At 60.6% G+C, this 55,723-nt stretch carries 58 protein-coding genes and 1 tRNA gene (1 of these 59 cut by a window edge); 27 read left to right on the top strand and 32 right to left on the bottom strand.

The features are described 5' to 3' along the window. Window positions 1–145 precede the first annotated feature (145 nt). The 7 genes from L0U79_RS18370 to L0U79_RS18340 form a co-directional block, all read right to left on the bottom strand. The gene (locus L0U79_RS18370; RefSeq protein ID WP_233843667.1) at window positions 146–334 is read right to left on the bottom strand and encodes a hypothetical protein; all 189 of its coding nucleotides are present in this window, start codon (window positions 332–334) and stop codon (window positions 146–148) included. An 80-nt stretch (window positions 335–414) separates the two neighbouring features. Then, a complete protein-coding gene (locus tag L0U79_RS18365) occupies window positions 415–588 on the bottom strand; it encodes a hypothetical protein (protein WP_233843666.1) in 174 nt (57 codons plus the stop codon). 115 nt (window positions 589–703) lie between these two features. Then, a complete protein-coding gene (locus tag L0U79_RS18360; RefSeq protein WP_233843665.1) occupies window positions 704–1,003 on the bottom strand; it encodes a hypothetical protein in 300 nt (99 codons plus the stop codon). A gap of 146 nt (window positions 1,004–1,149) precedes the next feature. Beyond that, window positions 1,150–1,494 carry a carboxymuconolactone decarboxylase family protein gene (locus L0U79_RS18355; protein ID WP_233843945.1) on the bottom strand — a complete coding sequence of 115 codons (345 nt, stop codon included), beginning with the start codon at window positions 1,492–1,494 and terminating at the stop codon, window positions 1,150–1,152. Window positions 1,495–1,547: 53 nt separating this feature from the next. Continuing rightward, window positions 1,548–2,036 carry a RidA family protein gene (locus L0U79_RS18350; protein WP_233843664.1) on the bottom strand — a complete coding sequence of 163 codons (489 nt, stop codon included), beginning with the start codon at window positions 2,034–2,036 and terminating at the stop codon, window positions 1,548–1,550. A gap of 231 nt (window positions 2,037–2,267) precedes the next feature. After that, the gene (locus L0U79_RS18345) at window positions 2,268–4,652 is read right to left on the bottom strand and encodes a PAS domain S-box protein (protein WP_233843663.1); all 2,385 of its coding nucleotides are present in this window, start codon (window positions 4,650–4,652) and stop codon (window positions 2,268–2,270) included. A 141-nt stretch (window positions 4,653–4,793) separates the two neighbouring features. Then, the gene (locus L0U79_RS18340; RefSeq protein WP_233843662.1) at window positions 4,794–5,417 is read right to left on the bottom strand and encodes a hypothetical protein; all 624 of its coding nucleotides are present in this window, start codon (window positions 5,415–5,417) and stop codon (window positions 4,794–4,796) included. Between the two features lie 247 nt (window positions 5,418–5,664). Between L0U79_RS18340 and L0U79_RS18335 the strand changes: the two genes are divergently transcribed. Beyond that, window positions 5,665–6,360: an aspartate/glutamate racemase family protein gene (locus L0U79_RS18335; protein WP_233843661.1), complete on the top strand. Its 696-nt coding sequence runs from the start codon at window positions 5,665–5,667 to the stop codon at window positions 6,358–6,360. Window positions 6,361–6,420: 60 nt separating this feature from the next. Here the strand turns inward: L0U79_RS18335 and L0U79_RS18330 are convergent, their stop codons facing one another. Further along, a complete protein-coding gene (locus L0U79_RS18330) occupies window positions 6,421–6,945 on the bottom strand; it encodes a nuclear transport factor 2 family protein (protein ID WP_233843660.1) in 525 nt (174 codons plus the stop codon). Between the two features lie 204 nt (window positions 6,946–7,149). Here L0U79_RS18330 and L0U79_RS18325 point away from each other — a divergent pair, with 204 nt between their 5' ends. The 4 genes from L0U79_RS18325 (at window position 7,150) to L0U79_RS18310 (ending at window position 11,689) form a co-directional block, all read left to right on the top strand. Continuing rightward, a complete protein-coding gene (locus L0U79_RS18325; protein ID WP_233843659.1) occupies window positions 7,150–8,238 on the top strand; it encodes a histidine kinase in 1,089 nt (362 codons plus the stop codon). Further along, a complete protein-coding gene (locus tag L0U79_RS18320; protein WP_233843658.1) occupies window positions 8,235–8,987 on the top strand; it encodes a LytTR family DNA-binding domain-containing protein in 753 nt (250 codons plus the stop codon). Before L0U79_RS18325 ends, L0U79_RS18320 begins: the two co-directional genes overlap by 4 nt. A gap of 148 nt (window positions 8,988–9,135) precedes the next feature. Continuing rightward, window positions 9,136–10,455 (top strand): ABC transporter permease, encoded by a 1,320-nt coding sequence (locus tag L0U79_RS18315; protein ID WP_233843657.1) that lies wholly within the window; start codon window positions 9,136–9,138, stop codon window positions 10,453–10,455. 10 nt (window positions 10,456–10,465) lie between these two features. Then, complete coding sequence (locus tag L0U79_RS18310; protein ID WP_233843656.1) at window positions 10,466–11,689, top strand: FtsX-like permease family protein; 1,224 nt, start codon at window positions 10,466–10,468, stop codon at window positions 11,687–11,689. Here L0U79_RS18310 and L0U79_RS18305 read toward each other — a convergent pair. The 3 genes from L0U79_RS18305 to L0U79_RS18295 all read right to left on the bottom strand — a co-directional run bounded on the left by L0U79_RS18305 (window position 11,617) and on the right by L0U79_RS18295 (window position 14,605). Further along, window positions 11,617–13,893, bottom strand: a complete 2,277-nt coding sequence (locus tag L0U79_RS18305) for an alpha-N-acetylglucosaminidase (RefSeq protein WP_233843655.1) — start codon at window positions 13,891–13,893, stop codon at window positions 11,617–11,619. The genes L0U79_RS18310 and L0U79_RS18305 overlap by 73 nt on opposite strands. A 93-nt stretch (window positions 13,894–13,986) precedes the next feature. Then, on the bottom strand, window positions 13,987–14,262 hold the full coding sequence (locus L0U79_RS18300; protein WP_233843654.1) for a lipid-A-disaccharide synthase N-terminal domain-containing protein: 276 nt from the start codon (window positions 14,260–14,262) through the stop codon (window positions 13,987–13,989). A gap of 49 nt (window positions 14,263–14,311) precedes the next feature. Then, window positions 14,312–14,605 (bottom strand): lipid-A-disaccharide synthase N-terminal domain-containing protein, encoded by a 294-nt coding sequence (locus L0U79_RS18295; RefSeq protein ID WP_233843653.1) that lies wholly within the window; start codon window positions 14,603–14,605, stop codon window positions 14,312–14,314. Window positions 14,606–15,087: 482 nt separating this feature from the next. Here L0U79_RS18295 and L0U79_RS18290 point away from each other — a divergent pair, with 482 nt between their 5' ends. After that, the gene (locus L0U79_RS18290; protein ID WP_233843652.1) at window positions 15,088–15,462 is read left to right on the top strand and encodes a YciI family protein; all 375 of its coding nucleotides are present in this window, start codon (window positions 15,088–15,090) and stop codon (window positions 15,460–15,462) included. 203 nt (window positions 15,463–15,665) lie between these two features. On the opposite strand, the gene L0U79_RS18285 is transcribed toward L0U79_RS18290, so the two are convergent. After that, on the bottom strand, window positions 15,666–16,580 hold the full coding sequence (locus tag L0U79_RS18285; protein WP_233843651.1) for an ion channel: 915 nt from the start codon (window positions 16,578–16,580) through the stop codon (window positions 15,666–15,668). A gap of 128 nt (window positions 16,581–16,708) precedes the next feature. Here L0U79_RS18285 and L0U79_RS18280 point away from each other — a divergent pair, with 128 nt between their 5' ends. Both L0U79_RS18280 and L0U79_RS18275 read left to right on the top strand, forming a co-directional pair. Then, entirely contained in the window at window positions 16,709–17,428 is a 720-nt protein-coding gene (locus L0U79_RS18280) for an HAD family hydrolase (protein ID WP_233843650.1), read from the top strand. A 7-nt stretch (window positions 17,429–17,435) separates the two neighbouring features. Then, window positions 17,436–17,624, top strand: a complete 189-nt coding sequence (locus tag L0U79_RS18275; protein ID WP_233843649.1) for a CPXCG motif-containing cysteine-rich protein — start codon at window positions 17,436–17,438, stop codon at window positions 17,622–17,624. 153 nt (window positions 17,625–17,777) lie between these two features. Here L0U79_RS18275 and pncA read toward each other — a convergent pair whose 3' ends face one another. Beyond that, window positions 17,778–18,413 (bottom strand): bifunctional nicotinamidase/pyrazinamidase, encoded by a 636-nt coding sequence (gene pncA / locus L0U79_RS18270; protein ID WP_233843944.1) that lies wholly within the window; start codon window positions 18,411–18,413, stop codon window positions 17,778–17,780. Window positions 18,414–18,475: 62 nt separating this feature from the next. On the opposite strand from pncA, the gene L0U79_RS18265 reads away from it, so the two are divergent. After that, the gene (locus L0U79_RS18265; protein WP_233843648.1) at window positions 18,476–18,859 is read left to right on the top strand and encodes a hypothetical protein; all 384 of its coding nucleotides are present in this window, start codon (window positions 18,476–18,478) and stop codon (window positions 18,857–18,859) included. A gap of 3 nt (window positions 18,860–18,862) precedes the next feature. On the opposite strand, the gene cls is transcribed toward L0U79_RS18265, so the two are convergent. The 3 genes from cls to L0U79_RS18250 form a co-directional block, all read right to left on the bottom strand. After that, window positions 18,863–20,263: a cardiolipin synthase gene (cls, locus tag L0U79_RS18260; protein ID WP_233843647.1), complete on the bottom strand. Its 1,401-nt coding sequence runs from the start codon at window positions 20,261–20,263 to the stop codon at window positions 18,863–18,865. A gap of 80 nt (window positions 20,264–20,343) precedes the next feature. Continuing rightward, entirely contained in the window at window positions 20,344–21,711 is a 1,368-nt protein-coding gene (locus tag L0U79_RS18255) for an FAD/NAD(P)-binding protein (protein ID WP_233843646.1), read from the bottom strand. A 47-nt stretch (window positions 21,712–21,758) separates the two neighbouring features. Then, the gene (locus L0U79_RS18250) at window positions 21,759–22,337 is read right to left on the bottom strand and encodes a cysteine dioxygenase family protein (RefSeq protein WP_233843645.1); all 579 of its coding nucleotides are present in this window, start codon (window positions 22,335–22,337) and stop codon (window positions 21,759–21,761) included. A 223-nt stretch (window positions 22,338–22,560) separates the two neighbouring features. On the opposite strand from L0U79_RS18250, the gene L0U79_RS18245 reads away from it, so the two are divergent. Next, entirely contained in the window at window positions 22,561–22,845 is a 285-nt protein-coding gene (locus tag L0U79_RS18245; protein ID WP_233843644.1) for a hypothetical protein, read from the top strand. A gap of 70 nt (window positions 22,846–22,915) precedes the next feature. Here the strand turns inward: L0U79_RS18245 and L0U79_RS18240 are convergent, their stop codons facing one another. Then, a complete protein-coding gene (locus L0U79_RS18240) occupies window positions 22,916–23,572 on the bottom strand; it encodes an energy transducer TonB (protein ID WP_233843643.1) in 657 nt (218 codons plus the stop codon). A gap of 415 nt (window positions 23,573–23,987) precedes the next feature. On the opposite strand from L0U79_RS18240, the gene L0U79_RS18235 reads away from it, so the two are divergent. Next, entirely contained in the window at window positions 23,988–24,917 is a 930-nt protein-coding gene (locus tag L0U79_RS18235; RefSeq protein ID WP_233843642.1) for a hypothetical protein, read from the top strand. A 328-nt stretch (window positions 24,918–25,245) separates the two neighbouring features. Here the strand turns inward: L0U79_RS18235 and L0U79_RS18230 are convergent, their stop codons facing one another. Further along, window positions 25,246–27,021 (bottom strand): DUF885 domain-containing protein, encoded by a 1,776-nt coding sequence (locus L0U79_RS18230; protein WP_233843641.1) that lies wholly within the window; start codon window positions 27,019–27,021, stop codon window positions 25,246–25,248. A gap of 89 nt (window positions 27,022–27,110) precedes the next feature. Next, window positions 27,111–27,596, bottom strand: a complete 486-nt coding sequence (locus tag L0U79_RS18225) for a DUF456 family protein (protein ID WP_233843943.1) — start codon at window positions 27,594–27,596, stop codon at window positions 27,111–27,113. Between the two features lie 79 nt (window positions 27,597–27,675). Here L0U79_RS18225 and L0U79_RS18220 point away from each other — a divergent pair, with 79 nt between their 5' ends. After that, window positions 27,676–28,341, top strand: coding sequence for an RIO1 family regulatory kinase/ATPase (locus L0U79_RS18220; RefSeq protein WP_233843640.1), 666 nt, complete (start codon window positions 27,676–27,678; stop codon window positions 28,339–28,341). Window positions 28,342–28,568: 227 nt separating this feature from the next. Here the strand turns inward: L0U79_RS18220 and L0U79_RS18215 are convergent, their stop codons facing one another. Further along, window positions 28,569–29,345 carry a ferredoxin--NADP reductase gene (locus L0U79_RS18215; protein ID WP_233843639.1) on the bottom strand — a complete coding sequence of 259 codons (777 nt, stop codon included), beginning with the start codon at window positions 29,343–29,345 and terminating at the stop codon, window positions 28,569–28,571. Between the two features lie 210 nt (window positions 29,346–29,555). On the opposite strand from L0U79_RS18215, the gene L0U79_RS18210 reads away from it, so the two are divergent. The 5 genes from L0U79_RS18210 to L0U79_RS18190 all read left to right on the top strand — a co-directional run bounded on the left by L0U79_RS18210 (window position 29,556) and on the right by L0U79_RS18190 (window position 33,763). After that, on the top strand, window positions 29,556–30,194 hold the full coding sequence (locus L0U79_RS18210) for a TMEM175 family protein (protein ID WP_233843638.1): 639 nt from the start codon (window positions 29,556–29,558) through the stop codon (window positions 30,192–30,194). A gap of 69 nt (window positions 30,195–30,263) precedes the next feature. Beyond that, window positions 30,264–31,244 carry a tRNA dihydrouridine(20/20a) synthase DusA gene (gene dusA, locus L0U79_RS18205; protein WP_233843637.1) on the top strand — a complete coding sequence of 327 codons (981 nt, stop codon included), beginning with the start codon at window positions 30,264–30,266 and terminating at the stop codon, window positions 31,242–31,244. 134 nt (window positions 31,245–31,378) lie between these two features. After that, window positions 31,379–31,696: a hypothetical protein gene (locus tag L0U79_RS18200; protein ID WP_233843636.1), complete on the top strand. Its 318-nt coding sequence runs from the start codon at window positions 31,379–31,381 to the stop codon at window positions 31,694–31,696. Next, window positions 31,696–32,382, top strand: coding sequence for a response regulator transcription factor (locus tag L0U79_RS18195; RefSeq protein ID WP_233843635.1), 687 nt, complete (start codon window positions 31,696–31,698; stop codon window positions 32,380–32,382). The genes L0U79_RS18200 and L0U79_RS18195 overlap by 1 nt, the downstream gene beginning before the upstream one ends. Next, window positions 32,336–33,763, top strand: a complete 1,428-nt coding sequence (locus L0U79_RS18190) for an ATP-binding protein (RefSeq protein WP_233843634.1) — start codon at window positions 32,336–32,338, stop codon at window positions 33,761–33,763. Before L0U79_RS18195 ends, L0U79_RS18190 begins: the two co-directional genes overlap by 47 nt. Window positions 33,764–33,776: 13 nt before the next feature. Here L0U79_RS18190 and L0U79_RS18185 read toward each other — a convergent pair whose 3' ends face one another. After that, window positions 33,777–34,139 (bottom strand): hypothetical protein, encoded by a 363-nt coding sequence (locus L0U79_RS18185; protein WP_233843633.1) that lies wholly within the window; start codon window positions 34,137–34,139, stop codon window positions 33,777–33,779. 203 nt (window positions 34,140–34,342) lie between these two features. Here L0U79_RS18185 and L0U79_RS18180 point away from each other — a divergent pair, with 203 nt between their 5' ends. From L0U79_RS18180 to L0U79_RS18165, 4 genes are all read left to right on the top strand, one after another. Next, window positions 34,343–35,314: a biotin--[acetyl-CoA-carboxylase] ligase gene (locus L0U79_RS18180; protein WP_233843632.1), complete on the top strand. Its 972-nt coding sequence runs from the start codon at window positions 34,343–34,345 to the stop codon at window positions 35,312–35,314. Then, window positions 35,311–36,069: a type III pantothenate kinase gene (locus tag L0U79_RS18175; RefSeq protein ID WP_233843631.1), complete on the top strand. Its 759-nt coding sequence runs from the start codon at window positions 35,311–35,313 to the stop codon at window positions 36,067–36,069. Before L0U79_RS18180 ends, L0U79_RS18175 begins: the two co-directional genes overlap by 4 nt. A gap of 26 nt (window positions 36,070–36,095) precedes the next feature. Further along, the gene (locus L0U79_RS18170) at window positions 36,096–36,818 is read left to right on the top strand and encodes an SPOR domain-containing protein (RefSeq protein WP_233843630.1); all 723 of its coding nucleotides are present in this window, start codon (window positions 36,096–36,098) and stop codon (window positions 36,816–36,818) included. Window positions 36,819–36,847: 29 nt separating this feature from the next. Further along, window positions 36,848–36,923 (top strand) — tRNA-Thr (locus tag L0U79_RS18165). Window positions 36,924–36,986: 63 nt separating this feature from the next. On the opposite strand, the gene L0U79_RS18160 is transcribed toward L0U79_RS18165, so the two are convergent. After that, on the bottom strand, window positions 36,987–38,099 hold the full coding sequence (locus tag L0U79_RS18160) for a hypothetical protein (protein ID WP_233843629.1): 1,113 nt from the start codon (window positions 38,097–38,099) through the stop codon (window positions 36,987–36,989). Between the two features lie 161 nt (window positions 38,100–38,260). Here L0U79_RS18160 and rocF point away from each other — a divergent pair, with 161 nt between their 5' ends. Both rocF and L0U79_RS18150 read left to right on the top strand, forming a co-directional pair. Then, window positions 38,261–39,181, top strand: coding sequence for an arginase (rocF, locus tag L0U79_RS18155; protein WP_233843628.1), 921 nt, complete (start codon window positions 38,261–38,263; stop codon window positions 39,179–39,181). 72 nt (window positions 39,182–39,253) lie between these two features. Then, window positions 39,254–40,627: a tryptophan--tRNA ligase gene (locus L0U79_RS18150; RefSeq protein WP_233843627.1), complete on the top strand. Its 1,374-nt coding sequence runs from the start codon at window positions 39,254–39,256 to the stop codon at window positions 40,625–40,627. 95 nt (window positions 40,628–40,722) lie between these two features. Here the strand turns inward: L0U79_RS18150 and L0U79_RS18145 are convergent, their stop codons facing one another. The 3 genes from L0U79_RS18145 to L0U79_RS18135 all read right to left on the bottom strand — a co-directional run bounded on the left by L0U79_RS18145 (window position 40,723) and on the right by L0U79_RS18135 (window position 43,821). Beyond that, window positions 40,723–41,298, bottom strand: a complete 576-nt coding sequence (locus L0U79_RS18145; protein ID WP_233843626.1) for a BON domain-containing protein — start codon at window positions 41,296–41,298, stop codon at window positions 40,723–40,725. 231 nt (window positions 41,299–41,529) lie between these two features. Beyond that, window positions 41,530–43,113, bottom strand: coding sequence for an inorganic phosphate transporter (locus L0U79_RS18140; RefSeq protein WP_233843625.1), 1,584 nt, complete (start codon window positions 43,111–43,113; stop codon window positions 41,530–41,532). Window positions 43,114–43,320: 207 nt separating this feature from the next. Next, window positions 43,321–43,821: a Spy/CpxP family protein refolding chaperone gene (locus L0U79_RS18135; protein ID WP_233843624.1), complete on the bottom strand. Its 501-nt coding sequence runs from the start codon at window positions 43,819–43,821 to the stop codon at window positions 43,321–43,323. Window positions 43,822–43,994: 173 nt separating this feature from the next. Between L0U79_RS18135 and L0U79_RS18130 the strand changes: the two genes are divergently transcribed. Then, the gene (locus tag L0U79_RS18130; RefSeq protein ID WP_233843623.1) at window positions 43,995–44,690 is read left to right on the top strand and encodes a response regulator transcription factor; all 696 of its coding nucleotides are present in this window, start codon (window positions 43,995–43,997) and stop codon (window positions 44,688–44,690) included. Continuing rightward, window positions 44,687–46,069 (top strand): HAMP domain-containing sensor histidine kinase, encoded by a 1,383-nt coding sequence (locus L0U79_RS18125; protein ID WP_233843622.1) that lies wholly within the window; start codon window positions 44,687–44,689, stop codon window positions 46,067–46,069. Before L0U79_RS18130 ends, L0U79_RS18125 begins: the two co-directional genes overlap by 4 nt. A 61-nt stretch (window positions 46,070–46,130) precedes the next feature. On the opposite strand, the gene L0U79_RS18120 is transcribed toward L0U79_RS18125, so the two are convergent. The 7 genes from L0U79_RS18120 to pdhA all read right to left on the bottom strand — a co-directional run bounded on the left by L0U79_RS18120 (window position 46,131) and on the right by pdhA (window position 54,023). Further along, entirely contained in the window at window positions 46,131–46,802 is a 672-nt protein-coding gene (locus L0U79_RS18120; protein WP_233843621.1) for an HAD family phosphatase, read from the bottom strand. A 23-nt stretch (window positions 46,803–46,825) separates the two neighbouring features. After that, entirely contained in the window at window positions 46,826–47,551 is a 726-nt protein-coding gene (locus L0U79_RS18115; protein WP_233843620.1) for a CDP-alcohol phosphatidyltransferase family protein, read from the bottom strand. 29 nt (window positions 47,552–47,580) lie between these two features. Beyond that, window positions 47,581–48,915 carry an aspartate aminotransferase family protein gene (locus L0U79_RS18110; RefSeq protein ID WP_233843619.1) on the bottom strand — a complete coding sequence of 445 codons (1,335 nt, stop codon included), beginning with the start codon at window positions 48,913–48,915 and terminating at the stop codon, window positions 47,581–47,583. Window positions 48,916–48,983: 68 nt separating this feature from the next. Continuing rightward, complete coding sequence (locus L0U79_RS18105; protein WP_233843618.1) at window positions 48,984–49,946, bottom strand: fatty acid desaturase; 963 nt, start codon at window positions 49,944–49,946, stop codon at window positions 48,984–48,986. Between the two features lie 568 nt (window positions 49,947–50,514). Next, entirely contained in the window at window positions 50,515–51,879 is a 1,365-nt protein-coding gene (locus L0U79_RS18100; protein ID WP_233843617.1) for a dihydrolipoamide acetyltransferase family protein, read from the bottom strand. A 74-nt stretch (window positions 51,880–51,953) separates the two neighbouring features. Continuing rightward, window positions 51,954–52,934 carry an alpha-ketoacid dehydrogenase subunit beta gene (locus L0U79_RS18095; RefSeq protein WP_126673442.1) on the bottom strand — a complete coding sequence of 327 codons (981 nt, stop codon included), beginning with the start codon at window positions 52,932–52,934 and terminating at the stop codon, window positions 51,954–51,956. A gap of 3 nt (window positions 52,935–52,937) precedes the next feature. Beyond that, window positions 52,938–54,023 (bottom strand): pyruvate dehydrogenase (acetyl-transferring) E1 component subunit alpha, encoded by a 1,086-nt coding sequence (gene pdhA / locus L0U79_RS18090; RefSeq protein ID WP_233843616.1) that lies wholly within the window; start codon window positions 54,021–54,023, stop codon window positions 52,938–52,940. A 269-nt stretch (window positions 54,024–54,292) separates the two neighbouring features. Here pdhA and L0U79_RS18085 point away from each other — a divergent pair, with 269 nt between their 5' ends. After that, window positions 54,293–55,141, top strand: coding sequence for a tryptophan 2,3-dioxygenase family protein (locus tag L0U79_RS18085; protein WP_233843615.1), 849 nt, complete (start codon window positions 54,293–54,295; stop codon window positions 55,139–55,141). Between the two features lie 219 nt (window positions 55,142–55,360). Continuing rightward, window positions 55,361–55,723 carry the beginning of an oligopeptide:H+ symporter gene (locus tag L0U79_RS18080; RefSeq protein ID WP_233843614.1) on the top strand. It continues 1,146 nt past the right edge of the window, so only the first 363 of its 1,509 coding nucleotides appear in the window; the start codon lies at window positions 55,361–55,363; the stop codon falls past the right edge of the window.

The raw sequence follows: 55,723 nt of genomic DNA, 5'->3' as shown, positions 1-55,723 counted from the left end.
GCTTCCTAAGCGTGTTGAATGCGCCGCGATCCGCGCTGGAATAGCGCAGTTCACACGCATTCCACCGACCGTCTCAAAACACTACGCCCCGCGTTGTGAAGAACGCGGGGCGTAGTGTTTAAGCCCGGTTTTCAGGGAACAACGGTTACGGCGTGCGCGACCGTTCCGTTGGCCATTGGCTGAACGCAAAGACGTACATCATGATGATGTTCACCAGCGGCACAAAGATCAGCAGCGACCACGCGCCGTTGTAGCCCGCTTTCGAGACGATTTTCCAGGCGGGAATGACGGCCAGAATGGCCGCGAATAATCCAAATATTGGATGTGGATGCATAACCCCCTCGCTCACCCGTAGGCTCCCCATTGGAGTGGGCCTAGCTTAGCGGCAATGCGGGTTACGCAAAGGGGCAGGCGTTAGGCGGCGTCTTCGGTCGGCCAGTGCGGCGCGGAGGTCCCCGCCTTCGCGATGGTCTCCCGGCGCAGCCATTCATCTTGAATGCGCTCGGACGCCGCGCAGGGTTCGCCCATGCGGCATTGGGAACAGGACTGGTTGTGAAGCATCAAGACCGCAACGACCGATGTGCTCATGGTGAAACCCCCAAGGCCCCGCGAAAAAGGGACCCTGATAACGCTATCGGTCGATAGAGGGATTTCTTGAGCGAGCTGGCCGGGGGCCTTTTACAGGCCACCCGCGAGTAACCCGTTATGCGGTGAATTTGCCCGAGGCGGCCCGTTTGGCGGTCGCGATCTGTGGCTGTTCGGCCTCCGCCAAGGTCGCGAGAATCCACCGCGACGGCGCCGCAATGCCGTAAATAGCGAGCGCTTCGTAAATCCGCTCCGTGACCCAGTCGTAGTGATCGAGCGACACATGGTCCTTGATAGCGTCCGCGCGCTCCAGAAATTCGATCCAGAATTCGGCGCCTTCGTTTTCGCTGAGCAGGCGTGGGATGGAGCGGCCCAGTTCGGCAAGCCGCTGCTCGATTTGTTCGACAGTCAAAAACACGGCGTCACGTCCTCGCGAATGGCCAGAGCGGGAAATACCTCCCCATCGTTCTATCGACGTTTAAGTCGGAAACTTTTGAAATGGGCCCTCGATCCACCCGGCGGCGCCTTCTGGCTCGGCGCCGCCCTGGACTTGCGGGGTAAAACTTAGTGCCCCGCCTGATAGGCGCCCACGGCGTCCATCACCCTGGCCGAGTACACCAAGGCCGCGCCCGCGTTCATGGCGACGGCCACGCCCAGCGCCTCGGCGATTTCTTCCTGGGTTGCGCCGTGTTTCAGGGCCTCTGCGGTGTGCACGGTGATGCAGCCGTCGCAACGCGTGGTCACGGCCACCGCCAGGGAAATCAGCTCGCGCGTCTTGGCGTCCAGATGGCCGGTTTTCTGGCCGGCCTTGGACAAGGTTTGGTAACCGGCGACAGTGTCGGGGCTCAGCTTGCCGATTTCGCCGATGCGGCCCATCAGTTCTTTGCGGTATTCCAGCCAATTCAACATGGAAAAGTCCTCGGTCTGAAGATTGAACGTTGGGCTCATGCCGCCCGCCTGCGCTACGGAGTTGCGTGAGGCTGGTGCGCCGTCGTGGCGGACACCACGGCGACGGCACTGACTTCGATCATCACGTCTTTGCGAAACAAGCCCTTCACTTCTACCAAGCTCGCCGTGGGCAGCGGATCGCTCATGTATTGGTTGCGCACGTTTCGATACGCATCGACTTGCGACATATCGGTGACATAGGTGGTCATTTCGACCACATCGGAAAACGTCGCGCCGCCTGCAGCGAGCGCGGCTTTCAGGTTTTCGAAGGTTTGCCTCGTTTGCGCGGCGAAATCGCCGGCGCCGACCAGTTTGCCGTGTTGGTCGAGCGGCGCCTGGCCCGCGATATATACCGTGCGCCCGCCGTCGACGGTGATCACATGGGTATAGCCGTGCGGTGCGTCGAGCGTGGTGGGATTGATGTGTCGCACCGGCGGGGTCTGATCGCCTGCAAACGAGGGCGCGGCGAGCAGGGCGAGTGCGAGCGCGGGGAAGAGTTTCATCGGTAACTTTCCTTGGGACCACTCCAGGCGGGGATAGATAGCACGCTACGGGCGATTTTGCCTGGGGCGTTATTTTGTTACGGCATGAAACAACGCTCGTCGTCCCGGCGAAAGCCGGGACCCAGTGGCTTTGACGATCCATAAGTCGCTGGGTCCCGGCTTTCGCCGGGACGACGACGGTAAGGTGGGAAATGTTTCAGAAAAAACGCAAGCTGCCACCGTTTTGAGTTCTTAACGATGCCCCGCTTCCATCTGCACATGCCGCCACTCGATCAACTTGCGCACCTGCTCGATCAGGCTGTCGACATTGAACGGCTTGGACAGCAGCGACATGCCGTCGGGCAGGCTGGTGGTGGTGCTGGTGGCGGTGGCGTCGTAGCCGGTCATTAGCAGAATGGGCACGTACGGCTGGCGTCCGCGCACGGTGTCGGCGAGGCTGCGGCCGTTGATGCCGGGCAAGCCGATATCCGTGACGATCAAATCGAACGGCTCGCCGGCGATGGCGATGGAAACGCCTTCCAAACCATCGGAAGCCTGCGTGACGGCGTATCCCTGTTTGACCAGCACTTCGGTGATGACGGTGCGGATTACATCCTGATCTTCCACAAGCAGAATGTGTTCACCGGTGGTGGACGGCTGGCCCGCAATGGCTGACTTTTCCACGGCCGGCTGCGTGGGACCTTCGTAACGCGGCAGCAGCACGGTGATGCAGGTGCCTTCGCCGAGTTCGCTTTCGATTGCGCAATGACCGCCGGATTGGCGCGCAAAGCCATAGACCATCGACAGGCCCAAGCCTGTGCCTTGTCCCACCGACTTGGTGGTGTAGAACGGATCGAACGCGCGCTCCTTCACATGGGGCGGCATGCCGCTGCCGTTATCGCTCACGGTGATCCTGACGAAGGTTCGGTTGGGCTCGAGTACGCCGAGCGCGGCCGGATCGGTACCGTCGACGTTGGCCACGGCGATACGCAAACGCCCGCCGTGAGGCATCGCATCGCGTGCGTTGATCACCAGATTGAGGATCGCGTTCTCGAGTTGGTTTGTGTCGCAATGGGCGGTCCATGCATCGTCGGGCAGCGTCAAATCCAATGCGATGTTTTCGCCGATCGAATGTCGCAGCAATTCGCTCATGCCGGTGATTAGTCCGTTCACGGCGACCGCTTTGGGCGCAAGCGCTTGTCGACGCGCAAAGGCAAGCAAACGATGCGTAAGACCGGCGGCGCGTCGCACGCTGCTCAGCGCGTTCTGGATATGCTTGTCGGCCGAGTTGAAACCTTCCCGCTCGCCAATCATTTCCACCACTTCCAGCGAAGCGGAAATCGCCTGCAGAATATTGTTGAAGTCGTGCGCGATGCCGCCGGTGAGTTGTCCCAGCGCTTCCATCTTCTGCGACTGCCGCAGCTGCGTTTCCATCTGCATTCTTTCGGTAAGGTCGCGCATGAAGATATTCATCAGCGGACCGGATGCCAGCGTCAGCACGCTGGCGTTGAGCTCGGCGGCGAAGCGTTTGCCCGCGCGATTGACGGCGGTGACTTGATGGGTTTTACGCGTGGCGTGCTCTTGCCAAACGGCGCGCAACCAGCTGGATGTGGCCGAATCGTCCTGCGCAAGACAAAGATCCGCCAGCACCTTGCCCAGCACTTGGTCGCGCGTCCAACCGAACAGTTCGCACGCTTGTGGATTCCATTCGGTAATGCGGCCGGCTTCGTCGATCTGGGCAAACGCATCCAGCGCGGTATTTACAATGCCGCGAAAACGGCGCTCGCTTTCGAATAGCGCCAGTTCGGCGTGGCGGCGCGTGGTCGCGTCGCGCGTGACCTTGGCGAAGCCGACGAATTCGCCGTTGTCCCACACAGGATCGATCACCACGTTCGCCCAGAAGCGCGTGCCGTTTTTGCGAACGCGCCATCCTTCCGATTCGTAGCGACCTTCGCGCAGCGCCGTGCTCAGCGCATGTTGCGGAATGCTCGCCGCCCGATCTTCCGGCGTGTAAAAGCGGGAGAAATGATGGCCAATGATTTCGTCGGCGCGATAGCCTTTGATTTTTTCCGCGCCGCTGTTCCAGCTGATGATGTGGCCGGTCGTATCCAGCATGAAAATCGCGTAATCGGTAACGCTGCGCACCAGCAGCTCGAAATCGCGTTCGGATTGCGCGAGTTTATCCGCGCTGTCTTTGTTGTTTTTCGCGATCGACACGGTGACCGATGGGACCTCCGACAGTTCGGATAAATCCATCAATACATTGATGCTGCCGATCAGCCTGCCGTGGTCGTCGAACAGCGGCGTGGGGTAGGGCATAAACGACACGCGCGTACCGTCAAGTCGTTGCGCAACCAGGCTCACGCCGCGAACGGGATGGCGTTCGCGCAAAGCGATCGCCATGGGGCTTTGGTCGATCGGCATGGGCGAGCCGTCGGGCCGAATTAGACGCCACATCGAATGCCACGGTTCGCCCAGCTTCGGCGTGCTGCCGGCGAATTGCACGGCGGCGTCGTTGAAGAACGTAATGTTCCCGTCCGCATCGGTCGTATAGACCGCTGTGGGGAGTTTTTTCAGCAGCTGATCGCCGGACAACACGGTCTCGATGGCCGATGCCGGCACTGCTTCATTACGCACACTGCCCGCCCTTTCGAAGATCGCCCACCTGTAGGAGTACGACGATGCCGCCTGGGATGGTGAAGGGACCGTGAAGCGGCCTTTATGGGGCGGACGTGATGGTTGTCGCGCGCGGAGTGGAACAGGCCGCCCGTAAACTAATCAAGCATGCGCGAACGCGTCAGCGTCCAACCTCTCCAACGCGGCATGAACGGTGGCGACGATGCGTTGCCCCAGTTCGGCATAGGTGGCTGCGCGCGGATGACGTTCGCGCTTGCTGTGTCCGGCGAGCAGGTCCGTGCCGGCGAAACCGTTCGGGTCGATGCGATGCGCGTACACGCAGGCCCGAGGCGCATCCAGAAACATTTGCACTTCCACGCAGAAACGTTGCGACGGATCGGCCGCCTGCGTGGGTACGATAAACATCGCCAGTGCGCGATGGCCTTTGCGGCGCAGATGGCGCATGGTTTCTTCCAGTTCCACGATCAGCGCGTGTTCTTCCGGCAGTTCCAGGTCGCGCAGCAGCACGGCTTCGATCTCGGCAGCGGCTTTGCGCGCTTCCATCTCGATGCGTCCCAGAAAGCCCATGCGCAGTTCCTGCCGCGTGTAGCGCAGCGGCATGGTGGAGACTTGCGTCTCGTCTTTGCGCACGATCCACGAATGATTGATGCGCTCGAACGAGATGCCCGCGGCGTCGTAGCTCTGCTTGCAGTTTTCCGCGCTGATGCCGGCGTGCGCCGCCCAGGCAGCCTTGAGGTAAGCGAGATTGGGACGGGCGCTGATCATGCAGGTCTCCACAAGCGGCTGAGGGGCGCGGGTTCACATAGGGGTTATCGACCTGGGTGGCGGAAACTTCAGCGCTCGGGCTCAAGGCCTTGGGGGACCAGGTTTTGCCCGAGTTAGGGCTCAGCTGAAGGGCTCGGCCGATTTCTCGAACTCGGCCCGGTTTCCGGTCGCTAATGGGCCGGCCGGCAAGGCATGCTAGGCGAGGTCTGGCCGTGTGGCCGATAACGATGGGATGGAACGAATTACGATGAAAACCATAGGTCTAATTGGCGGGATGAGCTGGGAATCCACCGTTCCCTACTACCGCTTGATCAATGAAGCGGTCAAAGCGCGGCTCGGCGGTCTGCATTCGGCCAAGATCGTTCTTTACAGCGTCGACTTTCACGAGATCGAACAACTGCAACGCAGCGGGGAATGGGAAACAGCCGGGGAAGCGCTCGCCAAGGCAGCGCGTCGGCTGGAAATGGCGGGCGCGGATTTCTTGATGATTTGCGCCAACACGATGCATAAGGTCGCGCCTGCCATCGAATTGGAAGTGCATATTCCGCTGCTGCACGTAGTGGATGCGACCGCGGCGCAAATCCGTGCGGCGGGATTTAAAAAAGTGGGCTTGCTAGGGACGCGCTTTACGATGGAGCAGGCGTTTTATGGCGATCGCCTGAAAGAACAGGGTTTGGACGTGATCACGCCCGATCAGGCCGATCGCGACATCGTGCATCGTGTGATTTACGAAGAATTGTGCGTGGGCAAATTCGTGGAGCCGTCGCGGGCGGAGTATCGGCGCATCATGGCGGCGCTAGTCGACAAGGGCGCCGAAGCGATCATTCTTGGTTGCACGGAAATCGCTTTGTTGGTGACGCCCGAAGATTCAGCTGTGCCGCTGTTCGACACCACGCGCATCCATGCGCAGGCGGCGGTGGATTTCGCACTCGGCGATGATTAGTCGACAAGGCATGCGCCTCGCACGGTCGAGGCGCATGCGCTTCAGCAATAAATCTCTTGCTCAGCTTTTTTGCACAGCCGTGTGCTGCGAATACATCGCATGCCAATGTCCATCGACATACACAAAAATATCGGACGACTTCACGCCTTTCTGCGGACCCAGCGCCGGGTCGTAGAACGAAATAACGGCCGTGTTACCGTGGATCAGCACCGCGCTGCCATACGGATGTTCTTTCTCATACGCCGCCATTTTCTGCTGCGCCGTGGCGAGGTCGGTGCCTTTGCGCTTGGCGGCGCCAGTCACGATCTCGGCTTTCGAGTGTGCGACGCCGGTATTGCCCACGGAACGGTATTCGGGCAGCAGCATCTGATCGAGCCATGCCGTGTCGCCGGTCAGTTCGGCGATGCTCCAGTGTCTGTCCACGGCCATCACGGCCGCTTCGGTTTGCTGCGTTTCGTCGGCAGTGCCGGACATGGAATCCTGCGCGTAAACGTTCGACGTATGCGGTTCGAACACTACGAAAGCGAGCAGCGCAACGGCGACAAGTGCGCCAACCAGCGAGCGGCGGTTATTGGGGGTAGCCATAGACGTTCCTGTTGGGGCGAAAAGGTGAGCGAAGCATCCTAGGCAGGCGCGCAGACAGCACGCGCTTTGTGATGAAGGCCTTGGTAGTGGGGTGAGCGGTCTATTCCGGCGGGTAAGCGGCAACGCGTCTTTTTGCACTTCCCAAGCGGGCGGAGAGTTCGCACACTAACCGCGACACATGGCGCAACGATACGCGTGAAGGGCATGAGCGAGACCGATCGCACGCACAAGCTGAAAATCGTGGCACTGGCATTCGCGTTCTGGACGGTGCTGGCGTTGTCGTACGCCGCCAGTTCCGTGCTCGGCAGCATCAGCGAAGGTCGACCCGAAACTTGGTTCCGTCCGCTGTCGTGGAATCTGATCGATTTCTATTTGTGGATGGCGTTGACGCCGCTGGTGAGCTGGCTGGGCCAGGTGGGCGCGCAAAGCTGGCGTCGGTTCTGCGCCGTGCACATTCCATGCAGCGTGCTGCTCGCCGCCGCGCAAAGCGCGGTGATGCTTTGCCTTTTCTTCGCGTGGTGCGGTCCCAACCCCAAAGGCAACGTGTTGACGTTGACGGATCTGCTGCACAACGAGGGCGTCTACAAATTCCATCTCTCGCTGCTGACGTACTGGATCATGCTGGTGGTGCTGCGCGGCTTGGCGTCGTGGCGCTCGCTGCGCGATGAGCGGGTGCGCAATGCGCAGCTGGAAACGAGGCTGGCCCAATCGCAACTGCAAGTGTTGCGCATGCAGCTGCAGCCGCATTTCTTGTTCAATACGCTCAATGCGATTTCGGCGCTGACGATCGCCGATCCGGCGCAGGCGAAACTGATGATTGCGCGCCTCAGCGATTTTCTGCGCTTGACGCTGGAGGAGCGACACGCCCAACAAGTGCCGTTGTCGCGCGAAATGCAATTTCTCGAATCGTACCTGGGCATCCAAAAGGTGCGCTTTCAGGATCGACTGGTGACGCATGTCGACGTGGGCGACTCCGGCCATGCGATGGTGCCTAGCCTGATTTTGCAGCCGCTGGTGGAAAACGCGTTGCGCCACGGCTTGCTCGCCAAGACGGACGGCGGCGCCTTGCATATCGTTGCGCGTCGCATCGACGACGACCTTCATCTGTCCGTGGAAGACGATGGCCTCGGCTTGCCGCCTACGGGTCCGGTGGAAGGCGTGGGTTTGAGCAATACGCGCGAGCGCTTGCAGGCGATGTTCGGCGATAAAGCGCGCATGGATCTGTCGCGCCGCGCGAGTGGCGGCACACGCGTGGAGTTGCGCTTTCCCTTTGTGGCGGAGAGCAGCTCGTGACGATAGCGCGCCTACGCGCCTTGCTGGTCGACGACGAAATGCTTGCGCGCGTAGCGTTGCGTCAAGCGTTGGCCACGCATGCGGATGTCGACGTGGTGGGGGAGTGCGGCAACGTGCAGGAAGCGGCGCAGGCTATCGCCGCCTTGTCGCCGGATCTGTTGTTTCTGGATATCCAGATGCCCGGCGGCGACGGTTTCACCCTGCTGCGCGACCACGACGCCACCGACTTGCCCTTGGTCGTTTTCACGACGGCATTCGCCAATCACGCGCTGGAAGCGTTCGACGTCAACGCCATCGACTATGTGCTGAAGCCGATCGACCAAGCACGTTTCGATCAAGCGATGGATCGCGTCAAAAAACATTGGCACGGATTGCAGCGCGACCGTCGGCCGGCGTCGGCGGATGGCAACGGTCACTATATCAAGCGCATCAGCGTGCAGACCGACGAGCGCAGCGTGGTGATTCCGGTGGCGGATATCGACTGGGTACGCGCGGACGACAACTATGTGCGCATTCATGTGGGTAGTCATTCGTATCTGCATCGCGAAACGCTGCGCCATTTGTGCGAGACGCTGGACCCGAATCACTTTCTGCGCATTCACCGCAGCATCGTGGTCAATATGAATCGCATTCGCGAAGTGCACACACTGTTTCAAGGACATGCCGAAGTGGTGTTGCACGACGGCACGCGCCTGGATTTGAGCCGCCGATTCCGCAATGCGGCGCGGCTCGCGCTCGGCATTCGCTGACCGCTTGCCGCGATCCATCGACCGCTCGCCCCAAGGCGCGACCGATCGTCACAAATAACGTGCTCCATGTCCGACGTCGCCCGAAGGTAACGGCTGCGGCCGAATCACGCCCTCCAAGGCGCACGGTCTATCGAGGAGCGAACGACGGATGTTCGGCTATTACTTACTGCTGGCGCTGCACAGCTTTCGGCGCAGCCCGGGTTTGACGGCATTGATGGTGATCATCATGGGTGTCGGCGTGGCCGCGTCGATGACGACATATGCTGTGTTTCGCGCCGTATCCGGCAATCCGTTGCCGGACAAATCGGCGCAACTGTTCGTGCCGCAGATCGACAATCGGGGTCCGCAAAACGGCTCGACGCGCAACAACTTGCCCGATGCGCTGACGTATACCGACGCCATGGCCTTGATGCAGGCGCACGTTGCCACACGACAAACGGCCATCTATCCGATCGTCGGCACGGTGGTGCCGCAAGACGGATCGCATCGTCCGTTCGCGGCAAACGGTTATGCAGCGTATGCGGATTTCTTTCCGATGTTCGAGACGCCTTTCGAATACGGCAGCGCTTGGAACGATGGCGACGATCAGCGCCATGCCGGCGTGATCGTGATCAGCGACCAACTCAATCGCGCGCTGTTCGGCGGCGCGAACAGCGTCGGTCGCACGCTCGACGTGGACGGGCACGACTATCGCATCGTCGGCGTCGTCGATCATTGGAATCCGCAGCCGCGTTTCTACGACGTCAACAACGGATACAGCTTCGGCGACGCGCCGGATTACTACGTGCCGTTTACGCGCGCCATCGATTTGCAAATCGGCAGCAACGGCAACAATAACTGCGCCGGTTCGCTCAAAGCGCTATCGCCGGGCTGGAACGGCTGGCTGCAATCGGAATGCGTGTGGGTGTCGATGTGGCTGGAATTGCCCAATGCAGCGGCTGCGTTGCGTTACCAGCAATTTCTGGGTGGCTACGCCGCGGATCAGCAGCGGCACGGCCGGTTTCATTGGGCGAGCAACGTGCGCTTGTTCAATCTGATGGATTGGCTAGACCACGAAGGCGTGGCGCCGCCAGAAACCACGGTATCGCTGTTGGTGGCGGGCGGTTTTCTGCTGGTGTGCCTGGTCAATACCGTGGGATTGCTGCTGGCGAAAATCATGCGGCGCGCGGGCGAGATCGGCGTGCGCCGCGCCTTGGGCGCATCGCGTGGCGAAATCTATCGGCAGTTTGTCGCCGAGGCGACCGTGATCGGTATATCGGGTGGATTGCTGGGCTTGCTGTTGACGGCCTTGGGCATGCGCGGCACGGATCTTTTGTTCGAGCCGGACATCGCCAAGCTGGCGCATCTCACTGTCGGCCTGATTGGCGTGACCGTGTCGTTGGCGGTGGTGGCGACGGTGATTGCGGGCTTGTATCCCGCGTGGCGGGCGGCGCACGTGCAGCCGTCGTGGCAGCTGAAATCGCAGTGAGGCGAGCGTGATGCAAATAAGGCCCATTTTGTCCGCGCTGTGGCATCACAAAGCCGGCACCGCGTTGATCGTGCTGCAGATCGCGCTGACGCTGGCGATCGTGTGCAATGCGCTATTTATCATCCATCAACGCGTGGTGCGTCTGTCGCGACCCAGCGGCGTCGACGAAGCGAATGTGCTGGTGATCCAGAATCAATGGATCGGCCAACAGGCGCCGGCGCAGCTGCAGGCGCTGATGGCGTCCGATCTGCAAACCTTGCGTCGCCTGCCCGGCGTCGGCGATGTCTACGCCACCAATGCCTATCCGCTCGGCAACGGCGGTTGGTCCAAAGGCGTGCGCTATACGATGGATCAGAAAAGCGCGACGTCGCCGACAGGCATTTATTTTGCCGACGAGCACACGCTGGCGACGCTCGGCCTGAAACTCGTCGCCGGGCGCAATTTTCGTGCGGACGAGATCGGCGACATGGGCGCACGCGATGTGTTGACGCCGCGCACGATCATCGTCACCCGGGCGTTGGCGGACAAATTGTTTCCGGGCGGCAACGCGGTCGGGCAGCAAATATGCGTCGGCAGTGCGCCGCCCAGCATCATCATCGGCGTTGTGGAGCGTATGCAAACCTGGATCGGCAGTTTTTCCGAAGCCTGGGTCGAACGCTCCACGCTTGTGCCATTTCGCCTGCTCGCAAGCACGACGACCTACATGGTGCACGTGCAGCCCGGTGCGATGGCAAGCGTCGTGCAGGCGGCGTCGCAGGCGCTTATCGCGGCGAATCCGCAGCGCGTGATCGGTCCGAAAGATGTGATGACGTACGGCCAGATTCGCACCATCGCTTATCGAAGCGATCGCGGTATTGCGATCTTGATGGGCGTGATTTGCGCGGTGCTGTTGGCGACGACGGCTGCGGGCATCGTCGGCCTGACCAGTTTCTGGGTGAGCCAGCGGCGCAAGCATATCGGCGTGCGCCGGGCGTTGGGCGCGACGAAGGGCGACATTCTCAGCTACTTTTGCACCGAAAACCTGTTGATCAGCACGGGCGGCGTGATGCTCGGCGCCGTGCTGACGGTGTTGCTCAATGTGTTGCTGATCGATCGCTTCGAAATGCAGAGGTTGTCGATTGCGTATCTGGTCGTCGGCGTCGTCGCGGTGGTGTTGCTCGGTCAGTCCGCTGTTTTCGTGCCGGCCTGGCGCGCATCCAACGTGTCGCCGGTGGAAGCGTCGCGAACGGTGTAGCTGGTGCTGGTCATTTGTAACGCATCGGCGACACGCGTCGCGGCCTGATAGGCATCGCCGACCGGTTGATCGGTGTAGCGTTGCGCGCCGTGGTTCCAGGCGTCGCCCATCGCAAACCAGTCGATGGTCTTGGGTGGCGCGCCGGAACGCAGCGATTCGTCGAGCGACTGAAAGTAGGTTTGCCAGCGCAGGCGATAGTAGTCGCGCGTGAGGCCCGCCCAATCCTTGTTGCCGTAGTCGTGCAGGCTCGCGCCTTCGCTCGCTTTGCGATCGCCCCACGTGGTGAGCAGGGAGCGCACGTCGTAATTCAGGCGTACTAGTTCATTGGGCGTCGATGCCCACGGTTGCACCTGGTTCAACCAGTTGCCGACAAGAAAGTAGCGGTTGGTCGCCAGCACCTGATCTTGCAGGTCCATAAATTGCAACCAGCGCTGCGTCAGCGTGTGCAAGCGCGATTCGTTTTTGGCGTCGTACGCGGCCTTGATCTGTGGCAACAGCATGCGGCTTTCGTTGGCCAGTGTTTGGCGCGCGATATCCACCAGATCGTATTGATAGGTTTCGCTCACGCGCAGTTCCGGCGCGACCTGCAACATAGCGGGCAGGGCTTGCTTGAACACATCGCCGCTGTAGCGCAACGCCTCAGGCGACCAATTCGACGCGCGATTGACGGTCAGGCTGGGCTGCGCGTCGAACAAGGATTCCTGCGCGGCGTCGCGCTCGCTGTTGAACGGCACATCGGTGATGTGCAGATCGTATGCGGTATGCAACAACACATTCCACGCCGCCAGCGCATGCGGATCGGCAGCTCCATAGCGGCGTTGCACATAATCCGCTGTCCATGCGGCGATATCGATAGGCTCGCTGCGCCACGCCATTTCGGTGAACAGATCGAAGGCGAACGGATTGGTGTTCATGCCTTCGGTAAACAGCGCCGTGCCGATCATATTGCCGTTGGTGCGACCCAGGCGTTGCAGTCGCTCGGTGATGTTCTGCGTGTTGGCGCCCAGCGTGGTGCGTCCGCCGAATTCCCAAATGCCGCCGAACAGGAATGGCGCGTTCTGAAAATCTTTCTGGCGGTCGTCGCGCGGCACGTGGTCGTGATCGATATCGATAATCAGAAGATGATTGCGATCCACGCCCGAAAGCAGATCCTGCCGAGGATTGCCTTGCCAGGCCAGCATCATCCATCGCGCGCCGGGATGCGCGGCGAGCAGCGCGTTTTGCACATCGCGCGCCGCTTCCGGTACGGGCACGTCGCCGGAGTCGCCGCCTTCCTGGAATACTTCCATGTCGTAGATAGTGCTATCGCCGTACAACTCGCGTTGATGGCGATAAAACGCGGCGGCCAGTTTTGCGAACATCGGATCGCGCGGATCGAGCCAGCCGGGACGCGTGAATCCGGCCCATTCGCCTTGCGGCACCACATGCGATTTCGGGAATCGTGTTTGGAAATCCGCCGGCACCACGCCGTAGAAACCGGGCAGAACGGGTGTGATGCCGAGCTCCCGAAGGCGCGCGATGATCCTCTGCGCAGATGTGACGCGCTTTTGCATCAGCACGCTGCTGATCGGCCCGTCGAAGCAGCACAAATTGCCCATCAACTGCCAGTTCTGATGTGCGGGTTGCGTGATCCAGTTGCGGATGTCGCCATCGGCATAGCCGAAATCGCGGAAGGTTTGGTAAAGCACGAAATCGGTGCCGCGTTCGATCATCATCGCGTTGACGCCCGACAGCGCCAGTACGTCGATTTCGCGCTCCCAGCGCGCCCAATCCCAATACGGCGAGGTGTAGCCGTCGACGTTTTCGTTCAACGCGTAGCGATAGGTGTACGGCGTTTCCTTTTCGATCACCGCGGTGGGCAAGGGGAAGGCGGCAGCGCCGACGCGATCGCCATTGGGCGAGATCTGCACGTGCGCGACATATTTCAAATACCAGTTCACGCCAAACAGCAATGCGCTCGGCGTGCTGCCTTCCACCTTGATGCGGCCGTTGTCGCTCGAAATGCGAAAACGTTCGTGACCGTTGGGCGAGATCATCGTGCCGAGTTCGAACTGCGACGCCTGGTGCGGCAGCAAGCGCGTCAGCACGGCTTGTTCGGGTTGTGTGTTGAAGGCGGTGGCCGGCGCTGCTTGCGCGTGGATGCCCGCGCTAGCAAACGTCAGGACGACAGCGGCACACCAAAACCGGAAGAAACGTTTACGCATGGCGGAAGGCACGATGAGCGGTACGGGGGCGTTCGGGCGTGCTTCCTGCTTGGAGCTCCAGCAAATCTAAGGCGCAAATGCGCTTGCTGACGCTCAGTCCGAATCGGGTTCTTTCCGCAGCATAACGAGGTTGCGCAGAAAAATGGCCAAGGTCACCGCTTCGCCGATAATGAAAACCGCTTCGCGCTGATGGATGGCGTAGCTCAACAAGATCACGCCGCCGGCCACGCTGAGATACCAGAACATCGGCGGAATCAGGCTCTGGCCGCGCGATTCGCTATACAGCCACTGCACCATAAAGCGCGCGCCGAAGATGATCTGACCGATCAGTCCAGCGCCGACCCACAAGGTTTGGGTGCTTAGCGACACGTCGTTCTCCAGGAAATCGGCAGCGGGGCGGCAAAACAGGGACGAATAGTCACGAGGCGAGCCCCGACGCGTCGGTCACCGGTTCTTTTTTTACTCGGCGATGCAGCTGCAGATTGCGCAGGTAGATCAACAGGCCGCCGACCTGGCCCACGATAAACACCGGGTCTTTCTTGTAGCAGGCGTAGCAAAGCAGCAGCACCGCGCCGATGACGCTGGCGTACCAAAACGCCATGGGCATCACGCTGCGCCGCTTGTATTCGCTGTAGATCCACTGCAGCAGAAACCGGCCGGAAAACACGGTCTGGCCGATCAATCCCAGCACCAGCCAGGCGTTGTTGAGCATTCCCATTCAGGTTTCTCGAAGGCGGTAGAGGCGGGATTCCGCCCTTTTCCAGGGGTAAACATGCGAACTATAAGACAGGGACGTCGAACGCGTCTCGAACGGTGAGCCGCGAGGCCGCTCAAATGCCCTGGCTTCCGGTCTATGGACCTCGGCCTAAGGATGCTCTGACCCATTCTACGTAGGCGGCATGATGTCCAGAGGGCTCGCAGGGTGTGTTGCGTGGCGCAGGGCAGACTGGCCGTCTGTTCAAGCCACGCGGCGCAGCCTGCGAGCCCTCTGGACATCACCCTTCGGGCCGGCTTGTCCGTTTGCATGCCTTCGGCCCATCGTCTCGACAGACAGCCAGTCTGCCTTCACCGATGGTCCTGTGGCCTGCAAACGGACAAGCCGGTGACGCCTACGTAGAATGGGTCAGAGCATCCTTACCCAGTCTACGCTGCGCCGGTTGTCAGCGACCTTTCCGCCACTCGCTTGGGAATGCCATGAAATTTCTGGTGATGATCTACAACGACGACACCCTGCTGGACGCCCTGCCGGCCGGCCAGTACGACACGATGATGAACGGCTGCTTCAAGCACGCCGACGAATTGCGTGCGGAAGGGCATTTGCTGGACTCCATGCAGTTGGAGCCGCCCGCCAAAACCAAGACCGTGCGCGTGCGCAACAACCGCACCACGGTGGTCGACGGGCCGTTTGCGGAGGCGCGGGAATACCTGGGCGGCTTCAATCTGATCGAAGCGGCGAATATCGATGAGGCCGTTCGTATCGCACAGTCGTTTCCGTGGGCGGCGACGGGGTGCATCGAGGTGCGTCCGGTGCGGGATATCGATGCGGAGCGTCGGCGCGTGGGCGCGTGACGTTGCTTTTAGTTCCCTCTCCCCTTCGGGGAGAGGGTTAGGGTGAGGGGTCGGGCTTGCGGGAAACCTCAACCGAACATTCTTTGATGAAAGAAATATCAGTCGAGGTTGACCCTTCGCCCCAGCCCTCTTCCTCGCTCCTCAAAGCGCGGCCATCCATGGCCACTCCCCGCGTCCCAAAGGGGAGAGGGAGCAAGAGCAGCTCAAGTCACCGGCTTTTCCTCTTCCTCATCCAACGGCAATACATCGTCGAAGATGCTGTAGTCGATCACATTTACACCGTTTTCGTTCCGGCGCACTAGATCGACATAACGGTGATTCCAGCGCACTTCTTTGATGCTCCACTGCGTGCGCGCCATCATCGATTGCGAAGTGGTTTCGTCCATCCCTTCGATGGTGAGCAGCAGCGAGGTTTCGCTTCCTTCAAGACTCTCGGGTGTTTCGTTGAACAGCGGGCTGGTTTCGTCGATGACGTGCATCAGGCTCCAGCTCAGCACGAAGACGGGGTGCTCGTTGCGCACCAGTTTTAAATCTTCGATGCGGCGAATCTGAAAACCTTCGGGCGAGGTATACAAGCGCAGCAGATGCAATTGCGCGGAGGCCTGCGCGATAAGGTTCTGGCGCATATTGGCCGCGCGCATCATCAGCGTTTGCTTGCCGTCGATCATGCGTACGATGGGATGTTTGCCGAACAGAATCTTCGCTTGCGGCCGCGAAAAGCGCGCGAAGATCAAACCGGTGAACACGGCGATATTGCCCATGCCGACGATGATTTCCACCGTCGCCACCACATGGGTGTACACCGACGCCGGATGCATGTCGCCGTAACCCACGGTCGCGAGCGTTTCCACGCTGAAGAAAAACGCGCCGGCCAAGCCCTTCGGATATTGGTTGGCGATGCCGGTGGGATCGATCTGGTAGACCATCGCGAACACGGCGTTGAACATCAGGAACACGCTCACCGCCACGCCGAAAAAGGCCGGCCAACTGATGGTAAGCGCGCGGTGGTAGAAGTCGTCCCAGAGACGCTCGTTCAGCCCTTCGGAAACGAACGGACGTCCGCCGATCGTGACGACGCGCGGTCGCAGCCAGAATGCCAACTTGCGCTTGACGCCCATCCTCGAAAACTCCGTGTTCTCGTTACCGTGAAGGGATTGTAGCGCTGGCCCGATGCCGCCCGGCATCCGTTGCGCGCGCAGCCAGTCGGCGCGGTAAGCTTGCTGGCCCCACCCGACGGTAGCGTCTCATGCTCAGGCTTATCGGTTTCGACGGCGACGACACGCTTTGGCATAGCGAGGGCTATTACCGCGACGCCAGCGCGCGCTTCGTCGAGATCATCGGGCGCTATGTGGACGTGAGCGACACCCACGTGCAGGCCGGCATGCTGGCGACCGAGCGGCGCAATCTGAAGTTGTTCGGCTACGGCGCCAAGGGCATGACGCTGTCGATGGTGGAGACCGCCATCGCGATTACCGAAGGACGCATTTCCGCGGCCGATATTCATCACTTGGTGGAAGCCGGCAAAACCGTGCTGCAACATCCGGTGGAATTGCTGCCGGGCGTGCGCGATGCGGTGGCGAAGGTGGCGGAACATCACGAGGTGGTGTTGATCACCAAAGGCGATCTGTTCCACCAGGAAAAGAAAGTGGCGCAGTCGGGCCTGGCGGATTTGTTTCATCGCATCGAAATCGTATCGGAAAAAGATATCGCCACGTATCGCCGTGTGCTTGCCGAGTTTTCGCTGGAGCCCGCGCAGTTCGCGATGGTGGGCAATTCGTTGCGTTCGGATATCGAACCGGTGATTCGCATGGGCGGGTGGGGCGTGCATATGCCTTATCACGTCACATGGGAGCACGAGATGGAAAACGGTTTGGGCGATGCGGATGCACCGCGCATGCTCACCGTCGAGGCGCCGGACGGCATTCCCGCCGCGATTGCGCAATTGGTCGAACGCTCGGCGATGTGAGGCGAACATGCTGACGGAACGCGCCATTCAATGTCCGTATTGCGGCGAGCGCATCGGGATCGTTGTCGATGCTTCGGCTGGCGATCAGAGCTACATCGAAGACTGTCAGGTGTGTTGCCGGCCGATCAGCATCGAGGTGTGGATCGATGCGGATGAGGATGTGCATGTGAGTGCGACAGGCGAAGACGACGTTTGACTCCGCCGCGAACGGCTCCCTCCCCTACGTGCAGTAGGGGAGGGCTGGGGTGGGGTGAAGCGCGCTTTTCGCGCGGTGTTTCTGCTGTTTGGCAAGCTCGTGCGACCCCACCCCGGCCCTCCCCTGCACGCAGGGGAGGGAGCGAATCGCGAATCAATACAACTGGGACGAATCCACGATGCCGATGCCCAAGTCCTCGAGCGTCGCGCGCGTCGCCACATCGCTCTCCGGTGTCACCGGCCGCGTCAGATCCCACACCACATGCGCGCGGAAACCCAGCGCCAACGCATCCTGCACGGTCCACAGCACGCACACATCGCGCGCCAGACCCACGGCATAAATCTCGCTGACCTCGCGCTCCCGTAGCCAGCCGGCAAGCCCGGTATTCGGGCGCTGGCCGTCCGGGCCATGGTTTTCGCGAAAGGCGCTGTAGGAGTCCACGTCCGGCCGGTTGCCTTTGCGCAGCACCAGATCCACCGGCGACCAGTCGATCGCAGGGTGCAACGCTGCGCCGGGCGTGTTTTGGACACAGTGATCGGGCCATAGCGTTTGCGGGTGGCCGTACAGCGGTATCGTCTGGAATGGGCTTTTCCCAGCGTGCGTGCTGGCGAAGGAGATGTGCCCAGGCGGGTGCCAGTCCTGCGTCGCCACGTTTTGCCGGAACAGGCGACGGCGCAGCAGTCGGTCGATGCCGGGAACGATGGCGTCCCCGTCGTGGCAGGCCAGCGCGCCGCCGGGCATAAAATCCGGCTGCACGTCGACAAGAATCAGGGCGGCGTTGGGATGCATCGCATGATTCCACTTCGGATCGGCGGCATAATGCAAGCGCTACTTCTGGCGTGGGGGAACCGATGCATTACGACCAATCGTGGATGGGCTACGGACTGGTGGGCGGCCTCGAGGCCGGCGCCATCAGCGCGGTCGTGGCATTGGTGTTGTATTGGATCGTTCACGCGTTCGGTCGCCGGAATGGTTGGACGCCGTTGCGCGAGATCACTATCGCCTTCTTGCTGTCTGTCTTGTTCACCGCCAGCGGCGATTTGTGGGATCTGCTTTATTTCAGCTACGCGCGCATGGATTCGATCGAGTTTTTGAAAGTGCGCTTGGCGCAGGTGCACGATCCGGACAACATCGGCCTGCGCGTGTTCTGGGAATTGCTGGGCGCGTTCGTCGGCGCGGCGTTGGGGTGGATTCTGCGCGGTGGCGATTGGCGACGCGCGTTTCGCGGCGATTGAAATTTACAGGATCGGATCGAACAAACGCGCAACATGCATAGCGAGGCGTCGCGGGTACGCGGCGTTGCGATATTCGTCGCGCGTGATTTCCACGGCTTTGTCGAAATCCTCGATCAACATGCGTTCCACCGCCTCGGCAAACGCGCGATCCACGCTCAACGCGCCGATTTCGAAATTGAGCCGGAACGATCGGTTGTCCAGATTCATGCTGCCGACGCAGGCGGTGTCGTCGTCGATCAAGATCACTTTTTGATGCACGAATCCTGGTTGATAACGGAAGATGCGGATGCCCGCTTCGATGGCGTCGTACGCATGCAGCGTGGAAGCAAGAAACACCGCGTGATGGTCCGGACGCGAGGGAATCAGCACACGCACGTCCACGCCGCGCATCACCGCCAGGCGCAATGCCGAGAGCACGGCCTGGTCGGGTACGAAGTAGGGCGATGTCAGCCATAGCCGTTGGGTCGCGGCGTTGATCGCCACGGTGAAGAACAGCGAGCAACTTTCTTGTGGATCGGCCGGCCCCGTGGGTGCGATCAAGGTATACGCGCTCCCGTGCGCGGCGAGCGGCGACAGCAGCGGCGGCAGTTCGCCGGTGACCCAGTGCCAATCTTCGGCAAAGCTGCGTTGCAGATCGAACACGGCGGGGCCCGACAGTTGCAGATGCGTATCGCGCCACGGTGCGAGCGGCGGTTTCAGGCCGAGATATTCGTCGCCGACATTGAGTCCGCCGAGAAAACCCACATGACCGTCGACCACCACGATCTTGCGGTGATTGCGAAAATTGAGTTGAAAGCGGTTGCTGTGTCGCCGCGTGTCGAAGGAGTGGATGGCTACGCCTCCTTGCTGCAGCGTTTCCACGTAATGCTTGGGCAACGCGTGACTGCCGATGCCGTCGAACAGCACAAAAACACGCACGCCTGCCGAAGCACGTTCAAGCAATGCGTGCTGCATGCGTCGGCCAAGCTGGTCGTCGTGGAAAATAAAAAATTGCACAAGGATGCATTGTTCCGCTTGGGCGATGGCTTTGAAGATCGCGTCAAACGTCGCATCGCCGTCGATCAGCAGTTGCAGCTCTTGCCCCGGATGAAACGTGCCGTGCAGCATCTGTGCGAGCGCGTCGTAGCGCATGCACGATTCGGGCGTGCCGGTGGGTTCGTCGCGTGGTGAGGCTTGTCGCAAGCGCTGACGATGCGTGCGGTGCAACGACACATAACCCGAGAAGTGACTACGCCCCAGATACAGATATGGAATCAACGTGACATAGGGCAGCAAGCTCAAACCCAGCACCCATGCAAACGCGCCTTGCGGCGTGCGTGTGTGCATCACGGCATGCATCGCGGCGAGAATGCCCGCCACGTGCAACAGAAGAGCCAGTGTCGTGAGGATCTGCGTGAGAGCCATGATGGGTGCGCGCGATTCGGTCCTGCGCAACGATCACCCAGATCAGGCTCTCACCGCAACGTCTGGCGTGAGGCCAGGGGTCAATCGCCGAGCAATCGCTCCGCAAGCTGTCGCGCCTGCTGGCGAATTTCCGGCATGGCGGTGGATTCCCACAGGGTGCCGCGCAGCATGCTGCCGATGGCGAAGAAACGCGGCCACGGCGTACCGCCATGCACGATGCGCCCGTCTGGTGCGGCCTGGATGCCGAGCCCGAACGGATCGGAGTGGATATGGCCGTTGGTGACCAATTGCTGCAACAAAGTATGCGGCGTGCGGCGAATATCGTTGTCCAGACCGATGCTTTGCACGATCAGGTCGGCGTCCAGCGTGCGTTCCTGATTTTCGCCTCTCGGCAAATACGTCATGCGCAAACCGTTCTCGGCGAGCGAAACGCTGTGCACATGGCCGCTGATGCGTTGTAGTCGCCCTTCCTTTTCCAAGGCTTTGATCGCTTGCGCAACGGGCGGGGGCAAGCGATGACGCGCACGCTCCCACGTCGAGCGCGCATGGCGGAGAAAGCGTGCGCGATCGGCCTGCGACAGCAATCCCCACAAAGCTTGCGTGTGCGGACGCAGGCAATCGACCACGAGGCGCCAATCGTCGGCTTGTTCGATGGCGTCGCGCATCAGATGCATCCACGTGCGCACATCGGGTGCGTCGCGCATGGATTCGATGAGTTCGTCGCTGTCCTCGTAAGGCAGCGCTGCGCTGGATTGATGCACTTCCGGCAACAGGCCGTGCCGGGAAATGGCGGTGAAACGCGCATTTGGCCATTGCGCGGCCAGCTCGATGATCACATCGACGGCGGTAAGGCCAAGGCCGATCACCAACACGTGATGCGCTTGCGTATCCGGTTTGGCGTCGGCCAGCAACGACCACGGTTTGGTGACATAGCGGCCACTGGCGAGCGCGGCTTCGTCCACCTGCGGCAGCGCCTGTGGCGGCAGCGTGCCGAGCGCAAGCACAGCGGCTTCGACTTCTGTGGCGGTTTCGCCCTGAAAGATGGTGACGCCGCTGTTTTCCGGCACCATCGCATCGACTTCGTACGGCACGATGCGTACGTCGTGGCCGTTCTCTTTAGCGCGTGCGAGCGCCGCCGTCGTTTCCGCTTCGAGGTATTCGCCGTACCAACATCGCGGCAGGAAATCCGTGCCGGCAATGTTGGGATCGCGCTTTTGCATGTATTCCAGAAAGCCGCTGGGACGATTGGCAAACATGCCCATCGACGCGGCGCGCACATTCAACAAATGACGTTGCGAACGCGTGCCGTACGCCAAACCGCGGCTGGGCGTGCCGCCGCCGGTGTACCAATCCAGATGCAGCGGCTGCGACACGGGACGCTCCAGCAATTCGCTGAGCAGCGTAGCTCCCGCGGCGCCGCCGCCAATAATGGCGACGCGTCGAAACATGTCACTCCTTGTGTTCGGATTCAGCTAGACGGGTAGTGCTGTTGATATCAGACGCGAAGCGGTCCGGCAATCCGTGCGCGTTGCGGCTGGCTCAACCAGTACGGTTCGGATTGGACTTGCTCGTACGTGGCGTAATCGTCGAGGTCGCCACCGTAGACGTGCAAGGTCAGCGCGGTTTCTTGCCGCGAAAGATTGCGACAGCGATGCATGTACGGCGGATCGGCGTCGAACCACGTCGCATCGCCCGGGCCTAGCCAATCGCGCCCGCGCAATTGCCACGGTTCGGATGTGCTCGCACGCGACCACGATTCCACTTCGAGCGCGCCATACAAGCTCAACTCGATACCCCACAAACCAGCATGATCGTGCGACGGCGAGCTGTAGCCCGGCGGCCACGCCATCACCAATACGCTAACGCCAGGACGCCCACGGCGCGCCAGCAACCAGCGTTCGAATCCGCGATTGCGCGCACGCAGATCGTGCAACCCATCGGCCAACGCTTGCGCGTTGTGATGAATGATGGCGCCGAGTTCGCGTGCGAGCGAAGCGAGATCCGGATTTTTTTCGCGCCCTTGGTCAAGCGCGATATCACGTAAAGCCTTGAGGCTGTGACGGTACGTACGCATAAGGTTCGTAGGCAGCCATAGATGGTGGCAGTGGAGCATGCGCAGCGTTAAATGGTCGTAAGGCGAAACTGTATAACTATGACTTCCGAAGCATGTAACGCGGAACACGTCGGCCTATGCTTATTCCGGACATGAAATTGACTGCACACACTCTGCGGACAATTTCTTAAACCTTTATCGGATGGCATGCATCTCACGCACGACCGATGTAGGAGGAATGGACATGATCGAATTGATGGGAATCGCCCTAGTCGTGGGCGCGCTATGGGTCGTCGGCTCGATAGTCGGCTTGATGTTCAAGCTTGTTTTCGGCTTGATCGGTGGCGTTTTTCACCTGCTCGCGGGCGCAGTGGGGTTGTTTATCGGCGGACTGGTGATGTTGCTGGTGTTGCCGCTAATCGCGCTGTCGTTGCTGCCGGTGTTTCTACCCGCGCTGATTTTGTTTGGATTGATCTGGGCTGTCGTGCACTTCGCACGCCGTCCAACGACAACGTCTGTAGCGCGCTGATCGTCGCGCAGTTGAATCGTTAAAAAAATGCCCGGTCTGCCGAAAAGCAAACCGGGCAATATTCTTGGGTTTACATTTCCTGCAACGCAAAATCGACTGGCACGCGCGCCCACGCTTTCACGGCATGGCCGTCGATCACGGCCGGTTGGAATTGCCACGATCCAAGCACCTGGTCGCGCGCGCTTTTATCCAGCAAGGGATAACCGCTAGTGTGTTCGACCACTACGTCGACCGGCTTGCCGGTTTCATCAACCAGCACGCGCAACAGCACGGTGCCTTGCATGTGCATGCGCGCGGCTTGCGCCGGGAATTTCAACGGCGCGGAACGATACGCGAGCGACACCACACCGGGCGCGATGCTGGGCGGCCCTTGCGTCGACGGCGGCGCAGAAGGCAGGGCGTTGTGCGACGGTTCGGTCACGGTTGGCGCGATGACCGGCGGTGTTAGCGGTTGCTGGTGCACCACGGGCTTGGGCGCCACGACGGGCACAGGTTTGTGGAACGGTTTGATGTCGATTGCCGGCGGCTGCTCCACCTTCGGCGGTGGCATGTGGAAATCGATGGTGGTGGGTCTGGACGTTTCGATGACGGCGGCGAACTGCGGCGCCAACGGACGCAGAGCAAAAAGCAGGGCAGCGAGATTGAACGCGATGGCTGCACTGAGTGCAGCAATCCGCACCATGTCTGGTTGCGGACGACGAGCGACAGCCAGGCTTGCGGACGACATAAGACGACCTCCTGACGACGATGTGGTTGTAGGCACCAAACACGGCGTGTGGGGACACGGGGGATCGTGGCCGGTGCGGCTTCAGCGTATGCCTGATTTCTCGGTTTGTGCAATAGCCGTCCAAACCGCGTGAAAAAACATCGACTTTTTCACTGGCGATAAACGCCCCTGCCGCGACAGTGCCGTGGCTTCGGCCCAGGCCGGGGCCGACAAGGACGGTTGATGGGCCAGAGCGCCTTCGGGGATTTACCTAAGCTGCGACACCTCGGTGGTGAGAGACCCTTCGTGAGCGAAGGAGCGCGTTCACTCACATTGGAAGAGGGATACGCAAGTCATGAAACCAACCAATCCATGGCGGATATCGTGGAAGAGCGCTTGCGCGCTCGCACTCGTAGCAATCGTCGGGGCGTGCGGCGTGGCCGCCGCCGCTGATGGCGCAACGACAACGTTTACGCCCAAGGCCGTCAACGAATTCACCGCGCAAGCGCGACCGCAAGGCGTGCCGACCGACTACGTTGTCACGCCGAACGGCTTCTTCGCCCCATCGTGCGTGCAACGCGTGCAGGAAAACGAAAAGCTGCATGGGGACGGCAGCATCGAAGCGGCCGACGGCACGTTGCGCAAACCCGCGGCATGCACGCAAGCGCACTTCCGGTTCGACGGCACGCGTGTGGAGCCCAACGGAAGTTTCTCGATGCCGCCGATCGATGCGCGCGCCAATCCCACCATCAACGGCTGGGTGGAAGACGCCAACTACGATAGCTCCGTCAATATCGGCAAGATCGTGGCGACATGGAAAGTGCCGAGCACGCCGAGCAAACAATCCGGCCAGACCGATTACTTTTTCCCGGGCTTGGAACAGTTGCCGACAGTAGAAAGCATTCTGCAGCCGGTGCTCGGCTATGACGCTTTCAGCGGCACCACATGGACGCTGTCGAGTTGGAACTGCTGCGTAAGCGGCACCACGTATTACAGCGGTCCCATCAACGTCAACGTGGGCGACACGATTCTCGGCACCACCGCGTGCAAAGCAGCCAACAGTTGCGGCACCTGGGCGATCACGTCCAAAGATGTCACGACTGGTAAGAGCACTACGCTCAACACCGATCCTTACGGCAACCTGCGCTGGGTGTTTGGCGGCGTGATGGAGGTTTACGGCGTCAGCAGTTGCAACGAACTGCCTGCCAGTTCGCCTTTGGTGTACTCAAGCATTGCGGTTTACAACACCGCTTTCAGCAAGATATCCAGCACGCCGTGGGGTGCGGATTATCCGATCGGATCGGGTACGCCGCAGTGCAGCTACAACGTGTCGACGACCTCCAGCAGCGTCACGCTCAGGTACTGACGTCGACCTCGATACGCTCCCCCGCGCGGCTAGCCGCCGGGGGAGTTTTTTTGCGAAAAAAAACCCCGCACGGGAATGCGGGGCTGCAGGATTTGCGGATATCGGGGAGGCGACATCCGCGATAAAGAGTTTGTGAAAATGCGGCTTGGAGTCGCGTGCAAGCTATGTGATGACGGTCTTCACGAATCTCGATTCGTGATCTCTTCGACAATTTATGCGGCTCGCAATGAGAGGCTATGCCGGAATTTCGGTATGGCGTGGGATGCAATCGTCATCGAGCGCTGAACTACACGTTCCCTCTCCCCTCTGGGGAGAGGGAACGGTTGCATCACTTCTTTTGCGACGGAATAAACTGCGTGCGAACCGCTTCCGCCAATTGATCCGGCGGCAGCAGGCCCTGGCCGATGATGAAATCGTTGAAGGCCTTCTGATTGAAGTCCTTGCCGAGCGCCAGTTCGGTTTGCAAACGCGTTTGCTGGATACGCATGTAGCCGTAGAAATACGCGGTGGCCTGACCTGGGCTGTTGAAGGTGAAGCGATCCAGTTCTTCGTTGGTCATCGCTTCGGACAGGCCGACGTCATAACGCAGCACGTCGTGCGCGCGCTCTTTGGTGATCAGGCCGAGATTCAACATCGGATCGAGGAACGCACGCGCGGCGCGCACCAGACGGAACTGCAACGTGATGAACTGCCCGGCCGGCGGCTCATACGGCTGCATTTCCGATTCCGCATACAACGCCCAGCCTTCCACGTTGACGCTGTTGAAGGCGAATACGCTGCGCGCCAGCGAGACGCCGCGCTCCACCATCGCGGAGAACTGCAGCTCGTGGCCGGGGCGTCCTTCATGCGAGGTGAGCGTCCACGCGGCGGCTTTGAAGGTGAAATCGTCGTAGCTGCTGTCGGACGAGGCGCCTTTCTGCGTCGGATTGCCCATCGTCAGCACAAACGTGCCGCGCTCGCCGTGATTGTCGATCAGCGGCGGCGGATCCATATGCGGCGCGGGTTGGTTGGCGGTTTCCGCATCGGAGGCTACGCGCATCTGCATCGCCCGCTGCGGCAGCGTCACGATATTTTTGCTGCGAATGATGTCTTCGATCTTGCCGATCACGTCGTGATACCACGGCTCGACGTCATTCCTGCCGAGTTGCTGCTTTTTGAGCGCTTTCAGCACATCGCGATAGTCGTTGGAGCTGAAGCCTTCGTCCTTGGCGACGACCGGCGCCATCATCTGCATCGCCGAGCGAACCTCGACGAATTCCATTTGCGCTTGCTTGATCAGATCTTCCGGCGAAATATCGATGCCGACCGCTTTGAGGTTGTACGCGTACAACGGTTCCGGCAAACGGAAATCGGTGCGCTGACGCGGCACGATGGTGCTGCGCACCCAGCTGTCGTAGTCCTTGAATTGCGCGTCCATCGCATCGAGCGCCGCCTTGGCATCGGCGTTGTCGAGCTTGTACTTGACGAACAATTGCCGGATGCCTTGCGCGTAGCGCTGGCTGTTGCTCAGCTGCTGGTCGACATTGCCTTTGTAGGGGCCGAGCAGCTTTTTATCGGACATGCGGGCGAGGGTTTGTGCTTCGACCAGCTTGATCATCGGCGTGCAGCCCGGAGCGGTACCGACATAGCATTGCAGGCGCTTGATCGCGTTCGGCCGACGCTTGGCGTCGATCTCGTCGCGTAGCAGCGAGAATTCGCCGTTGAAAATAAGCTGACCCAGATCCTGATACGGCAGCATGTATTTGTCGTTGAGATCGATGCTTTCGATATTGAGATTCGCCGCCTTGATCATGATTTGCAGATCTTGGCGAACGTTGGTGTCTTTCTCGGTGGCCAGCATGCCTTGCAACTTGGTTCGCGCATCGGCGAAGGCGGCGCGCAGACGCGCATCCGAATTCGGCTTCAGGTCGATCACCTTGTCGTCGTAACCGGGCAGACCCAGTTGCGTGGCGGTTTCGGGTTGGAAGCGGGCGATGGCATCCAGCAATACCTTGGCATCGCTGTTACTACGTTCGACCCAGGACTGCGCCGGCGTGCCTTGAGCGTAAGCCGATCCGGTGGCAGCCAGGGCGATCGCCGCGGCGAGGGCGAGACGTTTGATCATGACCAATATCCCCATGCGTGTGGTCCAGCGAGCTTATTCGCTGTGGCGCCGCGTGCGCCATGTACCGAATGGGATACGCCACACAGACCTTACATATGGAACAGCCAGACACCCGCCGCTAGCGCCACCATCGTTAGCGAGATCACCAGTTTCACCAGGGCGCCGAACAGCAAGCCGAGCCAGGTGCCGATCCCCACGTGCGCGGATCGAAGCACGCTTTTGCTGGAGACCAATTCGCCGACCAAAGCGCCCACGAATGGCCCGAAGATAAGCCCGGGCAGACCGAAGAACATGCCGACGATCGTGCCGATGGAAGCTCCCCAGATGGACGTGGAGCTCGCACCGACCCGTTTGGCGCCAAGCGAGGCGGCGATAAAGTCCATCGCTACCCCAAGCACGGCCAGCGCGCCCAGCACGATCAGCCACACCATGCCCAGATGCTGGTAGTTGTCCAAGGCCGCGGCCAGCCAGATGCCACCGAAGATCATCGGCACGCCTGGCACATTCGGCACCACCGTGCCGATCAAGCCGCCCACGATCAAGGCGACGGCGAGCACGTAAAGGAAGATATCCATGATCAACATGCTGTAATCCTTGGTGGGAGCGGCGACAATAATCGCTCGCCGTTTTTCGGCGATCGAGCCTAATACTCATTTGATCGACAAGCCCGTGCTAGATAACCCCACCCTGCTGAAGGCCGATGAACTGGGCCGCATCGAGATCGTCGAATGCGACGGGGTGCGGTGCATTCGGCGCGATATTCGCGCGGCGCGGTGGTGGGCGCGCCTGTTCGCCTATCGCGCCGCCGCGCGCGAGGCGCGGGCGTTGGCGAAGTTGGACGGTATCGATGGCGTGCCACGCTTGCTGGCGTGGAATGGACACGAACTGCTGCGCAGCTATATCGCCGGCAAGCCGATGCAGCAGGCGCAGCCAGCCGATCCGAGGTATTACCGCGACGCGCTACGCTTGCTTGCGCAACTGCATCGGCGCGGCATCGTGCATAACGACTTGGCGAAAGAACCGAACTGGCTGGTGCAGGACGACGGGCGTCCGGCGCTGGTGGATTTTCAAATCGCCTGGACGCGCGGAAAACGCGGTCGTTTGTTCCGCATGCTGGCGCGCGAAGATGTGCGTCATCTGCTCAAGCACAAACGCACGTATTGCGCACATGCGCTCAGCGCGCGCCAACGCACCATGTTGAATACGCCGGCGCCGCATTCGCGTTTATGGCGCGCGACCGGCAAGCGGCTTTACAAGCTGATTGCGCGTCGCGTGTTTGGTTATTGGGATAACGAGGGGAAAGGTCGCGTGCGGGATTGAGCGCTGCTGACCCATTTCGTGTTCGTCAGCGTCACGTATCTACGCACCGAATCTGCCTCCTCCCCTACGTGTAGTAGGGGAGGGTTGGGGTGGGGTGAAGTGAAGCAACCTCGCCGTGAATTCCAGCGATGCGGCACGCACAAGCAACCCCACCCCAGCCCTCCCCTGCAAGCAGGGGAGGGAGTGATGCGACATTCGCATGTTGTGTTGGCGGCGACAGGCCGAACTTATTTCTCGACGAACGCTCGCTCGATCACATAATCACCCGGCTCGCGCGTGCGCGGCGACGCCTGAAAACCACGCGCATCGAGCAAGGCGCAAAGATCGTCGAGCATCGCAGGGCTACCGCACAACATCACGCGATCGGTGTCGGGATTGAGCGTCGGCAGGCCGATGGTAGCGGCCATCGCGCCGTCTACGATGTTGTCGGTCATGCGGCCGCGATTGCGGAACGGTTCGCGCGTGACGGTGGGGTAGTAGATCAACTTTTCGCGCACCAGTTCGCCGAGCAATTCGTGCTGAGGCAGTTCGTTCTCAAGATAATTGGCGTAAGCGAGATCGCTGACGTTACGCACGCCGTGCGCGAGCACGATTTTGTCGAAACGCTCGTAGGTTTCCGGATCGCGGATGACGCTCATAAACGGCGCGAGCCCCGTGCCGGTGCCGAGCAGATACAAATGTTTGCCGGGCTTCAGATCGGTCAATACCAGGGTGCCGGTGGGCTTGCGGCTGACGGTCAGTTGCTCGCCCGGCTTCAAATGCTGAAGACGCGAGGTGAGCGGACCGTTTTCCACCTTGATCGAAAAGAACTCCAGATGTTCTTCCCAGCTGGCGCTGGCGATCGAATACGCGCGCATCAGCGGACGGCCGTCCACTTCCAGGCCGATCATCACGAACTGTCCGCTGTCGAAACGAAAGCCGGGGTCGCGCGTGGTGCGGAAGCTGAAAAGGTTGTCGTTCCAGTGATGAACGTCGATAACTTGTTCGGTCGCCAAAGCCACCATGGTGAAGGTCTTCTCGGGTTGCAAAAGGGGAGATGCGAGCCACTGTTTCGTGCGGGGATCGCGCTTGCCGCGCGCCTGGCGTGCTGACTGGGGGATCGTGGTCGCCCGCGCATTTTACGCGATTGCCCGCACCCGCGCCTGTACCGACCCATAGCGACGGTCTATCGAATCCGGGCAGAATGCCGCGGGGCCGAACTCGAAAGGGGATGTATGGATACACAAGCGCCGCATCAAGTGCACCCGCACCATGTCCACCAGCGTCATTTCGACCGGCTGGTTATGCTTTCCGACGGCATTTTCGCGATCGCGCTGACTTTGTCCGCCGTGGAGTTGAAGCCCGAGATGTCGCCGGGCAAAAGCCTTGCGCAGATCTGGGCGACGCCGCTGGGCATCTATTTTCTATGCTTTTTTATCGTCAGCGGCGTCTGGGCGCGACATCGGCGCACGTTGGCGCATCTGCAGAAGACGGATCTGTTCGTGACGCTGTCGAGCTTGCTGATGCTGAGCCTGGTGGGTCTGACGCCGGTTTTCATTCGCGAAATGCTGACCGACGAAAACACCGCTAACGTCAACGGCATGCTGCTGTATGCACTGTTGTTGATGGCCACGTATCTGTCGTTGTTCGTGGGGTGGGGTTACGCGGCGTTTATCGCCCGACTTGCACCCAGCGTCCCGCGGCCGCGTGCGTGGGCATGGTTGCTGGAAGACTTGTTTGTGGTGGTGCTGTTTGGCGCGGTCGCGCTTTTCAGCATTCATTGGCAGGTGTTGGCGGGTGCTGCGGTGATAGTCGGGATTGCGCTGCGCATTGCGACCCGGCGGCTGGAAAGCGCGGCGAAAAAGCTCGACTGAGGGTTTTCCGACGGTTTTCGATGCGAGATCGGCCGCAGGGTGATGGCCGTGCCGCTAAAATGCCGAGCCATGCACAGCATCAACGCACTCGATTACCGGCTTTCCGTCGCACCCATGATGGACTGGACGGACCGGCATTGCCGTTATTTCCATCGCCTGCTTTCGCCCCACGCGCGTCTTTACACCGAAATGGTGACCAGCGCGGCGCTGGTGCGTGGCAAGCAGTTGCGGCTGCTTGAACACAGTCAGCAAGAACACCCGGTCGCGCTGCAATTGGGCGGCAGCGATCCGCACGAGCTGGCGGAAGCGGCGCGTTACGGCGCGCAGGCCGGTTACGACGAAATCAATCTCAATGTCGGGTGCCCGTCCGATCGCGTGCAATCGGGTCGCTTTGGCGCGTGCCTGATGCGCGAACCGGCCTTGGTGGGCGATTGCGTCAAAGCGATGCGCGATGCGGTGACGGTGCCAGTAACGGTGAAGTGTCGCATCGGCGTGGACGATCAGGACGACTACGCGGACCTGCAGCATTTCACCGAGACGATGCTGCAAGCCGGCGTCGAAGTGTTGGTGGTGCATGCGCGCAAAGCGTGGCTGGAAGGTTTGTCGCCGAAAGAAAACCGCGAGATTCCGCCGCTCGATTATCAGCGCGTGTATCGCCTCAAGCGCGAGTTTCCGCAGCTGGTGGTGGTGATCAACGGCGGCATCACCACGGTGGAGGCAGTGCAAGAACATCTGGCGCACGTGGATGGGGTGATGCTTGGGCGGGCGGCGTATCACGACCCGTATGTGCTCGCCCGCGTGGAAGCGGCGCTCTATGACGAACCGCTGCCCGCCCGCGAAAGCGTCATGCGGCATATGCGGCCGTATATCGAAGCGGAGCTGGCACGCGGCACCGCGCTCAAGCACATCTGCCGCCATCTGCTCGGGTTGTATCAGGGGGAACCGGGCGCGCGTGGCTTCCGACGGACCTTGAGCGAAGGGGCGCATCTGCCGGGGGCGGGGTGGCCGCTGATCGAGCAGGCGATGGCGCCGATGCTGGCGGTCGCTTAGCGCGAGCACGGCACAGGCGCCTGTCTGGTCATGGGGCAGCTCCAGGGTCCGTTCAGCCGTCCGGCCGCTATTCAGCCCCAGTTGTTCAGTATGTCCCGTCAGCCGGCTCCTGCTGGCCTCAACCACATGGGAATATGGCTTTGAAGCACCTCGCATGGATGGCCGCAGCCGGGCTGTTGATAGCCGGTGCGGTTGCCGCCCAGTCATCGCCGCAGCAACCGGGCCTGACGCTTGACCAGGCCGTCACACAAGTCCAACAGCAGGTTGGCGGAAAAGTACTGTCGGCAGAGCCCCGGCATATCGGTCGTCGAACGGAGTACCGGATCAAGGTGCTCACGCCCGATGGGCACGTGCGGGTCATCGCCGTGTCCTCGGATGCCACGCATGTGCCGCCTGCGGCACAATCCACCAAGAAATCCCCTAACGGCGGAAGCAAGAAGGAGAAACACTGATGCGCATCCTCCTGGTCGAAGACGAAGCGCCGCTGCGTGAAACGCTTGCGGCTCGACTCAAACGCGACGGGTTTGCCGTGGACGCCGCCCAGGACGGCGAAGAGGGCATCTACCTCGGCCGCGAAGTGCCGTTCGATCTGGCGATCATCGATCTGGGCTTGCCCAAGATGTCGGGCATGGATCTGGTCAAGGCGCTGCGCGAAGCCGGCCAACGCTATCCGATCCTGATTCTTACCGCGCGCGGCAGCTGGCAGGACAAGGTCGAAGGCCTCAAGCACGGCGCCGACGACTACCTGGTCAAGCCGTTCCATGTGGAAGAACTGCTGGCGCGCATCAACGCACTCGTGCGTCGCGCGAGCGGCTGGTCGAAGCCGGTGTTGGCGTGCGGCCCGATCAAGCTGGACACCACCGCGCAAACGGTTACCGTGGAAGGCAAGCCAGTGGATCTCACCAGCTACGAATACAAAGTGCTGGAATACCTGATGCTGCATGCCGGCGAGCTGGTGTCCAAAGCCGATTTGACCGAACACATCTATCAACAGGATTTCGATCGCGATTCGAACGTGTTGGAAGTCTTCATCGGACGCCTGCGCAGAAAGCTGGATCCGGAAGGCACGTTGAAACCCATCGAGACGGTGCGTGGACGCGGGTACCGCTTTGCCATCCCTCGCAGCGAAGACGAATGAAGCAGCCGCGCGCCGCCCGTTTTCGCTGGCGGCGCGCGCAGCGCTCACGACGGGACTCGTACTGGCCGCCTTTCTAGGCGCCATCGGGTGGACGTTGTCGCGCACGTACGCGGCCGGCGAACTCAATAAGCTGCAGGATCGCCTGCACGACTACACCATCACGTACATTGCCGGCACCGACCCGCGTCGCGACGGCACGCCCATCCTGCCCGATTCGCCACCGGATCCGATGTTCGCGATTCCGGGTTCCGGCTTATACGCCGTGGTGCTGGGCGAGAACGGATTCCATTGGGAATCGTCGTCGGCGCTGCAGCGCGATTTCAGTTTTCTGCATCCGTTGCAGCCGGGGCAGCAGCAATTTATCGGTCCGGTCGATACCGAACTTGGACGGCTGTATTACTACAGCTTCGGCGTCGCGCTCGATGTGCCTGATCGCGCGCCCGTGCATCTCACCTTTACGGTGGCGCAAACTGAAGAAGAACTGGAAAGCAACATGGCGGTCTACCGGCGCAGCCTGGTCGGATGGCTCGCCACGCTCGGCGTGATGTTGATCGTGCTGCAATTGTTGCTGCTGCGTTGGAGCCTTACGCCGTTGCGCAAAGTGGCCAGCGATATGAGCCGCGTCGAACGCGGCAACAGCGATCATCTGGATAGCCAATACCCCGCCGAACTCACCGGTCTCACCGAACGCATCAACGCGTTTATCGAAAGCGAACGCGAACAGCGCACGCGTTATCGCAACACGCTCGCCGATCTCGCGCACAGCTTGAAAACGCCGTTGGCGGTGATGCGCTCGCAAGTGGAATCGTCCAGCGATTTACCTGGCGCGACGCGCACGCCGATCCTGGATCAGGTGCGGCGCATGGACGAGTTGGTGGCGTATCAGCTTGCACGCGCCGCCACGACGGGACGCCAGACGTTCGCCAGCGCGGTGCCGATTGCGGGCCACGCGGAAGATCTCGTGCAAAGCCTGGAAAAGGTCTACGCCGCAAAGAATGTCCTTTGCGAATTCGATATCGAAGACGGCGCGGCGTTTTACGGCGAGCAGGGCGACTTGCTGGAGCTGATGGGCAACCTGCTCGAAAACGGATTCAAGTGGGCGGGTCACCACGTCTTGCTGGTCGTGCAGATGCGGCAACAGTCGGGGCGTTCGCGCCCGGGGTTATCGCTCAGCGTCGAAGACGACGGTCCCGGCATCGACGAAGACAAGGTAGAAAAAGTTCTGCAGCGCGGCGTGCGCGGCGACGAGCGCGTCAAAGGACACGGTATCGGCTTGTCGATCGTGCAGGACATCGTGCGCGCCTATAACGGCGAGCTGACCGTGGATCGTTCCCCGGAATTCGGCGGCGCGCGGTTTAGCGTGGTGTTGCCGCCGACTTAGCGGCGATTACCGATTACTGGATCGAACCGGGCAACAGAGACTGCCAGCTCAGTCCAGAAGCTCCACGCGACGAACCGTCCGGTGTGGCGTCGGCGCCGCCCAGGTGCGCCGGGCTGTCATCCATCGTGCTGTTGGATGCGTTCGACACGTGACTGTTGGTGGACGGGACGGACGAGGTGCTGTTGGTGCGCGGCACGCTCACGCTGTCCCCGTTGGACGCGGAAGACGTCTCGTGACTGCTGCTGCGATCGCTGCCGCTATGGCCGGTGCAGCCTGCGCTGACGCTGTTTCCGGCTGCAGCAGCGCCTGCGGCCGCCGCATTGGCGATGGCCCCAAAACTCAGCAAGCATCCGAGCAGCAATGGTGTGGCGCGCATGGCGTAAAGCCCCCGTAGGCATAATGCCTATCCTTCGGATGGTCCCACGATCCCTGTCAGGTTGCCAGTGCCCTGGCTGTAGGGGCTCGCCTGGGGCCTGTCCGCGTTGTTGGCATGGCCCTAAAATCCCCCGATGCGATATTTCCGCCTTTCCATGCCGATGCAGCCCGCGCCGGCCATTTGTCTCCTGGATTCCTGAGACCATGCAGCCGCAAGACCTTCTGGCCGCACTGGCTTCCGGGGAGACGCTTTCTGGCTCCCGGCTGGCCGCCGAATCGGGCATTACCCGCGCGGCGATCTGGAAGCAGATCGAGGCGCTGCGTCACCGTGGCGTGCCCATCGAATCCGCCGGCGCGGCGGGCTACCGGCTGCCCTGGACGATCCAGATGTTGGATGAGGCGTTTATCCGCAGCGACCTGCCTGTGGCCGTCAGTCGGTCCCTGGGTGCGCTCGACCTCTACTGGGAGCTGGATTCCACCTCCAGCGAACTGCAACGCCGCGGCGGCGGCGCGCCGGATTTCAGTATCGTGATGGCGGAAACGCAGACGGCGGGCCGCGGCCGACGCGGGCGCAGTTGGTTGTCGCCGCCTGGACTGAACATCTATATCTCCTGTCTGAAGCGATTCGACGCGGGGTTCGCCGCGTTGTCGGGCTTGTCGCTCGCCACTGGGGTGATCGTGCTGCGCGCGCTGCACGCGCTCGGCATTCACGGCCCGCGCCTGAAGTGGCCGAACGACGTGTTGGCCGACGGTGGCAAGCTGGCCGGCATTCTGGTCGAGCTCAGTGGCGAATATCAGGGTCCCTGCGCGGCGGTGATCGGCATCGGCCTCAATCTGCGGCTCACCGATGCGTTGCGCGAGCAGGCCGGTCAACCGGTGTGCGATCTGGCTGAGCTCGCCCAGGGAACACCGCCCGATCGCAATCGCGCGGCGGCGGCGTTGATCGCCAGCCTGGTCGAAGGGCTGAATCAATTCGAGCGCGACGGCTTCGAAGCGTTCCTCGACGAATACGCCGAACACGACGCCTTGCACGGCGTGCCGCTGCGCGTCAGTGGACCGGCGGGCGATCTCGATGGCACGGGCGCGGGCATCGATGTGCGCGGCGCGCTGCAACTGCAAACGGCAACCGGCCTGCAACGTATCGACAGCGCCGACATCACGGTGCGGCGCACATGAAATTGCTACTCGATCTGGGCAATACGCGACTGAAATGGGCGATGGTCGATGGCGATCGATGGATCGCACAGGGCGCGGTGGCGTGGGACGTCGATGTCTCCGCCGCGCTGGCGCAGGCATGGAACGCGCTCGAACGTCCGCAACGCGTGTTGGGCGCTTCCGTGGTGGATACCCAGCGCGAGCTTCACGTCGAACGCGTTGCGCTCGAAGTGTTTGCGCTGCGCGCCGAATGGGTGCGCACGCCGGCCGAAGCGTGCGGCGTGCGCATCGCATACGCTGATCCGCAACGGCTGGGCGTGGATCGTTTTCTCGCGATGGTCGCCGCGCATGCAACAGGCAAAGCACCGTGCGTACTTGCCGGTATCGGCACTGCGCTCACGCTCGATGCATTGACCGCCGACGGCCAGCATCTGGGCGGATTGATCGCGCCCGGTCCGTGGCTGATGCAGCAATCCTTGCTCGGCGCGACCGCGCGCGTGCGTCCCGAACATCCGGGCGCCATTCGCGATATCGCCGACAACACGGCCGACGCCGTGGCATCCGGCTGCTGGCATGCGGTCGCCGCCCTGATCGACCGGTTCGCCACAAACATCGCCAAGCAGCATCCCAATGGCACGCAACGTGTGTTGATGGATGGCGGCGATGCGGCGGCATTGCTGCCGTTGCTTGGCGTATCTGCCGAGCTGGCGGCCGACAGCGTGCTGCGTGGACTGCTTGTGTGGTCGGCCTCACATCCGCTGCGCGCAACCTCCTAGAATCGGTGACGTCCAGGGGGAAGCCGATGGTTCTGCGCCTGCTATTTGTTCTGTTGATTGCTTTGAATATCGCCGTCGGCGCGTGGCTGCTGCTTGGGCAGAACGAAGCGCATCGCAGCTTCGCCAATGATCCGGGCGTGCCGAAACTCAAATTGCTTTCGGAATTACCGCCGCCTGCCACCACCGTCGCCCACGCAGCGTCGTCCACACCGTCGGCCGCAACCTCCGCGTCCTCGCCCGCGGTCGCCGCGTCGAACGCATTGACGCCCGCATCGCCGAACGCGAATGCGCTGAGCTATACCTGCATGGCGTTGGGACCGTTCGCAACGCAGGAAGATTTGCGCATCGTGCGCAACGAACTCGGCGCGCAGACGCTGCGCATGCGCGCGCGTCAGGAACAAATTACGGAATCGCGCGGCTGGTGGGTGTATTTGCCACCCAGCCCGAGTCATGCCGCCGCGCTGGCGCAGGCTCGTCAACTGGGCGCGCGCAATATCCAGGATTATTTCGTCGTCGGTTCCGGCGACAACCAGAACACCGTGTCGTTGGGCCTATTCAAAGATCCGGCCAACGCGCGCAAACGCCGCGACGATATCGTCGCCGCTGGCTTCCCGGCGCAGATGAGCGAGCGCACCGAAACCGTGCCGGAATACTGGCTGGATCTGATTCCGCTGGATAGCAAGCATTTCGATTGGCGCAGCCGGATTCACGACCCGGGGATCGGGTCGCATAGTACGGGCTGTTTTTGAGTGAGAGCCTGTTAGAATAGACGGCCCACGCCGGCATAGCTCAGTTGGTAGAGCAACCGCCTTGTAAGCGGTAGGTCGTCTGTTCGAGTCAGACTGTCGGCACCAGATTCAACAAAAAAGCCCGCATTGCTGCGGGCTTTTTTTATGCATTGCTGCAAAACGGATTCGTTACTGGGCGTTCGCCGTCTGGCTTTGCTGCAGCAAACGATTCATCGCTTCGCGATGCTGCGCGTTCAGCACCTGCAGATTCTTTTGCGCGGCATCTTCTTCGACGACTTCCGCGTGAACCGTTTGCGACAATTGCTGAATCTGGCCGAGCATCGGTTGAGGAAGTCGAAGCACGCCGGTTTTATCGATGGACGACCGACCGACCGCGCGTTGCGCGACGTCGAGCACTTGGTTGGCGGTATCGATGTAACGGATTTCCACGTCGAAGTAGCGGCCGAACGCCTGGTCGGCGTTGAGGCGTGATGATTTGAATCCTTCCAGCGCAGCCGGCATGTTCGTCAGCGTCGCTTGATTCCGATCTTCGAAAGCCAGAAGCGCCGCGCGGTGCTCGTCGATCAGAGTGCGATATTGCGCGAGCGAAGCTCGGCTTTGCGCGATGCCCTCGGCGGATACCAAGCGTTCCGGCGTCAAAACAAGCTCCATATGAAGATCGCGTCGCGTCTGCTCGCGCGTTTTCTCTTGCTGCTTGAAGGCGGCCGTGTTTTGGGTCATCTGCTCAAGCGCTATTTGCATCGGCGATTTTTCGCCGCCGTCGATCGACGGCGCGCCGGATGCGGCGGACGTGCTGGAGGCAGGCGTTTTGTTGGTGGCGATGTTGTTCAGCGCGAGCAAGGCGTCATGCTCGCCGCGACTGCGTTCTCGTTGGTTGTCGACCGCCACGGAGAAAAACGTCAGCGGCACGAGCACCGTCCACGTGACGAGAAACGTGCGTACATAATGAAATTTCGCCAGCCAACGCAAAACGCCGGCAATCAACGCCGCGAACAACAAATTGCCGACGACGTGACCGCCCTGCAGACCGACGTGGTAGGCGTCCGACGACTGCCCATAAAGCCGGTTGCCGCACCAGATCGTTGCGACCAGCAGCGCGATAAACCAGATCGTTGCGATGATCGGCGACACGTCGGCCCCGGTGGTGCCGGTCGCGCGTGCGCGGGGCGTATACCGGCCCGAATTGGCGCCCGGATGGCGGGCCTTTCCGACGATCAAATCGCACGAACGGCAAACCGTTGAGCCGGCGGAAGTCTCCGCCCCGCATACCGAACACGTCATGTTGTCCCCCTGGATGGCGCGAAATGGCGCCGTTTCGCCCTGTTTCGCCGTTATAGCAGAAGCCGGTTGCGCGTAATCGGTTGCCGGCCTCCCCGGTTGGGCCACCCCGCGCGGACCCGCTACACTTGTCTATCCATGCAAGACATCACGAGAAAAACGCTATGAAAAAGCAGGTTGCGCTGGTCGGCGTGCCGACTGACATCGGTGCGGGGCATCGGGGCGCTTCCATGGGGCCCGAAGCGCTGCGCGTGGCGCAGCTGGCGGAGAAGTTGCGCCGTCGCGGCCTGGACGTGATTGATCGCGGGAATCTGCACGGCCCGATGAATCCGTGGCAGCCGCCGGAAAACGGTTATCGCCATCTGCCGGAAGTGATCTCGTGGAACACCGCAGTGCACGGCGCGATCCATCACGAACTGCAGGCCGGACGCTTGCCGATCATGCTGGGCGGCGATCATTGCTTGGCGATCGGTTCGATCAGCGCGGTAGCGCGTCATTGTCGCGAACAGGGCCGCACGTTGCGCGTGCTGTGGCTCGATGCGCATGCCGATTTCAACACCTCGCAAGTCACGCCGTCCGGCAACATTCACGGCATGCCGGTGGCGTGTCTGTGCGGAAACGGTCCACGCGAACTGGTGGAAATCGGCGATCACGTGCCATCGGTCACGCCGGACGTCTTTCGCCAGATCGGCATTCGCTCGGTGGATGAGGGCGAGAAGCGTCTGGTGCGTCAAGCAAAGATGGACATCTACGACATGCGCCACATCGACGAAGTGGGCATCAAGCGCACGATGGAAGAGGCGCTCGATGGCGTCGACGAAAACACGCATCTGCATGTGAGCTTCGACGTGGATTTTCTCGATCCGTCCATCGCCCCCGGTGTCGGCACCACGGTGCGCGGCGGTCCGACTTATCGCGAAGCCCAGCTGTGCATGGAGATGATCGCCGATACCGGTCGTTTGGCTTCGCTGGATATCGTGGAATTGAACCCGGCCTACGATAAGCGCAACGCCACGGCGAAGCTGGCGGTGGAGTTGGTCGAGTCGTTGTTCGGCAAATCCACCTTGATGCGCGAGCCCGACTGAGTCCTTACACTGCGAAATCCAACCCGCGCGTGACGCGGATTCCTTATTCTTGCACCCATCCGATTTCATCGCATGCAAACCCGCGTTCTCACAGGCATCACCACCACCGGCACCCCGCATCTGGGCAATTACGTCGGCGCGATTCGCCCGGCGATCGCCGCCAGCCGTCGCGCCGATGTGGATGCGTTTTTTTTCATGGCCGACTATCACGCGCTGATCAAGAGCGACGACGCGGCCCGCATCGAACGTTCGCGCCTGGAAATCGCCGCCACGTGGCTGGCGGCGGGGCTCGATCCGGAGAAGGTAACGTTCTACCGCCAGTCGGATATCCCGGAAATTCCGGAACTCACCTGGTTCCTCACCTGCGTCACCGCGAAAGGCTTGCTCAATCGCGCGCACGCGTACAAAGCCGCCGTGGATAAAAACACGGAATCCGGCGAAGACGCGGATGCAGGCGTCACCGCCGGCTTGTATATGTATCCGGTGCTGATGGCGGCCGACATTCTCGCGTTCAACGCGCAACAGGTGCCGGTGGGACGCGATCAGATTCAGCACATCGAAATGGCGCGCGATATCGCGCAGCGTTTCAATCACATCTATGGCCGCGAATTTTTCGTGTTGCCGGAAGTGGTGATCGAAGAACAAGTGGCGACGTTGCCGGGTTTGGACGGCCGTAAGATGTCCAAGAGCTACGACAACACCATTCCGTTGTTCGCCGGCGGCGCCAAGCAATTGCGCGAAACCATTCTTCGCATCGTTACCGACTCGCGTGCGCCGGGTGAATCGAAAGATGCGGAAGGCTCGGCGTTGTTTACGATTTTCCGCGCATTCGCCAGCGAAGCCGAAAGCGCAGCATTTCGTGTTGCGTTGGAAGAGGGCATCGGTTGGGGCGAAGCCAAGCAGATTTTGTTCGAGCGCGTCGAAACCGATATCGCGCCGATGCGCGAACGCTACGAGACGCTGATCGCCCGCCCTGCCGAGATCGAAGAGATTCTGCGAGAAGGCGCGCGCAAAGCGCGTGCGATCGCGTCGCCGAAAATTGCCGAGCTGCGCGATGCAATCGGCTTGCGCGGCATGACATCTGCACCCGTTGCGACGCGCAAATCCAAGCCGGCTTCCAAGGCGGTGAGGGCGCCGCGCTTTGCGAGTTTCCGCGACACCGACGGCAGCTTCCGCTTCCGCCTGTTCTCGGCGGAAGGCGAAGAATTGCTGCTGTCCAAGCCCTTCAAAAATCCCAAGGATGCCGGCGCCGTGCAGAAGCGTTTAAAAACGCTAGGCGGCGAAGCCGCGACGGTGCACACCTTGCCCAACTCCCTGGTGTTGGAACTCGACGGCGAACCTGTCGCCACGGCGCCGGATTATTCCGGCGATCTGGCGCGGGATGAAGCCATTACGTATCTGCGTGTGGCACTCGATATGCTCGCCGCACAAGAAAAAGCCGAGTAAACGCGTCGCGCGGCGAGTCACCCTCCGTCGAGCCGGATGCTGCAGAACGCCATCCGGCTCGGTCTAGCCGCCATTTCAAACCTTATTCGCGGCGATTACCCGCCAGATGGGTTAGGGCTGCCACCCGAAGGATTGGTACTACCGCCCGACGGATTGGTGGCGCCACTAGACGGGCTGCTGCTCTCGCTACCCGATGAGCTGCCGCCGGATGAGCTGCTCGACGAGCTGCCTACGGTCAGGCCCGACGCGTCCACGGTCTTCACACCTTTCACGCCTTTAGCGAGGCGAACCGCGTGGTTCTTCTCCGATTTCGAAGTGGCCGTGCCGGTCAACGTGACGGCGCCATCGGAGGTATTCACGGTGATATCGGACGCCTTGATGCCCTTGGCAGCGGCGAATTTGGACTTCACCTTGGTTGTAATCCAGGTGTCGTCGACTTTGCCCGGAACCGTTTCGTTGCTGGAACTGTTGCTGGAAGTCGATTGATCCGAGGTCGACGACGGCGTCATCGACGATGGTGCTTGTTGCTGCTGCATCGACGACGGCTGTTGTTGCTGCGGCATGGATGATGGCGATGATGCGCTCTGTGCCATCAGGCAGAACGGCGCCGCCGTAAAGGCCATCAAGATACCGGTGGCGAGGGATTTGCGCAGATAAGACAGGTTACGCATAGTGGCAGTCTCCTTGATCAGCTTCGGTCTGCCCGCCATCAACGCAGCTGCCAGCGGGCAGGCGCATCGCATTCGATCCGCAGCCGCATGGCATCAGATGCCGCGTGAAAAGCGCTGTTGCGAAACGTCAAGGAAGGTTGCGTCTGTTCAGCGATGTCGTGGTGTCGGCAATACAACGTTCGCCGTTTGTGCGAACGTTGCTCGCGCTGCACGATTCAAAGGCTCAAGCATTCAGAACAGATGCTTGAGCACTACGAACAGAATGCCTGCCAGCAGAATCGACGCTGGCAGCGTCAGCACCCACGCCATCAGCAGATTGCGCACGGTTGCCCACTGCAAGCCTGAACCGTTCGCCGCCATCGTGCCGGCGACGCCGGAGGTCAACACATGGGTGGTGCTGACGGGCAGGTGATACATGTCGGCGGCTTGAATCAGGCCCATGGCCACGAATTCGGCGGAGGCGCCTTGTGCGTACGTCAAATGCTCTTTGCCGATGCGTTCGCCCACCGTCACCACGATGCGCTTCCAGCCCACCATCGTGCCCAAGCCCAGCGCGAGCGCTACGGCCACCTTCACCCACGGCGGAATGAACTGCGTCGCTTTCTTGCCGATGTCTTGCCACGCCTTGAGCGTGCTGGCTTGATCTTGGGGTAATCCTGGTTGAGCTAGAACAAGCGGTATCGCTGAGTTGGCGAGGTAAATATCGTTGCGCACGTTGCTCATCTGATCCTGCGGCACGGCGCTGAGTGATGCGCGGTTCGCGACTTGATGATCGATATCGGCGATGAGCGCCGAAAGCGCAGGTACGGTGTCCGCCTGCAGTTTGCGCTGTTGCAGCGTCGCGGTGACGATGTCGCGCGGATTACCGTTCACCACGGCGCCATGGTCGATCACGCTCAGCGCTTGTTGAGCTTGCACCGACACTTGGTGGAAAGCGCTCACCTGATTGCCGGAGACGGCGCCATTTAACGCATACGCCGTAGGCACGGTGCCGATCAGAATCAGCATGATCAAGCCCATGCCTTTCTGGCCGTCGTTGGAGCCGTGACTGAAGCTGACGCCGGTGCAGGTCAAAATCAGCAACAGACGGATCGGCCACGGCGGCGGCTTGTTGCCTTCCGGCGCGCGATATAGCGCCGGAATTTTCACCAACGATTTCAGCAGCAGCATCAACAAGCCCGCGAGCAGAAAGCCGGCGATCGGCGAGAAGATCAAGCCGCGCAGCACGCCCATTGCTTGCGTCCAATCCACGCCGCTGGTGCCTGACTTCACGGCGGTGAGTTGGTTGGCCAGACCTACGCCGATGATCGATCCGATCAACGTATGCGACGACGAATTCGGCAAACCGAAATACCAGGTGCCGAGATTCCAGATGATGGCGGCGAGCAGCAACGCGAACACCATCGCGAAGCCCGCGTCGTTGCCTACTTGCAGAATCAATTCCACCGGAAGCAGCGACACGACGGTGAACGCCACTGCGCCGGATGAGTTCAGCACGCCGAGAAAGTTGAAGACGCCCGACCAAATCACTGCGAGATTCGCGGGCAGCGAATGCGTATAAATCACCGTCGCCACCGCATTGGCGGTGTCGTGAAAACCGTTGACGAATTCGAAGCCCAGCGCAATCAATAGCGCGATGCCAAGCAAGACGAAAGGCGCCGCAGAATGCGTACGCACGATGGAAAGATCGTTGATGAGATGCATGCCGGCGTAAACCGCGCCGATCATCAAGATGACGCAGAATAAAATGCCGAATACGCGTCCGGAACCCTGTGTGGATGTCGCGGTACTGGCAACAGTGGCTTCCGTCTGCATGAGCGTGCCCCTTTGTGATCAGCATCACGAAAGCTAAGCGTTGCGCAAGACAAACGCGTGACAGCGCCGGTCGTCATCGTGAAACGAAGCGGAAATTTCGCGTCCAGACAATAAAAAAGCGATCGCCGGTTGCAGCGGCGATCGCTTGAAAGTCCAGTTAGAACGTCCGCTAAGAATCGACTAACCGGTTTTCTTGCTTGTTGTGAGTTACTGCGCAGTGCTGGCCGAGCTCGGCACCGGATGCTGCGCCTTGAACTGCTGCCACTGTTCTTTGCGCGCTTCGAACGCAGCCTTGTTGCTGGTGTACTGCGTCTGCTGCGCGCTGGTCAGCACGGTGTTGTAGATCTGCGCGGTGGCGGCGGCGCGAGCCGTGATGCGAGCGCTGGTGAATGCGGCTTCAGCCTGGGCTAGGCTTGCGGCTGCGCTCTGATAGCCGGACGAGCTCGGCGACAACTGTTCGAACGCTTCGCGCTGCTGATGCACCGCTTCGCCCTGCGATTTCAGCGAGGTGCGGCTTTGCTGCACGATCTGCTTGATCTGAGCCTTCTGGGCATCCGTCAGGTTCATGCCGCGGAACGAAAGGCCGGCTTCCGCGCCGTGGTGGTGGCCGCCAAAGCCGCCTTCCTGTCCACCCGGGCCGGCGAGGGCCAGCGCGGAGCAGCCAAGGGCCGCGGCAAGGACGAGCGACAGGGTCATAGTCTTACGCATATCAAGCTCCTGCTTGGGTGAGGGGTGTTGGTGATTATTGGAATGCAGGAGCGCGTTTAAGATCTTTGCCAGTGTGTAAAGAAGGGTAAAGGGTGGCTGTCGTAAGCCATGCAAGGCGCGCGGCGGTTGTCATGCGATAGTAGTTACGTCCACGTTGAAGATACGCCTGCTGTATGTCTCGAATATTGATTGGTGACGACGACCGCGAACTGTGCGCGTTGCTTTCGGAGTATTTGCTCCGGGAAGGCTTGCACGTGGACGTCGTGCACGACGGCGAAGCCGTGCTGACGCGCTTGCGCGATCCGGCCTTGCGCCCTGATTTGCTGATACTCGATGTGATGATGCCCGGTCGCAGCGGCTTGGATACGTTGCGCGAATTGCGTGCGCAATATCGTTTGCCGGTAATCATGTTGTCCGGACGCGGCGAGCCGGTGGATCGCGTCGTGGGTCTGGAGTTGGGTGCGGACGACTATCTCTCCAAGCCGTGTTTGCCGCGCGAACTGCTTGCGCGCGTGCGTGCGCAATTGCGTCGGCACACGGTGGAAAGCGTTGGCGAACTGACAACGGGCGTTTTGCGTTTGTTGCCCGGCGAGCGTCGTGCGTTTGCCGGCGAGCAGGAACTCAATCTAACCGGCGCCGAATTCGCGTTGTTGCTGATGCTGGTGCAGCGCGCCGGGGAAGTAATCGACAAATCCTCGTTGACGCGCGTAGCGCTGGGTCGCGAGCTGGAGCGCTTCGATCGCAGCATCGACGTGCATGTCAGTCGTCTTCGTCACAAGCTGAGCGAGGCGTCGCCGCAATCGCCGCGCATCGACTCGGTTCGCGGTGCGGGTTACGTGCTTATTCCCCACAGCGGCGCGCAAGCATGACGACCTTCAAAAGCCCGTTTCGTAGTCCACTGTTCTGGCGTTTGCTGATTTCCGTGTGCATCGCCAACTTGCTGGTGCTGATGTTGGGGAGTTTGCTCACGCGCAGTTTCCTTGATTTCTCCATGCAACAGGATTTCGATTGGCCTGCCATGGCGCAATCAGCAAACGATGCGTTCGAAAAAAGCGGCAACAACGGTCTGGATGATTGGATAAGACAGAAGCGCGAGGAAGGCGTGGACGCCACGCTGTACCAAGGTGGCGAGCCGTTGCGTGAGGTGCGCTTTCCATCGCCCGTTCGTCACATGATTCCCGACTGGCTCTCGTCCGGTCACGATGTGGCGTTGCGTCCTTGGCCCGGCTTCTACATCGCCGTGCAGAACGTTACCGGTCCAGATGGTCAAGCGCGTCAACTTGTTGCGGTAAGCAGTTCGCGTACGCGCATTCCGCCGCGCACGCGCGAAAAGATTCTGCTCGCCGTGCAGCTTGCACTTTCGTTGTTGACTATCGGCATCATCGGTTGGTGGGTGGCGCGCAGCGTGTCGCGGCCCGTGGAAGCCATGCGCGCCGCAACGCGGAAAATGGCGACGGGCGAGTTCGCCACGCGTGTCGATCGGCGCTGGAGTAATGCGCAGGATGATCTCGGACAGCTTGCACGCGATTTCAATAGCATGGCGGAACGTATCGATACGCTAGTAACGCATGAGCGCAGCGTATTGCAGGATCTCTCGCACGAACTACGCTCGCCTTTGGCGCGTCTTCATCTAATACTCGACTTGACACAGCACAGCGCGAATTCGCGTGATGCGGCCGAGCATTTCGCGCGCGCCGAACGAGAAATCGTGCGTATGGATCGCATCACGTCGGAAATGCTGGCGTTATCCAGATTGGAAAGCGGTTTGCCAGGAATGATGCGTGAACCCGTCGATATCTCGGAAGTTGTCAACGATCGCGCGGAAGCGGCACGAATCGATGCTCAGGCGCGCAAGATCACGTTGCAGGTAATTGGCGATGAATCTGCCGTGGTGCAAGGAAGCGGCATTTTGCTGGAACGAGCTTTGGACAACGTGTTAGCGAACGCCATTAAGTTCAGTCCGCAAGGCAGCATTGTAAAGATGACCATTGCGCACGACGATCAGCACATCGTGGTGGGCATTCGCGATCAGGGTCCTGGCGTTCCTTTAGAAGAACTTGAGTTGTTATTTCGACCATTTTTTCGCGGTAGCAATGCAGCGCAGGCTGACGGTCATGGCCTTGGCTTGGCTATCGTTCAGCGTGTGATACAAGCGCACGACGGTCAGGTGGTCGCGAAAAACGCGGACGGCGGCGGCCTTGAAGTGTCTATTCGTTTGCCGATGGCTGCAGTCACGAAAAACGCGTGATCGCAGCATGCAATATGCGACGTTCGCGAATATTGCGTGCCGCGGTCACGCATCTGAATCGCTATGTCACCGTCGGCACCTTCTCGCGCGCCAGCACCTCCCGCACATGTACCAGTGAAGGACAGATATGTGCTGCCATGGCCGCCACATCTGGTGACGGATGTTTGATGTCCGGTACTAAAATGGCGCGCATTCCGGCAGCAGCAGCGGCCTTAATGCCAGCCTCCGAATCCTCCAGGACAGTGCAGCGCACGGGCGACACACCCAAACGTTCGGCGGCAAGCAGGAATAGATCGGGCGCGGGTTTGCCGCGATGCACTTGATCCGACGTGGCGAGTACCGGAAATCGATGTAATACGTGCACCGCTTCAAGTTTCTTGCGTGCCTCGCCACGTTCCGCGGAGGTAGCTACGGCTTTGGGAATGGCATGTTCTTCGAGGAAATCCAGCAGTTCGTGCAGGCCCGGCTTGGCGAGCACGTCGCCGGAATCCACGCGTTGTTGGAGGCGATGAAGAAAGTCGTCGCGAACGGCCTCAAGCGGAAATGCCGGGCCAAGTGCGTTGGCAATGAACCGTTCCGAATCGCGTTGATTTAACCCGATCAAGGCGGTACAGACCGCGCGAGGCATCTCGACTCCGTGAGCTTGTGCAGCGGCTTGCCATGCCTCGATCGCCAAGTTTTCGGTATCGACCATCAGGCCGTCCATGTCGAAAATAACAGCGTCTATGTGCATCCGTCGGTTCCTTTTCTCCTGACTCATGTCTCGGATAGCTGCGCTAACGGCAATCGTCCCTTACGAAAGCATCGGTCGGCCCAGAGCGAAGAACCCAAGTACCACAGTGGGTATGCCAACGCCACTATCGACCATGTTCGTACGTCGCTCACCATGCCCAGAGTTATTGGCAAAACAACCGCTATATAGGTGGCTGCGGCGAGCACGTTCAATCGTCGCAGAAACGGTAAACGCGACAAGCAGATGAAGTGCACCGGGGCGAACGTCAGCCCCGCCAATACAAGGATAACGACCATCTGTACGGTTTCCGGCGGATGGATATAAAACACGTGAAACGCGTAGACATTCCAAAGGGCGGGCAGCCCTGTATAAAGGCCTCGATCCTTGAGCGGATGGACGTTCGCAAAGTCGTACTGCGCCGCGAAGAGAATGATGCTAGCCCACAGAAGACCAGGGTGCGGAAGCAGGTGCGCTTGCCACAGTAAGAACACGGGCGCCACCGCAAAGGTGATGAAGTCGATGACCAGATCCAGTATGCCGCCGTCGATGGTAGGCAACACGCGGCGAACGTGCAGCCTGCGCGCAAAGTATCCGTCTGTCCCATCGACGGCAAATGCGATCGCCAATAACATTAGGCAGATTTCAAAACGCCGATTTGCCGCCGCGACCAACGCAAGGAATGCCAGCAAACCGCCTACGGCGGTATATGCGTGAACCATCATCGCGCAGATGCGTTGCCAATGCGTCACAACGGCAGCGCCGCTGCTGCTTGCTTGCGCTACGCTTCGCATGCTGCCCTCAGAGAGTAGCCAAGTACGTCGCACAATTCGTGCACTTCGTCTTCGCTGATAACGAGTGGCGGCCTCACCTTCACGAACGCGCCGCGGTCATACATGCTGATGCGCAGCAGAAGGCCGTTCTTCAAACATTCCTCGACGACGCGATGAGCCAGCGCGACATCAGGTTCTTTGCTCGTTCTGTCTTTGACCAACTCGATGCCGGTCATCAGTCCAAATCCGCGGACGACGCCGACGCAGGCGAAATCGCGCTGCAACGACTGCAGGCGATGAGCCAGAATCTCGCTGACATATCGCACGGACTCGAAGAAGCCTGGCGTGCGCATCACATCCACTGTCGCACGCACTGCCGCCATGGAGATCACGGAAGATGCCGACGTTAACGATCGCTCTCCCGCGTTCAATTGGCGCAAAGGCTCTTTCATCAGTACGCCGGCCGCGCCGGGAACGCCGATGCCGCTGATACCTTTGCTGACGACGATCATGTCGGGTTCGACGTCGTAATAGTCGGCCGCAAAGAACGAACCGGTTCGGCCAAAAGTCTGGATTTCATCCAGCACCAGCAACACGTTTCGTCGACGCAGGCGGCTATGCAGCGCCGCCCACCAATGTTTGGGCGGTGCGATCCCGCCGCCGGCACCCAAAATGGGTTCCCCGACGAACGCTGCCGTATCGTTCTCGCCCGTCGGCGCTGCGTCGACGGCATGCTCAATCGCATCGATGCATTCCAAATGACACGTATTGGGCTCGCGGTGCCAGCGGCAGCGATAGCAATCCGGCGGATCCACATGCACCGCCGGCAGGGGCGATATCGGCAGTCTGTTACATCTAAATGGCATGCCGGACACGCTGGTCGTCGCAATGGTCTGGCCATGGTGTCCTGCGCGAAACGTTATCAAGCTTCGCTTGCCAGTCGCGGCCCACGCGTGACGAATAGCTTGTTCTACCGCGGTGCTGCCACCTGTCGAACCTTTGAAGTGGCAATGCGTTAAGCCGCGAGGTGCGACATCTACCAATGCGCGTGCTGCGGCTTCTACTTCGGGGTGTTGAAACGAACTGGATAGATGTAACAGCCCTGTCGACAGGACGTCGCTCACTGCGCGTGTCACTGCGGGATGCCCGTATCCCAGATTGACGTTGAACGTGCCCGCACAGCCGTCCAAATAGCGCATGCCGTTCGCTTCGACGAGATAGCAACCTTCGGCCGAGACAAATTTGGGAAGCGCCGCGACTGGATAGGCCAGTGCAGAGTCTTCCGTGCTCGCGTCCCCCTTCGGCTGTGCAAGGATCTGCTCGTTCACCACAGTCAGGTTCATCGTGATCCCCCGTTGGTTGCTGTTATGGATGTTTCGAGGAATAGCCGTGCGCGAAATACCTTTTCTTGTCAGTTGACGCGTGACCGTGCAACGCGAGCCCACAGGCTCCAGCGACGATCAAAGACGAAACGTAGAATCAGTCCTGTCCAGGACTGATAGCTGTGCCGCCCCCGATAGAACTCGGGCGCCGCGCGTTTGAGCGCAGGCAGTCGAAACCACGGAATGAACGGCATGTCGTGGTGTTCGACGTGGTAGCCTGCATTGAACGTGATCCAATTGCCGATGCCGTAATAGCTGTAGCTCTCTTCGCCGTGCTGGACGAAAAAATGCTCTTGTAAGGCGATTGCATTGAGCGGATGCAAGCCAAAGTGGAAGTAGAACGACAACATCATGTAAGCGATGGCAGGCCAGCCGCCCAAATAAAAGAGCAGGCAGAGCCAGGTCAGTTGAATGCCAAAGTTCAATAGCAATCGATGACGAGCCGGTTTGCGTAAGTTCGACCGCGCCACACGAAACGGATAGATCATCGGAAAGAACAGAAACCAAAGCGCTTTGCGCAAGATGCTGCGGCCAACCCAGCGTGCCTCCCAGTCGCTTGCCATCGTCATGTCGCGGTCGTAGTTACCCAAGTAACGATGGTGCGGTAAGTGGTAGTGATAGAACGTCTCTACATAGGGCGAGAACGCGCCGAGGTTGGCGACATAGGCGGCGAAACGATTCCACTTCGTCGAGCGGAAGATGAGGTTGTGGCATGCCTCATGGATCATGTTCAGCACGGCACAGTTAATGACGGCGCCGATCGTGTAGGCAATCAGTGCCAGCAGCCACCATGGTGCCCGGTGAATCCAAAGTGCGATAGTTACTTGCGCTGCGACGAGCGTCACGGTGAGCAGCATGGTCCACGCACTTGGACCTAGCAGGCGTTTCACTTCAGGGTGTTGCCGCAGAATGGCGCGGGCTCGCTTGGTATGCGGCTCGGCATCGACTGCAGCAAGAAACGCGTCGACCTCCGTGAGCGCGGAATACATCATGGCATCCTTTCTATGACTGCACAGTGCTAATGCGGGCGAAAGCGAGCAACACGCGATAGGTGCGCATCCCAGTACGACGCGTGTCTAACATCGCAACGATAGCGAGCGACGATACGCCTGGATCGCGAGAAGACAGCACAGCTCGACCCCTCCCCACGGGCTGAGGACTGCCTATCAGGCAACTGTGTGCCTCTTAGACAGCCAAGCTAATGCAACCGTAAATCCCCAAGTTCTGCAGAAAAACCACAAGCTTTCCTCACCCACGTATGCATGGACGAGCGTGCTTGGCGAGCAGACAACTTTTTAGACCTGGACCCTGTAATTTCTACTCTGCCGTCGGATAGATGAAGGTTTTGTGATGGTGTGACATCGAAAGAAAGCTGCCGCGTCACCTTTGAGTCACGCTCCGCATTGCACTGCCGATGTTTGTTTCCCTGCGACGTGGTTCAGATTTTTTGCGTTGGTTTGCCCTCGAGCCGTTACACCCTGTCGAGGACTTCATCGCTAGGTTGCGCACATAAAAAAAGCGCCCAGTCAGGGCGCTTTTTTATTTCAGGCAAGCCGGTGATCAGTTCGGCGCCGACAAATCGTCCAGTAACGCCTTCAGGAAGCGCGCCGCTTCGCCGCCGGTTGCTGCGCGATGGTCGAAGGTGAGGCTGATCGGCATGCGGCGATGCACTTCGATGCCGCCCATCACCGCCACCACATCGTGGCTCAGCTTGCCGGCGCCGATGATGGCGACGCACGGCGGCACCACGACAGGCGTTGCATAACGACCGGCGAACATGCCGAAGTTCGACAGGCTGATGGTGTAGCCGCTCAGCTCCGTGGACGGAATGGTGCGGTCTTCCACCTGCGCACGCAGGCGTTGGATGCCGGCGCGAACGCCGGCGCCGTCGAGCATGTCGGCGTTACGCAATGCAGGTACGAACAAACCGTCTTCCGTATCGACTGCGATACCGATATCGACATGCGGATGCAGCGTGCGGGTGAGGTTCTTGCCGTCGAACCAGGCATTGAGCGCGGGCACGGTTTTGCATGCGGTCACGATGGCGCGGATCAGGCGTGCGGTGATGTCCTGCTTGCCGATCCAGGCGTGCAGGTCGGCATCGTCCACCAGTGTGGTGGGCACCACGTTGGCGTGCGCGTCGGCCATCACGCGCGCCATGTTGCGACGAACGCCCTTGAGTTGTTCCGGCTGACCGCTCGCTTTCACGCTCGGCGGAGCCGTGCGCACGGGCTTGCCGGCCAGCGACACGGCGGTGCGCGCCGCTTCCGGTTGCGGCAGTTCCGGTGCGAGGTGACGACCAGCCGAAGCAGGCACAGCGCGTGCCGGCGCGGAGCCGAGCGCAGCGCTACCGTTAGCGGCAGCGTTCTTCACGTCTTGCATGGTGATGACGCCATCGGCACCCGTGCCGCGCACGCGCGTGATGTCGACCTTCATTTTCTTCGCCAGCGCGCGCACAGCCGGCACGGCTTTCACGCCACCGGCGCTGGACGTCTGTTCGACGTGCACGTGACTGCCGCTGACCATGGCGCCGACGACGGTGCCTTCGTCTTCGCGATCGGTTTCGATTTCGCCGCCTTCATCGGAGGCGACCACTTTCTTCGGTTCGGCGGCGGGAGCGGTTTTCTTCGGGCCGTGATGATGGCCGGTGGATTCCGCTTCCGCACGCTGCTTGGCGTTCGGGTCGGGTTCGAATTCGGCCAGCGCGGCGCCGGTTTCGATCACGTCGCCGGCAGCGCCGTGCAACTTGGTGACTTTGCCCGTGTAAGGCGAGGGCACGTCGACGACGGCCTTGGCGGTTTCCATCGACACGAGCGGCGCGTCGAGCTTGATGGTGTCGCCTACTTTTACGTGCCATTCGACGACGGTGGCGTCGGGCAAGCCTTCGCCGAGATCCGGCAGATAGAACGTTTTGATGTCGGCCATGTTCGGAGTTCCGAAAAGTGGATGATTCGTTTTTTGACCTCTCCCGCTGCAAGCAGGGGGAGAGGCTGAGAGCATCAGCTTGCTGCGAGCGTACGCTTGGCGGCTTCGACCACGCGTTCCGTGCTCGGCAGATATTTCATCTCCAAGCGGAACAGCGGAATGTGCGTGTCGTAACCGGTGACGCGTTCGACCGGCGCCAGCAATTCGTAAAGACATTCTTCGGCGACGCGCGCGGCGATTTCGGCGCCGAAACCGGCGGTCTTCGGCGCTTCGTGCACGATCACGCAACGACCGGTTTTCTGCACCGATTCGGCGATCGTGTCGAAATCCAGCGGCGTAAGCGTGGCGACGTCGATCACTTCGGCGCTGATGCCTTCTTCGGCCAGCGCGTCAGCAGCTTCCAGCGCTTCTTTCACCTGCGCGCCCCACGTCACGATGGTGACGTCGGTGCCATCGCGCAGTACGAAGCACACGTCGAGCGGCAAGGCTTCGCCGTCGTCCGGCACTTCTTCTTTGTACTGGCGGTAGATGCGCTTGGGCTCGAAGAACATCACCGGATCCGGATCGCGAATCGCGGCAAGCAGCAGACCGTAAGCGCGCGCGGGCGAGGAAGGCATCACTACGCGCAGGCCGGGAATGTTGGTGAACAGATGTTCGTTCGCTTCGGAGTGATGCTCCGGCGCGCGAATGCCGCCGCCCCACGGTGCGCGCCACACGGCCGGCACGGTGATGCGACCGCGCGTGCGGTTGCGCAGACGCGCGGCATGGCAGGCGATCTGTTCCATCATCGGATAGATGAAGCCTTCGAACTGCGCTTCAGCCACCGGCTTCATGCCTTGTGCGGCGAGACCGACGGTGACGCCGGCGATGGTGGTTTCGTCCAGCGGCGTGTCGAGCACGCGCAACTCGCCGAACTTTTCCTGCAGACCTTGTGTGGCGCGGAACACGCCGCCGTTCACGCCGACGTCTTCGCCCAACACGACGACGCTTTCGTCGTGCGCCATTTCATATGCAAGAGCCTGGGTGACGGCTTCGATAAGAGTGATTTGTGCCATGGCTTAGTGCGCCTTCTTGTCGAGCGAGAGCGCGAGGTCGCGCTGTTTGGCGAGATCTGCCGGAACTTCGGCGAAGGTGTAGTCGAACATCGCCGTGACCGGTTGGGTTTTGGTTTCGAGGTACGCATTCACCTCGTTATCCATCCAATCGTCGCACTCGGCTTTCCAGGCCTCTTCTTTCTTGTCGTCCCACACTTTCTTGGCGACCAGCCAGTTGCGCAGGCGCTTCATGGGTTCTTTCGCCCAGGCGTCTTTCACTTCCTGTTCGCCGCGATAACGGCGTGCGTCATCGGCGGTGGTGTGATCGCTCAAACGATACGTCACCAGCTCAAGCACGCTGCCGCCCTGGCCGGAACGCGCGCGTTCGAGCGCATCTTCCATCGCCTTGCGCACGGCGATGATGTCGTTGCCGTCGACCTGGATGGAGTAGAGGCCTGCGGCGATACCTTTCTGCGCCAGTGTCGGCGCACCGGACTGGATCTTGCGCGGCACCGAAATCGCCCACTGGTTGTTGACGATCACCGCGACCATCGGCAGGTTTTGCGCACCGGCGATATTGATGGCGCCGTAGAAGTCGCCCTTTGACGAACCACCGTCGCCGATCGTGCACACGGCAACGCGCTTTTCGTTGCGAATCTTGAAGGCGAGCGCGGAGCCGGCGGCGTGCAGGCACTGCGTGGCAATCGGCACCGACCATGCGAAATCGTGGCGCGCCGGTTCTTTCTGATAATCGTTGCCGCGTTCGTCGCCGCCCCAATACATGTACACCTCGCGCGGCTGCACGCCGCGATAGAGCTGTGCGCCGTATTCGCGATAGCTCGGGGCGAGCACGTCTTCAGGCTTCATGGAACTGCCGATGCCGACGTGTGCGGCTTCGTGACCCAGGCAACTTGCATAAGTGCCCAGCTTGCCGGTACGTTGCAGTGCCACCGATTTCGCGTCGAACACGCGGGTGGACATCATCAATTTGTACAGCTCGACCATATGGTCGAGGTCTTTGGCGAATGCAGGCAGATCGTCACGGACCTGCTTGCCTTCGGCATCGAGATATTGCAGATATTCGATTTCAAACTTGGCGGCGATGGACACGACTCGCTCCCGTATTAGGGTAAGGGGAAACACTGCGGGGGAGGCGCGGCCCATCCAGTGGGGCCGAACGCGCTAGGATGCTTTGACTTATTTTACGTGGGCGTCACCACGTAATGTGTGTAGTCCAAAGCGCACCTTTTGACCCAGACAAACGCCATTTTTTAGCAGGCCGGCATGTTGCGTCGCAAGGTACACTGCAGCATGAGCGCCCGCGCACGGGTCAGTACCGTGGCGGGTAAGTTGAGTCTTTTTGCGGGTTTGCGGGCCACATGACCGACAATAAGCGTGACCTCGAGGCGGGCATCGAGCTCGACCTGAACGGCCGGATGACCTACAGCGGCTACCTGCGCCTGGACCAGCTGCTGAGCGCCCAGCAACCCTTGAGCCAGCCTCCGCTTCACAACGAAACGCTGTTCATCCTGATGCACCAGGTAGCCGAGCTGTGGATGAAGCTGATGATCCACGAGCTGAAGTCCGCGGTCGCAAACTTGCGCACCGATGACTTGAACAGCAGCCTCAAAGATCTTGCGCGGGTGAAGCACATTCAACGGCAACTGTTCGAGCAATGGGCCGTGCTGGAAACGCTTACGCCGTCGGAATATCTGGAATTTCGCGACGTGCTGGGTTCTTCGTCGGGTTTTCAGTCGCTGCAATACCGCGTAATCGAATTCATGCTGGGCAACAAGAACGCGCAGATGCTGCAGGTGTTCGATTACGACCCCGCTGCGCAGGCGACGTTGCGCGAAACGCTGGAAACCCCAGGGCTGTACGACGAATTTCTGCGTTATCTCGCGCGTCGCGGCCATGCGGTGCCGGCGGAGCGGGTGGAGCGCGATTGGAGCGAGCCTTATCAACGTCATGAAGGTTTGTTGCCGGTGTTGAAGCGCATCTACGAAGCGCCGACCGAGTTTTGGCCGGAGTACCACATGTGCGAGCAGCTGGTGGATATCGAAGAGAGTTTCCAGCTTTGGCGTTTCCGCCATATGAAAGTGGTCGAGCGCATCATCGGACACCGTCGTGGCACCGGTGGTTCCTCGGGCGTGGCGTTCTTGAAAAAAGCGCTGGATCTGGAGTTCTTTCCGGAGCTGCTGGACGTTCGCACGGTGCTGGGAAGCTAAATTCACACTGGATCGTCATTCCGGCGAAGGCCGGAATCCAGTTGAATTACGTAGTGCGCAGCACGCGAAACGTCTTTTTGTTGAGTGCTTCGCACACCATGTTCGAACTGGATTCCGGCCTTCGCCGGAATGACGATCGGCCGACCTTGCTGCAATGCATTTGACGGAAGTGTGCTCAGCTCGTTACATCTCTTGCCTTTGAAGCCCTAGGGGAAATCCGTGAGCCAGAGTTCCGAAGCCGGCGTGGGCAACGCGCCCGACTTTCCGCAGACGCTTGGCCATCCGCGTCCGTTGTGGATGTTGTTTATGACCGAGTTCTGGGAGCGGTTCGCGTTCTACAGCGTGAGCTGGTCGTTGGCGTTCTATATCGTGGCGCAGTTCTATCACGGCAACGCGTCCGGCCAAGCCTGGGCCAGCACGATTTACGGCGCCTACACCGCGCTGGTTTACGGCAGCGCGATTTTCGGCGGTTATGTCGCGGACAAAGTGATCGGCTACCAGCGCTCGATCCTCGTCGGTGCGGCGGTGATGGGCCTCGGCCTGTTCGTGATGATGCTGCCGGACAAAGATCTGCTTTTGGTC

The organism is Dyella sp. 2HG41-7, from assembly GCF_021390675.1.
GTDB lineage: Bacteria > Pseudomonadota > Gammaproteobacteria > Xanthomonadales > Rhodanobacteraceae > Dyella_B.
This window is presented reverse-complemented; position numbering and strand designations above follow the sequence as displayed.

Coding starts and splice junctions, on each gene's coding strand:
- L0U79_RS18150 (WP_233843627.1), top strand. CDS start 39,254: ATGCAAACCCGCGTTCTCACAGGCATCACCACCACCGGCACCCCGCAT.
- L0U79_RS18135 (WP_233843624.1), bottom strand. CDS start 43,821: ATGCGTAAGACTATGACCCTGTCGCTCGTCCTTGCCGCGGCCCTTGGC.
- L0U79_RS18295 (WP_233843653.1), bottom strand. CDS start 14,605: ATGCTCAACAACGCCTGGCTGGTGCTGGGATTGATCGGCCAGACCGTG.
- L0U79_RS18085 (WP_233843615.1), top strand. CDS start 54,293: ATGACCGACAATAAGCGTGACCTCGAGGCGGGCATCGAGCTCGACCTG.
- L0U79_RS18120 (WP_233843621.1), bottom strand. CDS start 46,802: ATGCACATAGACGCTGTTATTTTCGACATGGACGGCCTGATGGTCGAT.
- L0U79_RS18095 (WP_126673442.1), bottom strand. CDS start 52,934: ATGGCACAAATCACTCTTATCGAAGCCGTCACCCAGGCTCTTGCATAT.
- L0U79_RS18110 (WP_233843619.1), bottom strand. CDS start 48,915: ATGAACCTGACTGTGGTGAACGAGCAGATCCTTGCACAGCCGAAGGGG.
- L0U79_RS18140 (WP_233843625.1), bottom strand. CDS start 43,113: ATGCAGACGGAAGCCACTGTTGCCAGTACCGCGACATCCACACAGGGT.
- L0U79_RS18285 (WP_233843651.1), bottom strand. CDS start 16,580: ATGGGCGTCAAGCGCAAGTTGGCATTCTGGCTGCGACCGCGCGTCGTC.
- L0U79_RS18330 (WP_233843660.1), bottom strand. CDS start 6,945: ATGGCTACCCCCAATAACCGCCGCTCGCTGGTTGGCGCACTTGTCGCC.
- L0U79_RS18280 (WP_233843650.1), top strand. CDS start 16,709: ATGCTCAGGCTTATCGGTTTCGACGGCGACGACACGCTTTGGCATAGC.
- L0U79_RS18195 (WP_233843635.1), top strand. CDS start 31,696: ATGCGCATCCTCCTGGTCGAAGACGAAGCGCCGCTGCGTGAAACGCTT.
- L0U79_RS18275 (WP_233843649.1), top strand. CDS start 17,436: ATGCTGACGGAACGCGCCATTCAATGTCCGTATTGCGGCGAGCGCATC.
- L0U79_RS18230 (WP_233843641.1), bottom strand. CDS start 27,021: ATGATCAAACGTCTCGCCCTCGCCGCGGCGATCGCCCTGGCTGCCACC.
- L0U79_RS18145 (WP_233843626.1), bottom strand. CDS start 41,298: ATGCGTAACCTGTCTTATCTGCGCAAATCCCTCGCCACCGGTATCTTG.
- L0U79_RS18305 (WP_233843655.1), bottom strand. CDS start 13,893: ATGCGTAAACGTTTCTTCCGGTTTTGGTGTGCCGCTGTCGTCCTGACG.
- L0U79_RS18100 (WP_233843617.1), bottom strand. CDS start 51,879: ATGGCCGACATCAAAACGTTCTATCTGCCGGATCTCGGCGAAGGCTTG.
- pncA (WP_233843944.1), bottom strand. CDS start 18,413: ATGCATCCCAACGCCGCCCTGATTCTTGTCGACGTGCAGCCGGATTTT.
- rocF (WP_233843628.1), top strand. CDS start 38,261: ATGAAAAAGCAGGTTGCGCTGGTCGGCGTGCCGACTGACATCGGTGCG.
- L0U79_RS18340 (WP_233843662.1), bottom strand. CDS start 5,417: ATGATCAGCGCCCGTCCCAATCTCGCTTACCTCAAGGCTGCCTGGGCG.
- L0U79_RS18370 (WP_233843667.1), bottom strand. CDS start 334: ATGCATCCACATCCAATATTTGGATTATTCGCGGCCATTCTGGCCGTC.
- L0U79_RS18310 (WP_233843656.1), top strand. CDS start 10,466: ATGCAAATAAGGCCCATTTTGTCCGCGCTGTGGCATCACAAAGCCGGC.
- L0U79_RS18215 (WP_233843639.1), bottom strand. CDS start 29,345: ATGGTGGCTTTGGCGACCGAACAAGTTATCGACGTTCATCACTGGAAC.
- L0U79_RS18160 (WP_233843629.1), bottom strand. CDS start 38,099: ATGACGTGTTCGGTATGCGGGGCGGAGACTTCCGCCGGCTCAACGGTT.
- L0U79_RS18125 (WP_233843622.1), top strand. CDS start 44,687: ATGACGACCTTCAAAAGCCCGTTTCGTAGTCCACTGTTCTGGCGTTTG.
- L0U79_RS18210 (WP_233843638.1), top strand. CDS start 29,556: ATGGATACACAAGCGCCGCATCAAGTGCACCCGCACCATGTCCACCAG.
- L0U79_RS18355 (WP_233843945.1), bottom strand. CDS start 1,494: ATGTTGAATTGGCTGGAATACCGCAAAGAACTGATGGGCCGCATCGGC.
- L0U79_RS18265 (WP_233843648.1), top strand. CDS start 18,476: ATGCATTACGACCAATCGTGGATGGGCTACGGACTGGTGGGCGGCCTC.
- L0U79_RS18325 (WP_233843659.1), top strand. CDS start 7,150: ATGAGCGAGACCGATCGCACGCACAAGCTGAAAATCGTGGCACTGGCA.
- L0U79_RS18185 (WP_233843633.1), bottom strand. CDS start 34,139: ATGCGCGCCACACCATTGCTGCTCGGATGCTTGCTGAGTTTTGGGGCC.
- L0U79_RS18180 (WP_233843632.1), top strand. CDS start 34,343: ATGCAGCCGCAAGACCTTCTGGCCGCACTGGCTTCCGGGGAGACGCTT.
- L0U79_RS18365 (WP_233843666.1), bottom strand. CDS start 588: ATGAGCACATCGGTCGTTGCGGTCTTGATGCTTCACAACCAGTCCTGT.
- dusA (WP_233843637.1), top strand. CDS start 30,264: ATGCACAGCATCAACGCACTCGATTACCGGCTTTCCGTCGCACCCATG.
- cls (WP_233843647.1), bottom strand. CDS start 20,263: ATGGCTCTCACGCAGATCCTCACGACACTGGCTCTTCTGTTGCACGTG.
- L0U79_RS18335 (WP_233843661.1), top strand. CDS start 5,665: ATGAAAACCATAGGTCTAATTGGCGGGATGAGCTGGGAATCCACCGTT.
- L0U79_RS18175 (WP_233843631.1), top strand. CDS start 35,311: ATGAAATTGCTACTCGATCTGGGCAATACGCGACTGAAATGGGCGATG.
- L0U79_RS18350 (WP_233843664.1), bottom strand. CDS start 2,036: ATGAAACTCTTCCCCGCGCTCGCACTCGCCCTGCTCGCCGCGCCCTCG.
- L0U79_RS18225 (WP_233843943.1), bottom strand. CDS start 27,596: ATGGATATCTTCCTTTACGTGCTCGCCGTCGCCTTGATCGTGGGCGGC.
- L0U79_RS18130 (WP_233843623.1), top strand. CDS start 43,995: ATGTCTCGAATATTGATTGGTGACGACGACCGCGAACTGTGCGCGTTG.
- L0U79_RS18105 (WP_233843618.1), bottom strand. CDS start 49,946: ATGATGTATTCCGCGCTCACGGAGGTCGACGCGTTTCTTGCTGCAGTC.
- L0U79_RS18290 (WP_233843652.1), top strand. CDS start 15,088: ATGAAATTTCTGGTGATGATCTACAACGACGACACCCTGCTGGACGCC.
- L0U79_RS18255 (WP_233843646.1), bottom strand. CDS start 21,711: ATGTTTCGACGCGTCGCCATTATTGGCGGCGGCGCCGCGGGAGCTACG.
- L0U79_RS18245 (WP_233843644.1), top strand. CDS start 22,561: ATGATCGAATTGATGGGAATCGCCCTAGTCGTGGGCGCGCTATGGGTC.
- L0U79_RS18250 (WP_233843645.1), bottom strand. CDS start 22,337: ATGCGTACGTACCGTCACAGCCTCAAGGCTTTACGTGATATCGCGCTT.
- L0U79_RS18170 (WP_233843630.1), top strand. CDS start 36,096: ATGGTTCTGCGCCTGCTATTTGTTCTGTTGATTGCTTTGAATATCGCC.
- L0U79_RS18240 (WP_233843643.1), bottom strand. CDS start 23,572: ATGTCGTCCGCAAGCCTGGCTGTCGCTCGTCGTCCGCAACCAGACATG.
- L0U79_RS18315 (WP_233843657.1), top strand. CDS start 9,136: ATGTTCGGCTATTACTTACTGCTGGCGCTGCACAGCTTTCGGCGCAGC.
- L0U79_RS18200 (WP_233843636.1), top strand. CDS start 31,379: ATGGCTTTGAAGCACCTCGCATGGATGGCCGCAGCCGGGCTGTTGATA.